Annotated in this window: 58 protein-coding genes, 7 tRNA genes and 1 other RNA gene (1 of these 66 only partly in view); 28 read left to right on the top strand and 38 right to left on the bottom strand. The window is 66.7% G+C overall.

The window, feature by feature from the left end:
* Positions 1 to 835: the 3' portion of an integrase arm-type DNA-binding domain-containing protein gene (locus ACPEH1_RS06845; RefSeq protein WP_423715498.1), read on the top strand. 344 nt of this gene lie to the left of the window's left edge; only the last 835 of its 1179 coding nucleotides appear in the window; its start codon lies off the left edge, out of view; the stop codon is at positions 833 to 835.
* Between the two features lie 2 nt (positions 836 to 837).
* Here the strand turns inward: ACPEH1_RS06845 and ACPEH1_RS06840 are convergent, their stop codons facing one another.
* Positions 838 to 1269, bottom strand: a complete 432-nt coding sequence (locus tag ACPEH1_RS06840) for an Arc family DNA-binding protein (RefSeq protein WP_423715497.1) — start codon at positions 1267 to 1269, stop codon at positions 838 to 840.
* A gap of 106 nt (positions 1270 to 1375) precedes the next feature.
* On the opposite strand from ACPEH1_RS06840, the gene ACPEH1_RS06835 reads away from it, so the two are divergent.
* The 11 genes from ACPEH1_RS06835 to ACPEH1_RS06785 all read left to right on the top strand — a co-directional run bounded on the left by ACPEH1_RS06835 (position 1376) and on the right by ACPEH1_RS06785 (position 10063).
* Positions 1376 to 1582: a hypothetical protein gene (locus ACPEH1_RS06835; protein ID WP_423715496.1), complete on the top strand. Its 207-nt coding sequence runs from the start codon at positions 1376 to 1378 to the stop codon at positions 1580 to 1582.
* Positions 1579 to 1884 carry a head-tail connector protein gene (locus ACPEH1_RS06830; protein ID WP_423715495.1) on the top strand — a complete coding sequence of 102 codons (306 nt, stop codon included), beginning with the start codon at positions 1579 to 1581 and terminating at the stop codon, positions 1882 to 1884. Before ACPEH1_RS06835 ends, ACPEH1_RS06830 begins: the two co-directional genes overlap by 4 nt.
* Before the next feature lie 153 nt (positions 1885 to 2037).
* Entirely contained in the window at positions 2038 to 2394 is a 357-nt protein-coding gene (locus ACPEH1_RS06825; RefSeq protein ID WP_423715494.1) for a hypothetical protein, read from the top strand.
* A gap of 518 nt (positions 2395 to 2912) precedes the next feature.
* Complete coding sequence (locus ACPEH1_RS06820) at positions 2913 to 3899, top strand: hypothetical protein (protein ID WP_423715493.1); 987 nt, start codon at positions 2913 to 2915, stop codon at positions 3897 to 3899.
* A gap of 402 nt (positions 3900 to 4301) precedes the next feature.
* A complete protein-coding gene (locus ACPEH1_RS06815) occupies positions 4302 to 5522 on the top strand; it encodes a phage major capsid protein (RefSeq protein ID WP_423715492.1) in 1221 nt (406 codons plus the stop codon).
* A 2-nt stretch (positions 5523 to 5524) separates the two neighbouring features.
* Entirely contained in the window at positions 5525 to 6046 is a 522-nt protein-coding gene (locus tag ACPEH1_RS06810; protein WP_423715490.1) for an HK97 family phage prohead protease, read from the top strand.
* Positions 6043 to 7218 (top strand): phage portal protein, encoded by a 1176-nt coding sequence (locus ACPEH1_RS06805; protein ID WP_423715489.1) that lies wholly within the window; start codon positions 6043 to 6045, stop codon positions 7216 to 7218. The genes ACPEH1_RS06810 and ACPEH1_RS06805 overlap by 4 nt, the downstream gene beginning before the upstream one ends.
* Entirely contained in the window at positions 7211 to 7675 is a 465-nt protein-coding gene (locus tag ACPEH1_RS06800) for an HNH endonuclease (protein ID WP_423715488.1), read from the top strand. The genes ACPEH1_RS06805 and ACPEH1_RS06800 overlap by 8 nt, the downstream gene beginning before the upstream one ends.
* 98 nt (positions 7676 to 7773) lie before the next feature.
* Entirely contained in the window at positions 7774 to 8229 is a 456-nt protein-coding gene (locus ACPEH1_RS06795) for a hypothetical protein (protein WP_423715487.1), read from the top strand.
* Positions 8226 to 9731, top strand: coding sequence for a terminase large subunit (locus tag ACPEH1_RS06790; protein ID WP_423715486.1), 1506 nt, complete (start codon positions 8226 to 8228; stop codon positions 9729 to 9731). Before ACPEH1_RS06795 ends, ACPEH1_RS06790 begins: the two co-directional genes overlap by 4 nt.
* Positions 9728 to 10063: a phage head closure protein gene (locus ACPEH1_RS06785; RefSeq protein WP_180838183.1), complete on the top strand. Its 336-nt coding sequence runs from the start codon at positions 9728 to 9730 to the stop codon at positions 10061 to 10063. Before ACPEH1_RS06790 ends, ACPEH1_RS06785 begins: the two co-directional genes overlap by 4 nt.
* A 577-nt stretch (positions 10064 to 10640) precedes the next feature.
* Here ACPEH1_RS06785 and ACPEH1_RS06780 read toward each other — a convergent pair.
* The 14 genes from ACPEH1_RS06780 to ACPEH1_RS06715 all read right to left on the bottom strand — a co-directional run bounded on the left by ACPEH1_RS06780 (position 10641) and on the right by ACPEH1_RS06715 (position 22077).
* Positions 10641 to 10715, bottom strand: a tRNA-Val gene (locus ACPEH1_RS06780).
* 65 nt (positions 10716 to 10780) lie between these two features.
* Positions 10781 to 11134: a PilZ domain-containing protein gene (locus tag ACPEH1_RS06775; RefSeq protein WP_136005617.1), complete on the bottom strand. Its 354-nt coding sequence runs from the start codon at positions 11132 to 11134 to the stop codon at positions 10781 to 10783.
* Positions 11131 to 12090, bottom strand: coding sequence for a DNA polymerase III subunit delta' (locus ACPEH1_RS06770; RefSeq protein ID WP_136005615.1), 960 nt, complete (start codon positions 12088 to 12090; stop codon positions 11131 to 11133). Before ACPEH1_RS06770 ends, ACPEH1_RS06775 begins: the two co-directional genes overlap by 4 nt.
* Positions 12083 to 12751 carry a dTMP kinase gene (tmk, locus tag ACPEH1_RS06765; RefSeq protein ID WP_017357548.1) on the bottom strand — a complete coding sequence of 223 codons (669 nt, stop codon included), beginning with the start codon at positions 12749 to 12751 and terminating at the stop codon, positions 12083 to 12085. The genes ACPEH1_RS06770 and tmk overlap by 8 nt, the downstream gene beginning before the upstream one ends.
* A complete protein-coding gene (mltG, locus tag ACPEH1_RS06760; protein ID WP_423715484.1) occupies positions 12748 to 13806 on the bottom strand; it encodes an endolytic transglycosylase MltG in 1059 nt (352 codons plus the stop codon). The genes tmk and mltG overlap by 4 nt, the downstream gene beginning before the upstream one ends.
* Positions 13807 to 13879: 73 nt before the next feature.
* On the bottom strand, positions 13880 to 15235 hold the full coding sequence (locus ACPEH1_RS06755; RefSeq protein WP_423715482.1) for an aminodeoxychorismate synthase component I: 1356 nt from the start codon (positions 15233 to 15235) through the stop codon (positions 13880 to 13882).
* An 87-nt stretch (positions 15236 to 15322) separates the two neighbouring features.
* Positions 15323 to 16585, bottom strand: a complete 1263-nt coding sequence (fabF, locus tag ACPEH1_RS06750; protein WP_017357545.1) for a beta-ketoacyl-ACP synthase II — start codon at positions 16583 to 16585, stop codon at positions 15323 to 15325.
* A 136-nt stretch (positions 16586 to 16721) separates the two neighbouring features.
* Entirely contained in the window at positions 16722 to 16961 is a 240-nt protein-coding gene (gene acpP / locus ACPEH1_RS06745) for an acyl carrier protein (RefSeq protein ID WP_017357544.1), read from the bottom strand.
* A gap of 153 nt (positions 16962 to 17114) precedes the next feature.
* The gene (fabG, locus tag ACPEH1_RS06740) at positions 17115 to 17858 is read right to left on the bottom strand and encodes a 3-oxoacyl-ACP reductase FabG (RefSeq protein WP_423715481.1); all 744 of its coding nucleotides are present in this window, start codon (positions 17856 to 17858) and stop codon (positions 17115 to 17117) included.
* Between the two features lie 72 nt (positions 17859 to 17930).
* Entirely contained in the window at positions 17931 to 18875 is a 945-nt protein-coding gene (gene fabD / locus ACPEH1_RS06735) for an ACP S-malonyltransferase (protein WP_026071039.1), read from the bottom strand.
* Between the two features lie 464 nt (positions 18876 to 19339).
* A complete protein-coding gene (locus ACPEH1_RS06730; RefSeq protein WP_017357624.1) occupies positions 19340 to 20122 on the bottom strand; it encodes a serine/threonine protein kinase in 783 nt (260 codons plus the stop codon).
* Between the two features lie 74 nt (positions 20123 to 20196).
* Entirely contained in the window at positions 20197 to 21174 is a 978-nt protein-coding gene (locus ACPEH1_RS06725; protein ID WP_017357625.1) for a beta-ketoacyl-ACP synthase III, read from the bottom strand.
* Positions 21175 to 21262: 88 nt separating this feature from the next.
* Positions 21263 to 21460, bottom strand: coding sequence for a 50S ribosomal protein L32 (gene rpmF / locus ACPEH1_RS06720; protein WP_017357626.1), 198 nt, complete (start codon positions 21458 to 21460; stop codon positions 21263 to 21265).
* Positions 21461 to 21567: 107 nt separating this feature from the next.
* Positions 21568 to 22077 (bottom strand): YceD family protein, encoded by a 510-nt coding sequence (locus ACPEH1_RS06715; protein WP_136005608.1) that lies wholly within the window; start codon positions 22075 to 22077, stop codon positions 21568 to 21570.
* A 114-nt stretch (positions 22078 to 22191) separates the two neighbouring features.
* Here ACPEH1_RS06715 and ACPEH1_RS06710 point away from each other — a divergent pair, with 114 nt between their 5' ends.
* On the top strand, positions 22192 to 22764 hold the full coding sequence (locus tag ACPEH1_RS06710; RefSeq protein ID WP_423715480.1) for a Maf family protein: 573 nt from the start codon (positions 22192 to 22194) through the stop codon (positions 22762 to 22764).
* Here the strand turns inward: ACPEH1_RS06710 and ACPEH1_RS06705 are convergent.
* Positions 22749 to 24617, bottom strand: coding sequence for an ArnT family glycosyltransferase (locus ACPEH1_RS06705; protein ID WP_313275204.1), 1869 nt, complete (start codon positions 24615 to 24617; stop codon positions 22749 to 22751). The genes ACPEH1_RS06710 and ACPEH1_RS06705 overlap by 16 nt on opposite strands.
* Positions 24618 to 24684: 67 nt before the next feature.
* Here ACPEH1_RS06705 and ACPEH1_RS06700 point away from each other — a divergent pair, with 67 nt between their 5' ends.
* From ACPEH1_RS06700 to ACPEH1_RS06685, 4 genes are read left to right on the top strand one after another with little or no spacing between them, the layout of a single operon-like run.
* Positions 24685 to 25611 carry an AAA family ATPase gene (locus tag ACPEH1_RS06700; protein ID WP_136005600.1) on the top strand — a complete coding sequence of 309 codons (927 nt, stop codon included), beginning with the start codon at positions 24685 to 24687 and terminating at the stop codon, positions 25609 to 25611.
* Positions 25612 to 25648: 37 nt separating this feature from the next.
* The gene (locus ACPEH1_RS06695) at positions 25649 to 26587 is read left to right on the top strand and encodes a DUF58 domain-containing protein (protein WP_136005655.1); all 939 of its coding nucleotides are present in this window, start codon (positions 25649 to 25651) and stop codon (positions 26585 to 26587) included.
* Entirely contained in the window at positions 26580 to 28532 is a 1953-nt protein-coding gene (locus ACPEH1_RS06690) for a transglutaminase TgpA family protein (protein WP_423715479.1), read from the top strand. The genes ACPEH1_RS06695 and ACPEH1_RS06690 overlap by 8 nt, the downstream gene beginning before the upstream one ends.
* The gene (locus tag ACPEH1_RS06685) at positions 28529 to 29053 is read left to right on the top strand and encodes a Slp family lipoprotein (RefSeq protein WP_017355152.1); all 525 of its coding nucleotides are present in this window, start codon (positions 28529 to 28531) and stop codon (positions 29051 to 29053) included. Before ACPEH1_RS06690 ends, ACPEH1_RS06685 begins: the two co-directional genes overlap by 4 nt.
* Before the next feature lie 39 nt (positions 29054 to 29092).
* Here the strand turns inward: ACPEH1_RS06685 and ACPEH1_RS06680 are convergent, their stop codons facing one another.
* The 4 genes from ACPEH1_RS06680 to dnaX form a co-directional block, all read right to left on the bottom strand.
* Positions 29093 to 29443, bottom strand: a complete 351-nt coding sequence (locus tag ACPEH1_RS06680; RefSeq protein WP_017355153.1) for a histidine triad nucleotide-binding protein — start codon at positions 29441 to 29443, stop codon at positions 29093 to 29095.
* Positions 29444 to 29516: 73 nt separating this feature from the next.
* Complete coding sequence (recR, locus tag ACPEH1_RS06675) at positions 29517 to 30116, bottom strand: recombination mediator RecR (RefSeq protein ID WP_017355154.1); 600 nt, start codon at positions 30114 to 30116, stop codon at positions 29517 to 29519.
* A 96-nt stretch (positions 30117 to 30212) separates the two neighbouring features.
* Positions 30213 to 30533 carry a YbaB/EbfC family nucleoid-associated protein gene (locus tag ACPEH1_RS06670; protein ID WP_017355155.1) on the bottom strand — a complete coding sequence of 107 codons (321 nt, stop codon included), beginning with the start codon at positions 30531 to 30533 and terminating at the stop codon, positions 30213 to 30215.
* A 6-nt stretch (positions 30534 to 30539) separates the two neighbouring features.
* Positions 30540 to 32486 carry a DNA polymerase III subunit gamma/tau gene (dnaX, locus tag ACPEH1_RS06665; protein ID WP_423715478.1) on the bottom strand — a complete coding sequence of 649 codons (1947 nt, stop codon included), beginning with the start codon at positions 32484 to 32486 and terminating at the stop codon, positions 30540 to 30542.
* Positions 32487 to 32621: 135 nt separating this feature from the next.
* On the opposite strand from dnaX, the gene ACPEH1_RS06660 reads away from it, so the two are divergent.
* From ACPEH1_RS06660 to ACPEH1_RS06635, 6 genes are all read left to right on the top strand, one after another.
* Positions 32622 to 32714 (top strand) — tRNA-Ser (locus ACPEH1_RS06660).
* 226 nt (positions 32715 to 32940) lie between these two features.
* The gene (locus tag ACPEH1_RS06655) at positions 32941 to 34164 is read left to right on the top strand and encodes a DNA methyltransferase (protein ID WP_017355643.1); all 1224 of its coding nucleotides are present in this window, start codon (positions 32941 to 32943) and stop codon (positions 34162 to 34164) included.
* Between the two features lie 2 nt (positions 34165 to 34166).
* Entirely contained in the window at positions 34167 to 35042 is an 876-nt protein-coding gene (locus ACPEH1_RS06650) for a DNA methylase (protein WP_229296475.1), read from the top strand.
* Positions 35043 to 35149: 107 nt separating this feature from the next.
* Positions 35150 to 35650, top strand: coding sequence for a hypothetical protein (locus ACPEH1_RS06645; RefSeq protein ID WP_154081138.1), 501 nt, complete (start codon positions 35150 to 35152; stop codon positions 35648 to 35650).
* A gap of 89 nt (positions 35651 to 35739) precedes the next feature.
* The gene (locus ACPEH1_RS06640; protein ID WP_017355640.1) at positions 35740 to 36384 is read left to right on the top strand and encodes a cation transporter; all 645 of its coding nucleotides are present in this window, start codon (positions 35740 to 35742) and stop codon (positions 36382 to 36384) included.
* Positions 36385 to 36397: 13 nt separating this feature from the next.
* The gene (locus ACPEH1_RS06635; RefSeq protein WP_017355639.1) at positions 36398 to 36847 is read left to right on the top strand and encodes a GNAT family N-acetyltransferase; all 450 of its coding nucleotides are present in this window, start codon (positions 36398 to 36400) and stop codon (positions 36845 to 36847) included.
* A 4-nt stretch (positions 36848 to 36851) separates the two neighbouring features.
* Here the strand turns inward: ACPEH1_RS06635 and ACPEH1_RS06630 are convergent, their stop codons facing one another.
* A complete protein-coding gene (locus ACPEH1_RS06630; RefSeq protein ID WP_017355638.1) occupies positions 36852 to 37169 on the bottom strand; it encodes a DMT family transporter in 318 nt (105 codons plus the stop codon).
* Between the two features lie 275 nt (positions 37170 to 37444).
* Between ACPEH1_RS06630 and ffs the strand changes: the two genes are divergently transcribed.
* Positions 37445 to 37541: signal recognition particle sRNA small type (gene ffs, locus ACPEH1_RS06625), an RNA gene on the top strand.
* A 10-nt stretch (positions 37542 to 37551) separates the two neighbouring features.
* Here ffs and ACPEH1_RS06620 read toward each other — a convergent pair.
* From ACPEH1_RS06620 to ACPEH1_RS06610, 3 genes are read right to left on the bottom strand one after another with little or no spacing between them, the layout of a single operon-like run.
* Positions 37552 to 37938, bottom strand: coding sequence for a DUF4440 domain-containing protein (locus ACPEH1_RS06620; protein ID WP_017355637.1), 387 nt, complete (start codon positions 37936 to 37938; stop codon positions 37552 to 37554).
* Positions 37939 to 37940: 2 nt separating this feature from the next.
* Complete coding sequence (locus tag ACPEH1_RS06615) at positions 37941 to 38705, bottom strand: MBL fold metallo-hydrolase (RefSeq protein WP_017355636.1); 765 nt, start codon at positions 38703 to 38705, stop codon at positions 37941 to 37943.
* Positions 38705 to 39454, bottom strand: a complete 750-nt coding sequence (locus ACPEH1_RS06610; RefSeq protein WP_017355635.1) for a 3-deoxy-D-manno-octulosonic acid kinase — start codon at positions 39452 to 39454, stop codon at positions 38705 to 38707. The genes ACPEH1_RS06615 and ACPEH1_RS06610 overlap by 1 nt, the downstream gene beginning before the upstream one ends.
* 21 nt (positions 39455 to 39475) lie before the next feature.
* Here ACPEH1_RS06610 and ACPEH1_RS06605 point away from each other — a divergent pair, with 21 nt between their 5' ends.
* Positions 39476 to 40516, top strand: coding sequence for a glycosyltransferase family 9 protein (locus tag ACPEH1_RS06605; protein ID WP_313241896.1), 1041 nt, complete (start codon positions 39476 to 39478; stop codon positions 40514 to 40516).
* 29 nt (positions 40517 to 40545) lie between these two features.
* Here the strand turns inward: ACPEH1_RS06605 and ACPEH1_RS06600 are convergent, their stop codons facing one another.
* Entirely contained in the window at positions 40546 to 40950 is a 405-nt protein-coding gene (locus ACPEH1_RS06600; RefSeq protein ID WP_017355633.1) for a DUF6165 family protein, read from the bottom strand.
* Between the two features lie 339 nt (positions 40951 to 41289).
* Positions 41290 to 41380 (bottom strand) — tRNA-Ser (locus tag ACPEH1_RS06595).
* A gap of 167 nt (positions 41381 to 41547) precedes the next feature.
* Between ACPEH1_RS06595 and ACPEH1_RS06590 the strand changes: the two genes are divergently transcribed.
* A complete protein-coding gene (locus ACPEH1_RS06590; protein WP_026070711.1) occupies positions 41548 to 42252 on the top strand; it encodes a PP2C family protein-serine/threonine phosphatase in 705 nt (234 codons plus the stop codon).
* Positions 42253 to 42328: 76 nt separating this feature from the next.
* On the opposite strand, the gene dnaQ is transcribed toward ACPEH1_RS06590, so the two are convergent.
* Genes dnaQ through ACPEH1_RS06575 form a run of 3 tightly spaced genes read right to left on the bottom strand, consistent with a single transcriptional unit; the run spans position 42329 to position 44173 of the window.
* On the bottom strand, positions 42329 to 43060 hold the full coding sequence (gene dnaQ, locus ACPEH1_RS06585; RefSeq protein WP_313218961.1) for a DNA polymerase III subunit epsilon: 732 nt from the start codon (positions 43058 to 43060) through the stop codon (positions 42329 to 42331).
* A 4-nt stretch (positions 43061 to 43064) separates the two neighbouring features.
* The gene (gene rnhA, locus ACPEH1_RS06580; protein ID WP_017355630.1) at positions 43065 to 43517 is read right to left on the bottom strand and encodes a ribonuclease HI; all 453 of its coding nucleotides are present in this window, start codon (positions 43515 to 43517) and stop codon (positions 43065 to 43067) included.
* A gap of 11 nt (positions 43518 to 43528) precedes the next feature.
* On the bottom strand, positions 43529 to 44173 hold the full coding sequence (locus ACPEH1_RS06575) for a hypothetical protein (protein ID WP_017355629.1): 645 nt from the start codon (positions 44171 to 44173) through the stop codon (positions 43529 to 43531).
* 11 nt (positions 44174 to 44184) lie between these two features.
* On the opposite strand from ACPEH1_RS06575, the gene gloB reads away from it, so the two are divergent.
* Both gloB and ACPEH1_RS06565 read left to right on the top strand, forming a co-directional pair.
* Entirely contained in the window at positions 44185 to 44952 is a 768-nt protein-coding gene (gloB, locus tag ACPEH1_RS06570; protein WP_136005583.1) for a hydroxyacylglutathione hydrolase, read from the top strand.
* Positions 44949 to 46163 (top strand): lytic transglycosylase domain-containing protein, encoded by a 1215-nt coding sequence (locus ACPEH1_RS06565; RefSeq protein WP_153164566.1) that lies wholly within the window; start codon positions 44949 to 44951, stop codon positions 46161 to 46163. The genes gloB and ACPEH1_RS06565 overlap by 4 nt, the downstream gene beginning before the upstream one ends.
* Positions 46164 to 46283: 120 nt before the next feature.
* On the opposite strand, the gene ACPEH1_RS06560 is transcribed toward ACPEH1_RS06565, so the two are convergent.
* The 9 genes from ACPEH1_RS06560 to ACPEH1_RS06520 form a co-directional block, all read right to left on the bottom strand.
* Positions 46284 to 48257, bottom strand: coding sequence for a peptidyl-prolyl cis-trans isomerase (locus tag ACPEH1_RS06560; RefSeq protein WP_136005578.1), 1974 nt, complete (start codon positions 48255 to 48257; stop codon positions 46284 to 46286).
* A 179-nt stretch (positions 48258 to 48436) separates the two neighbouring features.
* Positions 48437 to 48513, bottom strand: a tRNA-Asp gene (locus ACPEH1_RS06555).
* Positions 48514 to 48603: 90 nt separating this feature from the next.
* Positions 48604 to 48680, bottom strand: a tRNA-Asp gene (locus tag ACPEH1_RS06550).
* Positions 48681 to 48762: 82 nt separating this feature from the next.
* Positions 48763 to 48839: transfer RNA gene (locus ACPEH1_RS06545), tRNA-Asp, on the bottom strand.
* Between the two features lie 29 nt (positions 48840 to 48868).
* Positions 48869 to 48943 (bottom strand) — tRNA-Val (locus ACPEH1_RS06540).
* Between the two features lie 11 nt (positions 48944 to 48954).
* The gene (locus tag ACPEH1_RS06535; RefSeq protein WP_017356992.1) at positions 48955 to 49227 is read right to left on the bottom strand and encodes an HU family DNA-binding protein; all 273 of its coding nucleotides are present in this window, start codon (positions 49225 to 49227) and stop codon (positions 48955 to 48957) included.
* A 205-nt stretch (positions 49228 to 49432) separates the two neighbouring features.
* On the bottom strand, positions 49433 to 51898 hold the full coding sequence (gene lon, locus ACPEH1_RS06530; RefSeq protein ID WP_017356991.1) for an endopeptidase La: 2466 nt from the start codon (positions 51896 to 51898) through the stop codon (positions 49433 to 49435).
* 143 nt (positions 51899 to 52041) lie between these two features.
* On the bottom strand, positions 52042 to 53331 hold the full coding sequence (clpX, locus tag ACPEH1_RS06525; protein ID WP_017356990.1) for an ATP-dependent Clp protease ATP-binding subunit ClpX: 1290 nt from the start codon (positions 53329 to 53331) through the stop codon (positions 52042 to 52044).
* Between the two features lie 126 nt (positions 53332 to 53457).
* Positions 53458 to 53868 (bottom strand): ATP-dependent Clp protease proteolytic subunit (locus ACPEH1_RS06520; RefSeq protein ID WP_423715477.1); only part of this gene is annotated, 411 nt, incomplete at its 5' end.

The raw sequence follows: 53868 nt of genomic DNA, 5'->3' as shown, positions 1-53868 counted from the left end.
CGCGGCGGACGCCGACCGGCGCTTCGAACGGTGTTTGTACGCCGACAAGCTTGGCAAGGTGCGATTGACCGACCTGCACCAGGATCACATCGAGGCCTGGCGCGATCGCGTGGAAAGAGGCGACCTCCCTGCCCTACCGGTGAAGCGTGGCCGGCCACCGGTGGCAAAGCCCTTGGCTAAGTCCAGCGTCAACCGCATGCGCACGGTGCTGGTGGCCGCCCTGAATCACGCTGTGGCCCGCCGCAAGGCTTCACCAGACGTGGCGTTCGAATGGAACTCGGTGAGGCCCCTCAAGGACGCCAGCCAGCGCCGTGGGCTGTACTTGGAGCGTGGGCAGCGCCGCGCGCTGCTGGATGCCGCTGTGGGGCCGGTGCGCGACCTGATCGAGTGCGTTGCGCTCACCGGTTGCAGGCCGGGAGATCCAGCCATCTGCCTGCGCTCAGACTATGACGGCCGCACAGCCAGCGTCAGGTTTCGCAGCAAGGACCACGACCGCAAGATTCCGCTCTCCCCCGCCGCTGGCGCCATGTTCGACCGGCTGGCCAAGGGGAAGCTCCCCAAGGCGCACCTGTTCACCCAGGACGGCGGGAAGGCATGGACCGCTGACGCCTGGAGCGATCCCGTCAGGGAGGCCGCTGCGCGCGCTGGGCTGCCCGCCGGCGTCACGCTCTACACCCTGCGGCACTGCTGGATCACGGACGCCATCGTGGGCGGCATGGACCTACTGACCGTGGCGAAGCTGGCCGGCACGTCACTGGCGATGATCGAGAAGCACTACGGGCACTTGGTGCAGGGCGCAGCGCGTGACAAGCTGGCGCAGGTGCAGTTCCTCTGAAATCAGAACTTGCGCCTGTAATACGCAGGCTCTCTGCCGTCCTTCTCGATTGCTTCAAGAATGGTTTGGATCGAGTAGCGCAAAGCGTAGAGCCGCTCGTTCATCGTGTCTCTAGCAAGCCGAGCGGCCGCAAGTGCGCGATCTTCGGGAATGGCCTCATCTTCCAGAAGCCATCTCAACGCCTCGCGCTGACCAGCCTCATAGCGTTTGATGTCTGCGGTCAGCCCATCCAGATCGGCCGCCAAGTTCCGCACTTCTCCCAAGTTCTTGTGCAGCAGGTGCACCTGGTCCAACAGCTGAGACTCTAGCGACCACTCCAGACGGGTGACGATCTCTGCGGTAAGAGACCGGCCAGAAGCGCTTGCCGCGCCCTCCAGCTCACTCTTCAAATCGGCGGGCATACGGACGTTGACTTGGGGATCGGTTCTGGCCATAGGTCGGATCATGGTGCATCACCGTGCTTGCGGTCAATATCGCACGGTGCTATGTTTAGCCAATGCAGCACGGTGCTGCATTCAACTGAACAGTTAGGACAAACCAATGACCGACTTAACGCGCAAACTCGCCCATCCGATCGAAGAAGCGTTTGAACTTATCGGCGTGTCCCGCACTCGTGGCTACCAGCTCATCAACACGGGCTTACTCCAGACGTACAAGGACGGCAAGCGCCGGCTTTGCAGCCACGCCGCTCTGGTGAGTTGCCAGCAAGCAATGGAGAAAGCATCGCGCGAGGGCAAGGCCGCGTGAGCATCCCGACCCTTGAGCAGGCCAAGACCCACCTGCGCCAGATCGACAGCGACCTGGACACAGCTATCGCCATCGCCATCAGCGGCGCACAGGCCGAAATGGATGGTTACCTCGGTGGAGAACCCTCAGCGACCCGCTGGCCGGCAGAGACCGCAGTACCCGGCGATGTGCTGGCCGCCGCGCTGACCCTGACGGCAGTGCACTTTGAGGCTGGCACGCCCGACGACGCAGAGCGCCGCCGCAGGGCCGCCTACGCGCTGCTGGCGAAGCACCGCACCGATGCCGGCATCCGAGGGGCGTGATCGTACGCCTGCAGGCCCACCAGAAATCCACGACCAAGAGGCACTGATAGGAGGAGCAATGCTCCGCATGCCAGAAATAGAAACGGCCCAGGTGGTTCGTACCCACCTGAGCCGCAAAAGCCAAGCCCGAACCGACCAAGGAACGAACTGACTATGAGTTATATCGTACACCAACCGTTGCCGGCCGCAATCAGGGTTGTCCCCAACCCTGTACCGGACTTCTCTGACACCGCGCGCTGGGCCCAAGTGCTGGTGCAGGACAACCTCAACGCCCCGCGCTTCCAGCAAGGCGACGTGCTGCACGTCGACCTGGCCCGCGACCGCTTCTGCGGCGACAGCCACTACGTAATCGAGATCGGCGGGCAGCAGATGGTCCGTATCGTGCAGGCCCGCCCTGGTGGGCTGTGGGTCTTCCCCGTGGGCCATCCTGGCACCGCCTATTCCGTCCCTCGGGAGCTGCTAACTGTCCTCGGCGAAGTGATGTACGCCACCACCACGCGGAGGGTTTGATGAGCGCTCAGCTAATGGCTATTGGCGACAGCGGCCGACCGGAGCCGACCAACCCGGACGATGCCGACGCCCCAGGCGCGCTGCCAGTGGGGCCGCGCAATGCAGTCACGCCGGCCAGCATCCGTTTCATCTACTGGGGACGACCAGGGAACGAGTGCCGGGCGGTGCGGGTCAAGCGCATCTGCCGGCCGCATACCCGCTGCAATCGGGGCCCGTTCGTGAAAGTGGTGTTTGAGTGCACGCCGTTCACCCGCGCGACGCTGCCAGAAGTCCCGCTAATGGCTGACGAGAAGCACGTAGCACTGACCTGCCCCGCTGATATAGGCGACCCGCTGTGGGCAACACTGCCTGCCCGCGACCAGACACGCCTTCTGCGGGCTCTTTCAGGAACGAAGTAGCCGCACCCCCATCGGCATCACCCGCCTCAGATTCCTCCCCCAAGAGAATCTGTCAGATACCGTGTGCACCACCTATTCCAATAGGTACTATTAAGTTCATCCAAACGAACGAGTTAGGTAATGGCAAACAACGGAGGCTTCTTCGCGATTGGAAAGCAACAATGGACCAAGGCTTGCTCACTCGGCCTGAATCATGCCGTTACGCTTCTTGTGATGGCACGGGGTACTGGCAGGGACAATTGCACAACGTCTTGGAGCGCAGAATCCGCTTTCAAGTACACGGGACTTGCATGGCGGCGCGGCAATGATGTTATTGCAGCGCTGTGCGAGGCGCAGCTCGTAGCGAAGGAACAAGCTGGGAAGCGCCCCCGCTATAAGCTTTCCAAACCAGATGCCCTGGAAGATCTGATATGGCTTCCCAACGAGTTTGTGACGGGCGCAGCGAGCGAAGTGCCGCCATTGCGCAAGCTCCGGGAAGGCCAGAGTGTTGAGCATCTGGAAACACTTGTTGAGCTTTACGCAGCTCAGGATCTGGTAGGAGACGGCGGAATATCCAGGAGCTTGTTCCGAGCACCATACGACGTGCGCGAGCGCATTTGTGGACGAGGCCCTTTTGAGATCATTGGCTTCTCTAGAAGCAAGCGCGAGGATCACTGCAGCTTTAGCGGGCCATTAAAGCGATTCCAATACGCCAAGGTGGAGGATGACTCACAGCATCCTGTATGGACATTTCTCCGCTCAATGGAGCGTATGGGGCTCCTTGAGCGGGCGACATACTTGGTGGAGAGCGACGATCAGGAGTCCGAGCTGATTCATCAACTTGCGGGCGATGATCTGTCTCAGCGAACTGCCGATGCCGCCGTAGCCTTAGCCGACTCACTGCCTGGAGGATTTAGCTACGAGGCGCAGCGATTCGACTTCGTGCTACCCATCCCTGAGCATATGACCAAAGCAACAGTAGTAGGCATCCTGCGGCTGAGATACCGCCCCAAGACGACGAAGACGGCGGCTTGGTACGGCCAGCATGTAGAAAGCTGCGCGAGGTACGAAGCACTCTACAACCGAATCGCCGAGGGCGATTTCAGCGGACTGGCGGCCAAATGTTGATATCAAAGGGTATCAAGGATTTATCAAGGGAACTCAATGGAGTTCAAAGGGAGTAAGTGTAGATATCAAGGGAGATCAAGGCGAGTACACACCAGTGCGAAAGCGCTCGGTAACGCCAAAACCGTTACCCGTCACAGCACCAGTCACAGTGACAGGCCCTGCAGCGCAACGCATGGGGAAGGAATGCAGCACGGCGCGCAGGGCTGCACGGGGCTCACCCCATGCGCCCGCTGCACCTGGTGCACCCCATCCACCACCTCGAGAAGCTGCGCAAATCGGCGTTGGCAGTACGTGACAATTTACGCTATTGAATCCCGTTGAATCCTCACTGCGCGGTTGTTTGCACGACTGAATCCATGCAGGTAAATGGTTATCCGGAATCATCAATCTCCGGAGAACCGCATGACCCTGAAAGCCCTACGTGAGGCGCGCGCTGCAAAAGTAGCCGAGGCCCGCGCGCTGGTGGAAACCGCACAACGCGAGAACCGCCAGCTCACTGCCGAGGAATCGGCCACCTTCGACACGATCAAGGCCGCAATCACCGACCTGGAACACCAGGAGCAGCGCCAGCAGTTCCTGGACGACGCCGAGCGCCGCAGCACCGGCACCGTGGTCAGTGGCGGCAGCGACACGCTGCCCGAGCTGGAGAAGCGCGTCTCGCTGCTGACCGTGGTGCAGGCCAAGATCGACGGGCGCGCACTGACGGGCGCAGAGGCTGAGTATCACGCCGAGGCCGAGCGCCGCACCGGCATGAAGGCGCAGGGCGTGCTGGTGCCGCTGTCGCTGCTGGAGCGCCGCGCACCTAACCTGACGACCACTGCCGGCGAGCTGATCCCGACCGATCACCGTGGTGACCAGTACATCGGCCCGCTGCGTGATTCGCTGGTGGTGCGCCAGATGGGCGTGCGTGTGCTGTCCAGCCTGACCGGCAACGTGGAAATCCCGAAGTTCGCTGCGGGCCTGTCGGCAGGCTGGGTTGGCGAGAACGAGGCGCTGCCGGAATCGGTGATGGACTTCGATTCGGTCAGCCTCAAGCCGCGTCACGTCGGTGCGATCACTTCGTGGTCCCGCCAGCTGGCGCAGCAGTCCAATCCGAGCATCGAGCAACTGCTGCGCGATGACCTGGCGTTCGCTGTCGGTGCAGAGGTAGACAAGGCCATTATCACCGGCGATGGCGTCAAGGCTCCGCTGGGCATCATCAACACGGCCGGCGTGCAGATCACCACGGTTCCCACTACCTGGGAGGAAGTGCTGGCCGTGGAAGGCCTGCTGGAGGACGTGAACGTCGCTCCGAACTACTGGTACACCAAACCGAGCGTCATGCGCTCGCTACGTGGGAAGCTCAAGGCCGCCACTGCCGGTAGCGAGTACATCGCCACCGCCACCCGCATCGGCGAGATTGCCGCCGCCACGTCCAACGCCGCGCCGGCCGACACCGCAATCCTGGGCGACTGGACGCAGCTGATCCTGGGCACCTGGGGCGTGCTGGACCTGCTGGTGAACCCGTATGAGGGCGAGGCATTCCGCCGCGGCAACGTACTGATCCGCGCGATGATGACCTGTGACCTGGTGGCGCGTCATCCCAAGGCGTTCGTGGTGGCCAAGCCGGCGACCGGGGGCTGAGGATGAACGTGGAGCGCCGCTTCGCTGCCGGTGCAACCGTGGAGGGCCGCCAGCTGATCGGGTTGGCGGCCCCGTTCGGTTCTGAGACACGGGTAGCCGACTTCCGTGAGGTGATCGCGCCAGGTGCGTTCACGCGCACTCTGGCCGAGAACCGCGACATTCTCGCGCTGGTGGACCATGACGTGGGCCGGGTGCTGGGCCGCACCCGTAGCGGCACGCTGGAGCTGCGAGAGAGCGCCCAAGGGCTGGAGTACCGCATCGCCCTGCCCGAGACCACCACCGGCAACGACCTGCGCGCGCTGGCCGTACGGGGTGACCTGGGCGGCGTCTCGATGGGCTTTGTCGCCAAGCGCGACAGCTGGGCCGGCGAGCTGCGCACCTTGCACGAGGTGGAGCTGCACGAAATCAGCATCGTGCAGGCGCATGCGGCCTATCCCACCACCACCGTATCGCTGCGCAGCCGTCAGCCGGGCGACCGTGACCGCCTTGGCCTGCTGCGCTGCTGGCTGGAGACCTGCCGATGAGGCTGTGGCCGTTCAAGCGCGCAGAGAAGCGTGACGCATCGACTGATCCCAGCTGGGGCCACCTGGTCAACGGCGGCGCGGTCAGCGCGTCGGGGCAGTTCGTGGACGCCAAGGCCGCAGAGACCATCGCTGCCGTGTTCGCCGCAGTGCAGACGCTGGCTGAATCCACCGCATGCCTGCCGCTGCATGTCTACGAGCGAAAAGCCGATGGCGACCGCGCGCGTGCTGATGATCACCCGCTCGCCCGCGCGCTGCGCCAACCCAACGCCCATCAGTCCGGCTTGTCGTTCCGTGAGGCAATGACAGCAGCGGTGCTATTGCACGGCAACGCCTACGCACGCATCGAGTACGACGGCACTGGCAACCTGCTGGGGCTGCACCCGATTAATCCGCGCGCTGTCACCGTGGTGAAGCTGCCCTCAGGCCGCTACCGCTACGAATACGCCGAGGACAACGGCGCAATAGTGCGGCTGCTGGACGATGAGGTGTTCCACTTGGCCGACCGCACCGAGCCGGGCAGCATCATGGGCAAGTCCCGCATTGCCATCGCGCGCGACACGCTGGGCCTGGGCCTCAGCCTGCGCGACCACGGAGCGTCCACGTTCCGCAACGGCGCACGGCTCTCTGGCGTGCTGCAAACGCCGAACGTCCTGGACGACAACAGCGCTGCGCGCATCGGCGATTCCTGGCGCTCCCAATTCTCCGGCACCGAGAACATCGGCAAGACCGCCGTGCTGGAGAACGGCCTCACCTATCAGCAGCTGGCAATGAGCCTGGAGGATGCACAGTGGATCGCGGCTCAGCAGTTCACCGTGGTGGAGGTGGCGCGCCTGTTCCGCGTTCCGCCCACCATGCTGCAGGACCTAAGCCACGCCAGCTACAGCAACACCGCTGAGCTGGGTAGCCAGTTCGTGCGCTACAGCTTGCAGCGTTGGCTGGCCATGTGGGAGGCCGAGATTAGCCGGCAGCTACTCGGACCTACGGGCCGCAAGCGCTACCTCGCCGAACACAGCGTGGAAGGGTTGTTGCGCGGCAACCCCGAGGCACGCGCTGACTTCTACGGCAAGGCTCTGACCGCCAAATGGATGACGGTCGATGAGGTGCGTCGGCTGGAGAACCTACCCGCCCTGCCCCAAGCCCCGACCCCACCTGAGGACCCCACCAATGCCTAAGCGCCCACCCGTCCACAACCCGTTCCCGCGTCTGCCTGGCGTGCGCGTGCACAACCCCAGCAAGGCACGCAAGGTAGCCACCTTCGACCCGATGGCAGCACGCGGCGTAACGCATGCACCGACGCCGTTGGAGGCCGCCAAGAAGAAGGCCAATCCGACCGGACGCGATGCCGACCCGCGCCGTGCCATCCCGCTCAACAGCACACGCTGGAGGAAGCTGCGCGCCCGCATCCTGGCCGAGGAACCGTTGTGCCGCACGTGCAGTGAGCCTGCCACGGACGTGGACCACATCAGCGGCGATCCCAGCGATAACAGGCGGGTGAACCTGCAAGGCCTCTGCCACGCGTGCCACTCCCACAAGACGGCCCGTGAGCGGGCAGGCAAGCCGGTGGTGATCGGATGCGACGCGGAGGGCTGGCCGATGGACCCACGCCACCCGTGGAACGCCAAAGCGTGAAACAAAAATCGCTGGGGGATCAGCCGTCCAAGACCGTCCATCCCCCTTCGAATTATCGATAAGTCCAAAGATTACGCGTACCACTGGAACGCCCAGCAATGAAGAAGCGAAAGCAACGCTCCGATAGCAACACTGCCGCCGTGCAAGCGGCGCAGAATGCGGCGCTTGGAGCGCTGGATCCGCCGCCCCACATCGCAATCCCCAAGTCGGCCATGCCGTACTGGCAAGCCATCATGCGCAACCGCCCGCGCAGCCGCTGGAACGACCTGGACTTGGCCAACGCCGCAGAGCTGGCAATGCTCCACGACGACATGGCCCGCCTGCGCGCTGTGATCCGCCTGCAGGGCGACGTGCGGGAGGACGGCAAGCCGCATGCGGCGCACCGTCTGGTGGATACAGCAGGCCGCCGAGCCATAGCCCTGTCGAGGCTGCTGCACGTCCATCCCGAGGCCACCGAGGGCCGCAGCCGTGATGCCGGCAACGCCCTGGCACTGGAACGCGACGCCGAGCAGGAGGCCGATCCGCTGATCCCGATGCTGCGGGTGGTGAAGTGAGTCGCGCCGGCCGCGTTATCGAGTTCATCGAGCGGTACTGCCTTACGCCCGACGGCGCGCAGGTGGGCCGCCCGATGGTGCTGGCCGACTTCCAGAAGGAGTTCATCCGCGCCACCTACGACAACCCCTCCGGCACGCGCCGCGCCTATCTGTCGATCGCACGCAAGAACGGCAAGACCGGCCTAATCGCCGGCCTGCTGCTGGCCCACCTGGTGGGGCCAGAGGCCAAACTCAACGCGCAGCTGGTGTCGGGAGCGATGAGCCGTGACCAGGCCGCCCTGGTGTTCAACCTCGCGGCCAAAATGGTGCAGCTCTCCCCCACCCTGTCCAAGCTGGTGCGCATCGTTCCATCGGGCAAGCGACTGCTCGGCCTGCCCATGAACACCGAGTTCAAGGCGATGGCCGCCGATGGCAAGACGGCGCACGGTCTCTCCCCGGTGCTGGCGATCCTCGATGAGGTTGGCCAGGTGCGCGGGCCGCAGTCCGATTTCGTGGATGCCATCGTGACCAGCCAGGGCGCGCACGCCGAGCCGCTGCTGCTGGTCATCTCCACGCAGGCCGCCACTGACGCCGACCTGCTCAGCGTGTGGCTGGACGATGCGCAAGCGTCGAATGATCCGTGCATCGTCTGCCACCTCTACGCCGCTCCCGAAGGCTGCGCGCTGGACGATGAGGAGGCGTGGACCGCTGCAAACCCGGCCTTAGGTCTGTTCCGCAGCCGGACAGACCTGACCGAGCAGATGAAACAGGCCGCGCGCATGCCCAGCATGGAGAACACTGCGCGCAATCTGCTGCTCAATCAGCGCGTGACCACCGATGCCCCGTTCGTTTCGCCGGGCGTGTGGAAGGCCAACGGCGCGGAGCCGCTTCCGTTCGACGGCCCCGTGTTCGGTGGCCTGGACCTGTCCGCCCGCAACGACCTCACGGCGCTGGTGCTGGTGGGCCAGGTGGAGGGGGTATGGCAGGTGCAACCCTACTTCTGGACGCCGCAGGTGGGCTTGGGCGAGCGCGTGCGCCGCGACCGCGCCCCGTATGACGTGTGGGCCAGGCAGGGGCTGCTGCGCACCACGCCAGGCGCATCCGTGGACTACGCGCACGTAGCCACCGACATTGCCGATCTGCTCTCCGACCTGGGCGTGGAGGCCATCGCCTTCGACCGCTGGCGCATGGACGTGATGAAAGGCGAGCTGGACCGGCTGGGCATCCAGCTACCGCTGGTGCCGTTCGGGCAGGGCTTCAAGGATATGGCCCCCGCCCTGGACACCCTGGAGGCGGAGCTACTCAACAGCCGGCTGGCCCACGGCATGCACCCCGTCTTGCAGCTTTGCGCCGCCAACGCGATGACCGTCCGCGATCCGGCCGGCAACCGAAAGCTGGACAAGGGGCGCGCCACCGGACGCATCGACGGCATGGTGGCGCTGGCGATGGCCCTTGGCGCAGCGCAGACGGTGCAGCCGCCCGCGCCCGACCCCTACCAATCCCGAGGACTTCGCTTCATATGACCTACGCCGCCCAAGAGCTGAGCACCCGCATCCAGCTCCAGCGCTCCACCTACGTGCAAGATCCCTTAGGTAGTCCCATCTACACCTGGACGACCTATGCCGAGGCCTACGTGCGCTTCGAGCCGCTACTGGGCCGAGAGTTCTTCGCCGCGGCGCAGACGGTCAGCGAGTCCCAGGCCAAGATCACCATGCGCTGGCGAGACGGCATCAAGGCCAGCGACCGCATTGTGGCGCGCGGCGAGAACTGGAACATCGTCAGCATCCAGAACATCGCGTACCGCAACCGCGAACTGCTGATTTACATCAAACGCAATCCCTTGGCAGACCGCTAGCGGAACCTGCAAGCCCGCATCCGGTGTCATCGCGGATGCGAGCCCATGCACACGATGCTAGACGGTGTAGATCGCGAACGGAGGCGAGTACTTCCTCAGTACCGTCAAGGGGTAGGTCGCTTCACGAGGCGTACCCGCTTTATCAACCCAGTAGCACCTTGCTTCTCCGTCAGTGATCTCAGCAATGCGCATAGCCGGACCACCGTCCAACTGCACCTGATCGTCAGCCTTGAAATTCATCTTAGTTCACTCAGCTCGCCGCAATTGGCACCACAATTAGAACGATAAGGGCGCCGACAGTCAACTAATCCCGTTTTTGCAACATTCTTACCAATGACAGAGGGAGCGTTTGCTATCCGCAACAGATGAGTGCTGCGGACCTTAGATCATCCAAGGGCGCTGCCTCTAAGCGGCTAACAAGGAACGAGATGAGTGACGAAACTGACCGAATCTCACTCGAGCGAAACCGCACTGACGTGCGTTACGCGGCAACGCAGCCGTGCAGTTACCATGCAGTTACGAAAAAGCCGGCTCAAGGCCGGCTTTTTCGTTAACCCTTAAAAATCAGGGCCTTATGTGGTGGGCGGTACAAGGTTCGAACTTGTGACCCTTGCCGTGTGAAGGCAATGCTCTACCGCTGAGCTAACCGCCCGATGCTGCTGAGCCGCTCATTATAGGGCGGCAAATTTTCACGTCAACGGTTTTCCTGAAATTTCTTCACATCGTGTGCGTGGGCTTGTCCGAGGTGATGATGCCGGCCAGCAGCGTCTCGATCTTGTGCCGTACGGCCTCGCCTTCGGTGCCTTCGGCGAGCTGTACGCCGATGCCGGCGGCGCGGTTGCCCTGCGCACCGGCCGGGGTCACCCAGATCACCTTGCCGGCCACCGGCAGGCGCTCGCTGGAGTCCGGCAGGGTCAGCAGCAGGAACACCTCGTCGCCGAGGAAGTAACGCTTGGGCGTGGGCACGAAGATGCCGCCGTTCTTCACGAACGGCATGTATGCGCTGTACAGCGCGGCCTTGTCCTTCACGGCCAGGGACAGGATGCCCTGGCGGGCGTTGGTGGCGCTCATGCTCTAGTTCCCCTTGGGTGCCGCTCGTTGACCTTGTTCCAGGCCAACAACAATTCCACCACCGCCAGATCGGCGCGCACGGTGGTGCGCAGCAGGTCGCGGGTTCGGTTGGCGGCGTCGAACCACGACGCCAGCTTGTGCAATCGGTCCGGATCGGTCAAGCCGCCGCCCGCCGCCTGGGCCAGCGCGAGGTCGGCGGCATGGCGCAGGCGCAGCGCGCCGTGCTCGTCGCCGGTCCAGCGCTGGGCCAGTTCCACCGCGCCGGCGCGGCCGGCCACCAGCGATTCCAGATCGGTGGCCACCTGGCGGCGCAGCGCCAGGCCATCTTCGCGCAGCCAGTCATCGGCCAGGCCGGGATGACCGCGCGCGGCGTCGAGGGCTTCGCGCGCACTGGCGTCGCTGTGGCCCTGCGCCTGCAGCCACGCCAGTGCTTCCTCGCGCGGCGGCAGCTTGAACTCCAGCCGCTGGCAGCGGCTGCGCACGGTCGCCGGCAGGCGCGCCGGGTCGCTGCTGATCAGCCACAGGTAACGGCCGGGCTGCGGCTCTTCGAGGGTCTTGAGCAGCGCGTTGCAGGCGGCGCGATTGATCGCATCGGCCGGATCGACGATCACGACCTGGGCAATGCCGTACTGCGGGGTGAGCGCCAGCTTCTGCGAGATCTCGCGCACCTGCTCGATCACGATCTCGGTGCGCAGCTTGTCGCCGGACTTGTTGGGAATGAACGAGATCAGTTGCAGGTCCGGGTGGGTACCGGCGGCAATCAGCTGCGCGCTGCGCTTGGCCGCCGCCGGTTCGCCACGCCCGAGCACATGTTCGGCCAGGCGCAGCGCCACCGCGCGCTTGCCCAGCCCGGCCGGGCCGCAGATGAGCAGGCCGTGGCCCAGGCGGCCGGCATCCAGCGCGGCCACAGTCTGGTCGTAGGCGCGCTGCTGCCAGGGTGAGAACGTGTCAGTCATGGGCAGGCTCCTGTGCCAGCCACGCGTCCACCGCGGCCACCACCGACCGCGCCACGCCGGCCTGGTCCTGGCCGGCGTCGATCAGGCGGAAACGCGCGGCGTCATCGCTGGCGCGCTGGCGGAATACCGCGCGCACCCGCTGGAAGAAATCGTCCTGCTCGCTCTCGATGCGGTCCGGCCACAGATCGCGGCCATTGGCGCGGGCGCGGCCCACGGCCACGTCCACATCCAGCAGCAGGGTCAATCCCGGCAGCAGGCCAACGGCGCGGCGCTCGAGGTCGGCAATCCAGGCCGCATCGAGGCCGCGTCCGCCGCCCTGGTAGGCGTAGCTGGAATCAGTGAAACGGTCGCTGATGACGTAGGCGCCGCGTTGCAGGGCTGGCTGGATCACCTCGCGCACATGCTGGGCGCGCGCGGCGAACACCAGCAGCAGCTCGGCTTCGGCCGACAGCGGCTCGGCGGCGATCTCCGCATCGGGGGTGAGCACCAGCGCGCGGATGCGCTCGGCCAGCGGCGTGCCGCCGGGCTCGCGGGTCAGCAGCACCTCGTGGCCCCGCGCGTGCAACGCATCGCGCAGGGCGTTGATGGCCGTGGTCTTGCCCGCGCCCTCGCCGCCTTCAAGGCTGATCAGGCGCGGGTGGCGCAGCAGCGAAACCGTCATTGCGTTGCCGCCGGGCTGCGCTGCTGGCGCAGCTGCTGCAGGTAACGCGCGACCGCGGCGTTGTGGTCGGTGTAGTTGGCCGAGAACACATGCGCGCCGCTGCCGTCGCCAACCGCCACGAAATACAGCGCGTCGCCGGCGGCCGGCTGCGCGGCCGCATGCAGGGCGTCGCGGCCGGGCATGGCGATCGGGGTCGGGGTGAGGCCGGCGCGGGTGTAGGTGTTGTACGGCGTGTCGGTGGTCAGGTCGCGCTTGCGGATGTTGCCGTCGTAGCGGCTGCCGATGCCGTAGATCACCGTCGGATCGGTCTGCAGGCGCATGCCGATCTTCAGGCGGCGCACGAACACGCCGGCGATCTGGGGGCGCTCGCTGGGCAGCGCGGTTTCCTTCTCGATGATCGAGGCGAGGATCAGCAGCTCATACGGTGAATTCAGCGGCAGATCGTCGGCGCGGCTGTCCCACGCGGCGGTCAGCGCCTTCTCCATTGCGGCATGGGCGCGCTTGAGCACGTCCAGGTCGCTGTCGCCACGCTGGTAGACGTAGGTCTCCGGCAGGAAGCGGCCTTCGGGGTGTTCGCCCGGGAAGCCCAGCGCCTTCATCAGCGCGGCGTCGTCCATGTCATCGGTGGTGTGGCGCAGCGGATCGGCACGCTTGAGCGCGGCGCGCACCTGGCGGATGTTCCAGCCTTCGACGATGGTCAGCCGGTGCTGAAGCACGCGGCCCTGACGCATGCGGATGAGCAGTTCGCGCGGGGTGAGGCCGGCGTCGAGCGCGTACTCGCCCACCTTGAGCTTGCCGGCGGCATCGAGCTGGCGTGCCAGCAGTGTCCACTGGGTATCGCTGCCTTCGTCCACACCGGCAGCACGCAGCTTGCCCAGCACCGTATTCAGGCCATCGCCGGAGGCGATCACCACGCTGGACTGGTCGGGGGTGATCGGCGCGTCGGCAAAGCGGCTCTGGTCGTGCCAGAACCAGGCACCCACTGCCGCCAGCACCAGGCCGCCCAGCAGCAGCACCGCCAGCACGGCCAGACATCCCCGTTTCGCACCCGCCATGTTCACCTCGTGTCGTTATTCAGTGCGCGGCACCGGCCAGCGGCCGGCACCCCGTCGGACAGCATACCGTGGCTCAGTCCTGCCGCCCCAGCGCACGCAGCAGGCCACGCGCCTTGGCACGGGTTTCGTCCAGTTCCTTGACCGGGTCCGAATCGACCACGATGCCGGCACCGGTGCGGAACACCGCCGTGTCGGCGGCCACTTCGGCGGTGCGGATCAGGATGTTCAGGTCCAGGTCGCCATCACGGTTCAGCCAGCCGAACGCGCCGGTGTAGGCGCCGCGTGCGGTCTGCTCCAGCTCGGCAATGATCTGCATGCAGCGCACCTTGGGGCAGCCGGTGATGGTGCCGCCGGGGAACGTGGCGGCGATCACCGCGCCGGGGCTGACATCCTGGCGCAGGCGACCACGCACGTTGCTGACGATGTGATGCACGTGGGCGTAGCTTTCCACCGTCATCAGCTCGTCGACCTCGACGCTGCCGGGCGTGCAGATGCGCCCCAGGTCGTTGCGTTCCAGGTCGATCAGCATGACGTGCTCGGCACGCTCCTTGGGATGGCCCACCAGCTCCTGGATGCGCGCGGCATCGTCGTCGCCGGCGAAGCGCGGGCGCGTGCCGGCGATCGGACGGGTCTGCACGTCATCGCCATGCACCGAGACCAGGCGCTCGGGGGAGGAGCTGACCACTGCCCTGCCCTGCGCCATGAACAGGCCGGCGAACGGGGCCGGATTGGCCACCCGCAACTGGGCATACAGGGCCTGCGGCGACAGCGGCTGGGCGAACTGCGCTGCCCAGCGGCGCGACAGGTTGACCTGGAACACATCGCCGGCGCGCAGGTAGTCGATGACGGTGCCAACACCGTCGGTGAAGCGCTGCGGGGCGTCTTCCGTCACGTCGGCCGGCGGCTGCCAGGCCGGCAGCGGTGCCAGCGTGGTGGATGCCTGCACATCGGCCAGCAGGGTCGGCAGCAGCCCGGCGTGGTCGGTTTCGCAGATGGCGTGGTACTGGCCGAGAACGCGGTCGTGCAGCACGGCGGCCGGGCAGCGCAGGGCCAGTGCGGAGGGCAGGCCGTCGGCGCGCGCGGGCACCTGCAGCACGGTTTCGATCTGCCCGGCCAGTTCATAGTCCAGCATCAGCGCCCAGCCGCCGCGGAACGGCAGCATGGTCTCCTCGCGGGGCAGGCGCAGGGCCGCCCAGTGCGCATCCAGCGCCTCGAGAAAGCTGCCGGCGTGGGCGGTGCCGTCAGCGTCGCGGACCACGCCGTCGGCGTGCAGCGCCAGCGCCTGGCCGTTGGCCATCAGCAGCAGGTCCCAGCGCCCTTGGGCGGTGCCCGAGGCGGTGGACTCCATCAGCAGCGGATAGCGCGAGGGGTCCACGCGCTGCAGCGCGAGCAGATCGGTGGTGGCGGGCAACGGCTGGATCTGGAGCATGGCAGGGAACCGGAAAGGAGCGCGGGGGCCAGATACACCAAGGCCGCCATGATGGCGGCCCGGGTGCGGGGTACGACGGTGCGCGGATCAGACGCGCTTGAACACCAGCGTGCCGTTGGTACCGCCAAAGCCGAAGCCGTTGGACATGACCACATCCACCTTCTGCTGGCGCGCCACGTTGGGCACGTAATCCAGGTCGCAGCCTTCGCCCGGCTGCTGCAGGTTGATGGTCGGCGGAATGATGTTGTCGCGCAGCGCCAGCACCGAGAAGATCGCCTCGACGCCGCCGGCGGCACCAAGCAGGTGGCCGGTCATCGACTTGGTCGAACTGACCATCATCCTGTACGCGTGGTCGCCGAAGGCGGTCTTCATGGCCATCGTTTCGCCGAGGTCACCCAGCGGGGTCGAGGTGCCGTGCGCGTTGAGGTAGCCGACCTGGTCCGGGGTCACACCGGCGTCCTTGAGGGCCATCGTCATGCAGCGCGCAGCGCCTTCGCCGTTTTCGCTCGGCGCGGTCATGTGGTACGCATCGGAACTCGCGCCGAAGCCGGCCAGCTCGGCATAGATGCGCGCGCCACGCGCCTTGGCGTGTTCGTACTCTTCCAGGATCAGAATCCCGGCACCGTCGCCCAGCACGAAGCCGTCGCGGTCCTTGTCCCACGGTCGCGAGGCTTCAGCCGGCGCGTCGTTGCGGGTGCTCATGGCCTTCATCGCGCAGAAGCCGCCCAGGGCGGTCGGCGAGGAGCCGCGCTCGGCGCCGCCCACCACCATCACGTCCGCATCGCCGTACTGGATCATGCGCATGGCGGTGCCGATGGAGTGGTTGGAGGTGGCGCAGGCCGACACCGCCGAGAACGACGGACCCTTCAGGCCGGTGATGATGCTGAGCTGGCCCGGCAGCATGTTGATGATGGTCTTGGGCACGTAGAAGGGCGAGATTTTCTTGCCCTCGTGGAACTCGATGGTCTGTTCCTCAATGCCCAGCAGACCGCCGATGCCCGCGCCGACGATGGCGCCCACGCGCTCGGCATTGGCGTCGGTGATCTCCAGGCCCGCATCGTGCAGGGCCATGAACGAGGCACCGAGGCCGTAATGGATGAACGGGTCCATCTTCTTGGCATCCTTGCCGCTGACCCGGAATTTACCGAACTGTTCGTTGTCGGCGGTGATGTCGAAGTCCCTGACCTCACCTGCGATCTTGGTGGTGAAACGGTCCAGGTAGGACTGCGAAACGTTGGTCAGCGGACCGATGCCGGAACGGCCTTCGGTGATGCCCTTCCAACTGGTGGCCATATCATTGCCCAACGGCGAGACCATGCCCATGCCGGTAACGACGACGCGACGCTTCATTGCAGATTCTCCTGACCCGGGTGTTGCGGGTATGACGCGGTACAACGCTCAAATGCACAGGGCCGCATGTGCGGCCCCATGAGTTTGCCGCACGCGGTCGCGGCGATTGCCACGGCCGCGCGCAAGCCGCCTGACATCAAGCCTTGACGTGGGCGTTGATGTAGTCGATCGCAGCCTGGACGGTGCTGATCTTTTCGGCTTCTTCGTCCGGGATCTCGCACTCGAACTCTTCTTCCAGCGCCATCACCAGTTCAACGGTGTCCAGCGAGTCAGCGCCCAGGTCATCGACGAACGATGCGCTGTTGGTGACTTCTTCTTCCTTGACGCCAAGCTGTTCGACGACGATTTTCTTGACGCGTTCTTCGATGGTGCTCATTGGATATCGCTCCAGATGGAGTAGTGGTTCAAAAATGACGCCATCCGGTGAGGGATGACCGTGGGATAGTGTAGTGGAAACCAGCGACGCCTTGCATCGCTGCAAAACATCTTTCAGATCAACCACTTGCGGCGCGATCCCTGCGCCACATGCTTACGGCATGTACATGCCGCCGTTCACATGGAGGGTTTCGCCGGTGATGTAGCTGGCCGAGGGACCGGCCAGGAACGCCACCGCATTGGCGATGTCGGACGGTTCGCCGAGGCGCTCCAGGGCGATCGACTTGACCAGACCGGTGCGCTGCTCTTCCGGCAGGGCCTTGGTCATGTCGGTATCGATGAAGCCCGGCGCCACGACGTTGACGGTGATGCCGCGCGAACCGATTTCCTTGGCCAGCGACTTGGAGAAGGCAATGATGCCGGCCTTGGCCGCCGCGTAATTGGCCTGGCCGGCGTTGCCGGTCACGCCGATCACCGAGGCGATGTTGATGATGCGCCCCTTGCGCGCCTTCATCATGCCGCGGATGACAGCCTTGGAGGTGCGGAACACGCTGGTGAGGTTGGTGTCGAGGATGGCCTGCCAGTCCTCGTCCTTCATGCGCAGCAGCAGGTTGTCGCGGGTGATGCCGGCATTGTTGACCAGGATGGTGATCGCACCGAATTCCTTGGCGATGCCGTCCAGCACGGCGTCCAGCGCGGCCGCGTCGGTGACGTTCAACGCGCGGCCGTGGCCGCCCACGGCGGCCAGGCGCTCGCCGATGGCGGCGGCACCGGCGTCGGTGGTGGCGGTGCCGATCACGGTCGCGCCCTGCGCGGCCAGTACGGCGGCGATCGCCGCGCCGATGCCACGGCTGGCGCCGGTCACCAGTGCGATTTCACCCTGAAGGGGCTTGCTCATCTGTGTTTCCTCGGACGGGACCGGTCAGCAGCGCAGGCACAGGGCCATGCCGTTGCGGAGGCAGTCGAAAAATCAGGCAGCCCAGGTCTCGCGGGCAGCTTCAAAATCAGCGGGCGTGGACAGTGTGCGCGCGTCCAGCGTTTTGTCGATGCGCTTGATCAATCCGCTCAGGACCTTGCCCGGGCCACACTCGGCCACACGGACAACGCCACGGGCGGCCAGCGCCTGCACGCAACCGGTCCATTGCACCGGCAGGTACAGCTGCTGGACCAGCGCCTGGCGGATCGCATCAATGCCGTCATGGATGCGGGCATCCACGTTCTGCACCACCGGCAGCGCCGGGGCGTGCCAGTCCAGGCCGGCCATCGTTTCGGCCAGGCGGTTGGCGGCTTCGCGCATCAGCGGGGTGTGCGAGGGGACGCTGACGGCCAGTTTGACCGCCTTGCGCACGCCCTTGTCGGCCAGCAGCGCCAGCGCGCGGTCGACCGCGGCCGCATCGCCGCCGATCACGATCTGGCCGGGCGAATTGTAGTTGGCCGGAACCACGACCTGGCTGCCGGCGGCCTGCTCGCAGACCTCCAGCACCAGCGCATCCTCGGCACCAAGCACGGCAGCCATCGCGCCGACGCCGGTGGGCGCGGCATCCTGCATGAGCTGGCCGCGCAGGCGCACCAGATGGGCGCCATCGCGCAGCGACAGGGCGCCCGCCGCGACCAGGGCGGTGTACTCGCCCAGGCTGTGGCCGGCCAGGACCGCCGGCTGGGCACCGCCCACGGCATTCCAGACACGCCACACGCCAATGCTGGCGGCCAGCAGCGCCGGCTGGGTGTACTCGGTGCGGTTGAGCATTTCCTCGGGACCGCCCTGCGAGAGCGCCCACAGGTCCACGCCGGCACCGTCGGACGCTTCGCTGAAGGCCTCACGCACCTGGGGGTGCAGTTCGGCCAGTTCGGCGAGCATGCCCACGGACTGCGAGCCCTGGCCTGGGAACACGAAAGCGAGATTGGAATCGGTCACGCGGTCATCCGCCTGCAAAAATCGAACGGCAAATGATAAGGGCGAACACCGCCCTCCGTCTGTACTGACGCGTATTGAGGGGGGCTGGGCGCGGCGCGTACAGCCCCTTCAAGCGAACGGCAACAGCACCTAGGCTGCACGGTCCCTGATGAGGACCGCGACGAGTGGGGGTGCGGGACACGCCGTGAATACGTCCCTGTAGGCTCGTAGAAAACATCCATGTTTTCTACGGTCCCACACCCCCACCCGCCCCGGTCCCCGCACGGTGCGTCGGTGCGCATGGAACGGGCAGAAGCGGGTGCAGCGGGCTGGCGTGGCACAGCGAACGCTGTATGCGGTGACGTGGATTGCCCATGCGCGCCGGCCAACTGTCGGCGGTGCGGCGTGCGTGGGTTCACGGGCCCCTTCGCCGCATGGATGCGGCGATGGAGCCTACAGGGACGTACTTCAACCAGCGCTTTCGATCACACCAGCAACTGCAGAATGTCCAGGTCGCCGTCGGAGAAGAAGTCGAAACAGATCACCGCCAGCATCAGCACGCCCAGGGTGGTGGCGCCGTGCACGATCAGGATCGCATGGGCCAGGGCGCGGGCCGAGCGGCCCATTTTCAGGCTGGCGCGGGCCAGACCGCGCAGGCGGCCGGAGACTTCGTGCGCGTGCGCCAGGACCGGTGCCTCGGCACCGTCCATTGCATCGGCCATCAGCTGCTGCAGCCGCTGCGGGCGGTCCTCGTAGTACTTGGCCACGCCATAGCCGAACATCAGCCAGTCGCGCGCCTGGGCCTGGGCCAGGTCCATCACTTCCAGCGGGTCCTCCTCGAAATCGATGAAGCCCACCTGCTGTCCGTCCCAGGTCAGGTTGCGCGGCAACGGCTGGCCGAAATAGGCGCCGTTGCGATGTGCCGACGCGATCGCCTGCATCGCGGCCGAAACCAGCCGATCGCGGCCGGCGTCGTCGGCCTGGCGCAGGCAGGTATTGAACGAGCTGCCGTTGTCGCCCAGCACCAGCGCGGCATGGCCACTGCCGATCACCGGCGGCACATTCACTCCCTGGTCCTTCAGCTCGGCCAGGCGGCGGGCTTCGGTTTCACGGGCGGCATCGCCTCCCCGGTGCGGCGGCGGACGCAGCGCGTCCAACTGGAACCGCCGCGCGATGAAATTGAGCAGGCCCAAGGCCACCACCCGACTTCCTTCGCCGTACTGCTTCAGCCAGGCGCGTTGCCCTTCAATGACGATGGGCTCAACCATGACGGATCTCCTGAAATGCTTACGGCCCCGAATGGGGCCGTAACGACTGCATCACGTTGTCGTAACGTGCGCTATCAATAGCGCAGCAGTGCCGAACCCCAGGTGAAGCCGCCACCGAAGGCCTCCAGCAGCAGCAGCTGACCGCGCTCGACGCGACCGGAGCGGATCGCCACATCCAGCGCCATCGGCACCGAGGCCGACGAGGTGTTGCCATGCTTGTCCACGGTCACCACCACCTGCTCCATCGACATCTCCAGCCGCTTGGCGGTGGCTTCGATGATGCGCAGGTTGGCCTGGTGCGGGATCAGCCAGTCCAGATCGGCCTTGGTCAGGCCATTGGCATCCAGGGTTTCGTCCACGACCGAGTCCAGCGCCTTGACGGCGTACTTGAACACATCGTTGCCCTTCATCAGGATCGCGCCGCGGGCGTTCTCGCCCTCGCCGAAACCGGCCGACACGCCGACAGGATTCCACAGCAGCTCTTTCTTGCTGCCATCCGAATGCAGGTGGGTGCTGAGGATGCCGGTGTCTTCGTCGGCCTTGAGCACGACCGCGCCGGCGCCATCGCCGAACAGTACGCAGGTGGTGCGCTCGGTCCAGTCGACGATCCGGGTCAGGGTTTCCGCGCCGATGACCAGCACATGGCGTGCGTCACCGGAGCGAATGAATTTATCGGCCACGCTCAACGCGAACACGAAGCCCGAACAGGCCGCGTTGACGTCGAAAGCGGGGCAACCGGTCGCACCGAGCTTGGCCTGGATCAGGCACGCGGTGGACGGGAAGATCAGATCCGGGGTGGTCGTACCCACCACGATCATGTCCAGCTGCGAAGCGTCGATACCCGCCGCTTCCAGCGCACGCACCGCGGCGTGATAGCCGAGGTCGCTGGTGGTTTCCGTGTCCGCGGCGATGTGCCGCTCCCGGATACCGGTGCGCGATTGGATCCACTCATCGCTGGTGTCGACCATTTTCTCCAGATCCTGGTTGGTCAACACTTTTTCGGGCAAATAGCTACCAGTGCCCGCGATCCTCGAGTAGATCCGCTTGCTCATTGCATGTCCTGTAGCACGATCGTCAACAGCGACGACCGGGAAGAATGGGGCAAAGGCCGCTGCCCGACCGGGCAGCGGCCTTCACGAATCAATCTTCTTCGACGGCCGAGTTCGACTTGGTCGTGATCACCTTCTTGCCACGGTAGAAACCGTCAGCGGTGATGTGGTGACGCAGATGCACTTCGCCCGTGGTCGGGTCGGTCGACAGCTGCTTGGCGCTCAGGGCGTCATGCGCACGGCGCATACCGCGGCGGGACGGGGTAACACGGGATTTCTGCACAGCCATGGGATTGCTCCAAACTCGGTTCGTTTTGCTTCGTCGTTTCGTCGCACAGGACGCCAGCGCCCAGCACAGTCTTCGCTTTCGCCGCAGCCGCCGACGACAACCGGCTGCTATTGTTTTTTCAACGCCGCCAATGCCGCGAACGGATTGGCCTTGCTGATTTCTTCTTCGGTCGGTGCCCAGTCGCGATCCACTGCCTCACCATCGGGAGACAGCGGTACCACCGGGACGGCCAGGACGAGTTCGTCCTCGACCAGTTCCAGCGGACGCAGTTGGCCGTCCTCGGGGACCAGCCACGGCTCATACCCTTCCGGCAACGAGGATTCATCCTCTTCGCTGCGGATCAGGCCGAGCCGCTGCACCATCGAGACCGGCAACAGGAAGCGCTGCAGGCTGCGCTGACAGATCAGCGGCAACTCGGTGTCGATGGTCAGTTCAACATAGGATACCCGCAGGATGTCGTCGTGCGCGAATTCCAGTGCATAGGTGCACCGGCCTTCGGTATCGGCAACAAGGCCTTGCAGGCGGGTCAATTCAGCCAGATCGACCTGGCCGTCGAAGCGCCTGCGCGCTGCGACCATCCGCCAAGCATCCAGCAATTCGGGCACGTTCGCGGACATAAGCCGCTGAATGTTAAGGATCGCCCGGCCTGCTGTCAAATCCGGTTTCAGTCAGGTTGCAGTGGCCGCCCTGGAGCAGCCAGACTGCCGGCCTTCCGCGCCCGGTATTGTCGCATGACCCCGCTCCTGCTTGCCTCCACCTCCCGCTACCGCCGCGAACTGCTGGCGCGCCTCGGGCTGCCCCTGGACACCGCGCGCCCGGACGTGGACGAGACCCCCGCCCCCGGCGAGGCGCCGCGCGCGCTGGCGGTACGGCTGGCGCAGGCCAAGGCGGCCGAGGTCGCCGCGCGGCATCCGGGCCGCTGGACGCTGGGCTCGGACCAGGTCGCCGAACTGAACGGGGCCCCGCTGGGCAAACCCGACACCGTGGCCGCCGCGCAGGCCCAGCTGGCGGCGATGTCCGGCCAGTCGGTGGCCTTCCACACAGCCATCTGCCTGATCCGCGATGGCGAGATCCACCAGGCCTGCGACCTGACCGAGGTCCGCTTCCGCACGCTGGGCGCCGATGAGATTGCCCGCTACGTCGCCGCCGAGCAGCCGCTGGACTGCGCCGGCAGCTTCAAGTGCGAAGGCCTGGGCATCACCCTGTTCGATGCAATCGACAACCGCGACCCGACCGCGTTGATCGGGCTGCCGCTGATCGCCGTGGCGCAGCTGCTGCGCCTGGCCGGTTATCGCTTGCCCTGAGCCTCGCCGGCGGGGCGCGCGGCGACCACGAACGCCTGGTCCTGCCAGCGCTCGACACTGCCATCGCGTCCATACAGGTTCAGGCCCAGCCAATGCCGGCCGGGCGCCAGCGCGCGGGTATCGATACGCGCATCGAAGCCGACGTTGGGGTGCTGCGGGTCGTTGGAGATCTTCCAGAAGGCGGTCACGTCGTAGGCCCGACCGTACTGCGCCTCGGCCACCGGACGATCATCGACCAGCAGCTCCACCCGGGCCAGGCCGACGCCATCCTTGAACGCCCAGCCGCGCACATCGAGCATGCCGTCCACCGTGGCATCGGCCACCGGCGTATCGATCCACGCCATCGCCGGCGTCACGCAGGGCCCGGCGGCGCGCTCGGCCGGCAGTTTGAACAGCAGGAAGCGCTGGAAGCCGTGGTCGTTGCTCACCACCTGCGGCGGCGGCAGCGGGCCCACCTGGCGGCAGACATCGTGGTAGCGCTCCAGCAGATCGCGATAGCGCTGGTCGCTGGGCGACAGCACCAGCAGCATGGGCGCATTCCGCTGCCCCTCGTGCAGCAGCCCCCACAGGCCGAGCTGCGCACTGCGTCCGTGCTTGTCGTTCAACGGGTGCTGCAGCACCTCGATCGACGGGTCACGCAACTGGAAGCCCAGCTCCGCACCCACCTTGAAGTTGCCGGCCAGCACCCGCGTGCCGGGCGGCATCGTCGCCAGCGACTCGCGCACGGCGCTGGCCAACGGCTGCCAGCCGGCGAAATTGCGCGGGTAGTACTTGTAGCCGGCCAACTGCTCGCGCAGCGCCGGCGTGGAGGCCACCAGATAGTAGGAGAAGGCCAGCGCCAGACCGGCGCCGGCCATCCACCAGCCGGTGCGGCGCAGCCAGCGCGGCCAGCCATTGAACACCACCGGCACCGCGATCAGCAGCGCCAGGTAGCCCGGCAGCGGCCAGTGGAAACTGATGCGCTCCACATCGGTGAAGAAGCCGAGCACGAAGATCGCCACTGTCGATACCGCGCCGATCAGGCCGAAGTAGCGCCATTGCGCGCGCGCACCACCGCCAGCGCGGGTGCCCGCAAGTGCCACCTTCCACATCGCCACGCACAGGATCGGCGTGACCAGCATCGGCTGGATCACCAGGAACCACAGGCCACTCCACTGGAAGGCCCACGGATGGCGTTCGACCACCTGGAATTTCAGGCCGGCCTCGTGGTTGTCGGCATTCCATGCCAGCAGCGGCAGCCAGGCCAGCACGCCGACAGCCAGCGCCACCCACACGCGCGGATCGCGCAGCATGCGGCGGCCCTGCGGCAGCAGCAGCAGCGCAATGAACCCCACCACGATCACACCGATGAAGCGGTAGTGGCTGAGCGCGCCGATCATCAGGCCCAGCCCCAGCTTCACCGCCGCCGCCGCATCCACCTGGCGCAGCAGGCGGGCCCCGGCGTCCAGGCACAGCACCGCCGCCAACGCCATCGGCACGTCCGGCACCGCCAGCATGCCCAGCGTGGCAGACAGCGGCATCAACAGGGTGAGGCTGCCGGCCTGCCACCCTGCCACCGCACCGAACCAGCGCGTGGCGATCCGCGATACCGCCCAGGGCAACCAGGCACCGATCGCCAGGAACGGCAGGCGCTGTGCCAGCACATGCGGACCACCGATCTCCACGCCCAGCCGCGACAGCCACGCCGTCAGGCCGGGCAGGTCCGAATACGCGGCCGCCAGATGCTGCCCTTCCTGCCAGTAGAACGCTTCGTCCACGAACAGGGGCAGGCGCGCGGCCACCACCAGTTTGACGGCGGTGACCAGCGTCCATAGCAACAGGAAAATTGTGCGTGCGCGTTGTTCGCCTTGCATTGCTCTATAGAATCAGTGGAATCATCGACACGAGACGGACATGGACAACTCGCCCCACGTGCCAGCCATGCTAACCGATGTCCTGCGACAGTCCCTTCGCAGCGCGCAGGACCAGGTCAACGCCCTGCTGCTGGGCAAGCAGCACGAAGTGCGGCTGGCGTTCGTCGCGCTGCTGTCCGGCGGACACCTGTTGATCGAAGATCTGCCCGGCCTGGGCAAGACCACCCTCGCCCATGCGCTGGCCTCCAGCCTCGGGCTGGGCTTCCAGCGGGTGCAGTTCACTTCGGACCTTCTGCCAGCGGATGTGCTCGGCGTCTCGGTTTACGACGCAGGCAGCCGTCAATTCCAGTTCCATCCGGGCCCGGTCTTCACCCATGTGCTGCTGGCCGACGAGATCAACCGCGCGCCGCCCCGCACGCAGAGCGCGCTGCTCGAAGCGATGGCCGAGCAGCAGGTCACCCTTGATGGCACCACCCATCCGCTGCCTGATCCGTTCTTCGTCATCGCGACCCAGAATCCGGTGGACCTGTCCGGCACGTTCCCGTTGCCGGACTCGCAGCTGGACCGCTTCCTGCTGCGGCTGGCGCTGGGCTATCCCAATCCGGAATCGGAGCGCGAACTGCTGCGCGGCACCGACCGCCGCCACCTGATCGCCCGGGCGACCGCCCAGCTGAGCGACGCCGACGTGCGCACGCTGCGCGAGGCCGTGGGCCAGGTGCACGCCAGCGACGCGCTGATCGGGTACGTGCAGGCGCTGCTGACCCGCAGCCGGCAGCACGCCGGGGTGCGCGTCGGCCTGTCGCCACGCGCGGGCCTGGCCCTGCTGCGCGCGGCCAAGGCGCATGCACTGCTGCTGGGGCGCGCGCATGTGGTGCCCGAAGACGTGCAGACCCTGTTCGTCGCCGTGGCAGGCCACCGCCTGGTACCCGAGGCCGAGGCCTCCACGGGACCGGCGCTGGCGCGGGCGATCCTGCAGACCGTCCAGGTCGACTGAGATGCACAGCGGCTGGGGAGACCGCTTGAAGCAGAGAATGCTGCCGGCCAATGGCCGGCACTACACGCGTCCGCGCCAGCCCGACACGTTGCCGCAGCGGATCGACCGCCGCCGCATCTATGTGCTGCCGACCCGCTTCGGCCTGTTCGTGGCCGTCCTGCTGGGCGCGATGCTGCTGGGCGCGCTGAACTACAACAACAATCCCGCGCTGCTGCTGGCCCTGCTGCTGGGTGCGACCGGCATCGCCAGCGCGATCAGCGCGCACCTGCAGTTGTCGGGCGTGCAGGTGGACGCGGTGTCGGCCGACCCGGTGACCGCCGGCCACCCGCTGCGCCTGCGCATCAGCCTGTCGCGCCGCGACGCGCGCGCCCGGCGTGGACTGCGGATCGAACACCACAACGCCCTGGCCTTTGCGCACCTGGCGCACGACGACCAGACCGAAGTCGATCTGGATGTGCCCACCACGCAGCGCGGCTGGCTGGACCTGGACCGCATCCGGCTCTCCACCACCCAGCCGCTGGGCCTGGTGCGCGCCTGGACCTGGGTGTGGCCGGACACGCCGTTGCTGGTCTACGCCGCGCCCGACACCCAGGCGCCGGCACTGCCCGAAGGCGGCGGTGACCCGCTGCACACCCGCGTGCATCCCAGTGGCGAGGAGCTGCATCAACTGCGCCCCTATCGCGCCGGCGACCCGCCGCGCAGCATCGCGTGGAAGCACTCGGCCCGCCGCGATGCGCTGCTCGTGCGCGAGTACGAGCGCCCGGTGGGACTGGACGTCCAGCTGGACTGGCGGCACCTGGCACCGCTGCCGACCGAAGCCCGGATCGCGCGGCTGGCACGCTGGGTGGACCTGGCCGAACGCGAGGGCCGCCGCTACACGCTGACCCTGCCCGGCCACCCGGTGCTGGGCCCGGGCAGCGGCAACGCCCACCACCACCTGTGCCAGCGCGCGCTGGCGGTGCTGCCGCATGGCTGATCCCGTGCTGCCCCCCGATCTGCCGCGCAGCGCGCGCGACTGGAGCCTGGCCAGCGCCGCGCTGGGCCTGCTGCCGCTGCTGCTGCAACTGCCCGATGCGCTGGCGGCGGTAATCGCGGCGGTTGCGATCGGCACGGCGCTGGCCTCGCGCGGACGGGTGCTGCCCGCGCCGCTGCGGGTGCTGCTGGTCCTGGCCATGCTCGGCGCGATCTACTGGCAGATGGGCGCCCGGCCCGGCCGCGACACCGGCTGCGCGCTGCTGGCGGCGATGCTGGCGATCAAATCCAGCGAGCTGCGCTCCCTGCGCGATGCCCGCAGCCTGCTCGGCTTTGCGTTGTTCGCCCCGTTCGCCGCGTTTCTGCTCGACCAAGGGCCGCTGACGCTTGCGCTGGCGATGCTGGCCGCGTTGACCGCCCTGCTCGCCCTGCAGCGGCTTGCGCATGTGGAAGGCCAGGCCGCGCCTCCCGCCGCGCGGGGGCAGGCACGCGGCATCGCCCGGCTGGTGGCGCTGGGGCTGCCGCTGGCGCTGGCCGCGTTCTGGCTGTTCCCGCGCCTGAGCGAGCCGCTGTGGGGCATCCCAGAGCGAGCGGTGTCCAAGCCGGGCCTGTCTGACAGCATGGAACCGGGCACCTGGCTGGACCTGATGGCCGATGACACGCCTGCCCTGCGCGTGCAGTTCTTCGGGGCCGTGCCGGCGCCGTCGCAACGCTACTGGCGCGGCCCGGTGATGACGCGGTTCGACGGCCGGCGGTGGCAACAGGATCGCAGCCTCGACCGACGGCCGCCGCCGCAGGTGACCCACGGGGCGACGCGCTGGGACTACCAGATCGACTACGAACCCACCGACCGCCGGCAGCTGGTGGCCCTGGACCTGCCACTGGCGGCGCCGCCGGGCAGCGAACTCAACGCCGACCACAGCCTGCGCAGCCGCGCTCCGCTCGCATCCCTGACCCGATGGCGCCTGCAGTCCTCCCCGGCCACCGCCTACTCCCAGCCACTGACGCCCTACCAGCGCCAGCTCGCGCTGGCGCTGCCGGCCGGCTTCAATCCGCGCACGGCGGCGCTGGCCCGGGCGTGGCGCCGCGATGCCGGCCAGGACGATGCGGCGATCGTGCAGCGCGCCCTGGACTGGATCGGCCAGCGTTTCGCCTACACCCTCGACACGCCGCTGCCCGGGCGCGATGGCGTGGATGAGTTCCTGTTCGACCACCAGGCTGGCTTCTGTGAACACTTCAGCGGGTCGTTCGTGGTGCTGATGCGCAATGCCGGCATCCCCGCGCGGGTGGTCACCGGTTTTGCCGGCGGTGTCCGCAATCGCTACGGCAATTACTGGGTCGTGCGGCGCATGGATGCCCATGCCTGGACCGAAGTCTGGCTGGACGGCCGCGGCTGGGTCCGGGTGGATCCGACAGCCGCTGTAGCGCCCGAGCGCGTCTACGACACGCTGGAAGACCGCCTGGGGGCCGGCGCCGACGGCGGCCTGCAATCGCGCTGGCTGCAGGCCGGCGAGCTCGGCGACTGGCTGCGCCGCGGCTGGAACGACATGGTGCTGTCCTTCGATGCCAACCGCCAACAGCAGCTGCTGCGTCCGCTGGGCATCGAGCGGCTGGAACCGTCACAGCTGATCGCTGTTTTCATGGTCTTCGCACTGGCCGCGCTAGGCTGGATGGCGTGGCTGTTGGCACGCGGGGAGCGCGAGCGCGATCCGCTGCTGCGCGCCTGGCACCGGGTGAACCGGCGCTACGCGCGGTACGGCCTGGCCCGTGCCCCGGCCGAGACGGCCGGCGACTGGGCGCGGCGTGTCCACGCGCAACGGCCCGACCCCGCCCTGCTGGCACTCAGCGTCCGTTTCGTTCATGCGCGGTACGCTGGCGCAGACGTCGACCTCGCTTCATTATTGCGCGACCTGCGCAGGCATCGCCCGAACCCCGGAGCATCCTCATGAAGATCCAACTGCTGCTTCCCCTGGCCGCCTCCCTGGCACTGGCCGCCTGTGCAACCGCACCCAAACCGCTGCAGGGACAGTTCAGCGTCGTCACCCCGCGCGATTCGGTGGCCACCCAGCAGGTCGGCACGCCCGTCCGCTGGGGCGGACGCATCATCGAAACCACGCCGGGCCAGGGCGAGACCTGCTTCCAGCTCATCTCGCGCCCGCTCAACGGCAGTGGCCGCCCGAGCACCACCTCCTCCGATGCCAGCGACGGCCGCTTCATCGCCTGCCGCGCCGGCTTCTACGATCCGGCCGTGTTCGAGCCGGGCCGCGACGTGACCTTCATCGGCAAGATCGACGGCTACCAGAACACCCGCATCGGCGAGTACGACTACCGCCTGCCCAAGATCAACGCGGACGTGATCTACCTGTGGCCGGAACAGCGCCAGGTCGACGTCGTGCCGGCCTACCCCTACGGCCCGTGGGGCCCGGCATGGGGACCGGGCTGGGGCTACCGCGGCTGGGGTTGGTGGTAAACAAGCAGCAGAAAGACGCCACCCCAGGGTGGCGTTTTTTCATGCCCCGAAATGCCCCAGCGGTGCGCCGGCGAGCAGATGCAGGTGGATGTGGAACACGGTCTGCCCGGCATCGCCCCGGCAGTTCATGACGATGCGGTAGCCGTTCTCGGCGAACCCTTCGCGGCGGGCGTACTCGGCCGCGGCCAGCGCCAGCTTGCCGATCAGGTGTGCCTGCGACGGCTGCACATCGTCCAGGGTCGGAATCGCTTCGTTCTTCGGAATGAACAACACGTGCACCGGCGCCTGCGGTGCGATGTCCTTGAAGGCCAGCACCTCGTCGTCTTCATAGACGATGGTGGCGGGAATCTCGCGGCGGATGATCTTGCCGAACAGGGTGTCGTGGCTCATGGGGCACCGTAGGAAACAGGGTCCTGGAGAGTAGCGCGGATGCGCTGCCGGATTCGACCCATCCCGCGCGCGGTCATTCCTGGATGTCGGTGCGCGTGCCGAAGGCATGCGACAGCGTGCCGCGGTCCACGTACTCCAGTTCACCGCCCAGCGGCAGGCCCTGGGCCAGGCGGCTGGGCCGCACGTTGTGCGTGCGCGCCAGCTGCGCCAGATAGTGGGCCGTCGCTTCACCCTCGACGGTGGCACTGGTGGCGATGATCAGCTCCTGCACCTCGCCCTGTTTCAGGCGGGCGTCGAGCTGGTCCAGCCCGAGTTCGCGCGGGCCGATGCCGTCCAGCGGCGACAGGCGTCCCTGCAGCACGAAGTACACGCCCCGGAAGCCGGTGGCGTGTTCGATCGCCAAGCGGTCGGCCGGCGACTCCACCGCACACAGCTGCTGGCGCTCGCGGCTGCCGTTGGCACAGACCGTGCAGAGCTCGCTCTCGCTGAAATCGCGGCATTGCACGCAATGCCCGATCCGCTCGATCGCCTGCGCCAACACCTCCGACAGGCGCTGCCCGCCATCGCGTTCGCGCTCCAGCACGTGGTAGGCCATGCGCTGTGCGGTCTTCTGGCCCACGCCGGGCAGCACCCGGAAGGCCTCGATCAGTTGTTCGAGCAGGGGCAGGCTCATGGCGGCGGACTCACTCCAGAAACAAACGCGCGAAGCCCGAAGGCTTCGCGGCGCAGGCAACGCGGGACGCCGGGCAGGGCCGGCGCGGCGTTGGGATCAGAACGGCAGCTTCATGCCCGGAGGCAGCTGCATGCCGGCCGTGGCCGAGCCCATGCGGTTCTTGGATTCGGCATCGATCTTGTTGGAGGCATCGTTGAACGCCGCCGCGATCAGGTCTTCGGCCATTTCCGGGTCAGCCAGCACGGCCGGGTCAATGCGCACCTTGCGGCATTCCTTGGCGCCGGTCAGGGTCACGCTGACCATGCCGCCGCCGGCGCTGCCGGTGACTTCCAGCTTGGCGAGTTCTTCCTGGGCCTTCTGCAGGTTCTCCTGCATCTTCTGGGCCTGCTGCATCAGTTGGGCGATATTGCCACGCATGGGTCTTTACTCATCAAAGGGACGGATGGAATCGGTCACGACCCGGGCGCCGTGTTGCTGGATCAGCAACTGCACATCGGGATCGGCCATGAAAACGGCTTCGGCCGCCTGTTGTCGTTCGCCACGCTGGCGGTCCGAACGCTGGTGCAGCGTTTCGGCCTCCGCGCCACCGGCTTCGATGACGATCTTCGGCGCCTGGCCCAGCGGACCGGTCAGGGCGTCGGTCAGCGCCGCCAGCGAGCGGTCCGAACACAGGTACTCAAATCCGGGCGATACCGCCAATTTCAAGACACCGCGCTGATAGCCGATGAACGCAGCGTGCGCCGCGAGCTGCCGCGACGGACCGCTGAGCTGGCTCTGGGCGACCAGTTCCAGCCAGGCTTCGGCGCTGGCCAGGCCGATCGGCGCGTCCGGAGCCACAACGGCGGCCGTCGGTTCATCGGCCGCGGACGACGGCGCAATCGCGATCCCCTGCGGACGATGCGGGACAGCGGCCGACGGGGCCGGTCGTTCCGGCGGTGCTTCCCACGGCGCGACCATTGCCGCATCGGGCGTGGCCATTTCGGCGGCCAGGGCTTCGTCGCGGTCGTCGGCGGCCCCGTCCTGGTGCCACGGCGGCAGGTCGTCCGGATCGGCGACCACCGTCGGTGCGGCGGGCGTGGGGGCCGCGGGTTTGGTCGGGGTTGGGGCGGGCGCCGGCGGCGCCACCACCGGGGCCGCTTTCGGCACGGCCGGCGTGGCGGCGGCCGGCGCAGGCGCGACGGCCGCCGCAGGGGCCGCAGCGACGGCACCAACGCCGTGGCCGCTGCCAGTGCCACCGGTGCTGCCCACCCCGGTGCCGGTCTCCGGATCACGCGGTACCGGCGGCACCGCCGCCGCCGGGCGGAAGGCCAGCATGCGCAGCACGGCCATTTCGAAGCCGGCGCGCGGGCTGGGCGCCAGATACAGATCGCGGCGCCCATTCAGCGCCATCTGGTACCACAGCTGTACCACTTCCGGGCGCAGGCGACCGGCAAAGGCCACCGCATCGATGCCCTCACCCGCCGCCGATGCGCCCGGGACCAGCTGCTGCACCTGGATGCGGTGCAGGCCTTCGGCCAGCGCTTCCAGCACGCCACCCCAGTCCGGCGAGAATTCCGCCAGCAGCGCGACCACCTGCAACAGGCGGGGGCCGTCGCCGTCGGCCAGCGCATCGAGCATGGCGGCCACCTGGGTACGGTCGACCGTCCCCAGCATCGTGCGCACCACGTCTTCGCGCAGCGCACCACCGGCGTAGGCGATGGCCTGGTCCAGCAGCGACAGGCCGTCGCGCAGGCTGCCGTCGGCCGCCTTTGCCAGCTGGACGATCGCGCTCGGGTCCGATTCGATCTCTTCGGCAGCCAGAATCCGGGTCATCTGCCCCTGGATCTGGTCCTCGTCGAGCCGCTTGAGGTTGAACTGCAGGCAGCGCGACAGCACCGTCACCGGCAGCTTCTGCGGATCGGTGGTGGCCAGCAGGAACTTCACATGCTCCGGCGGCTCTTCCAGCGTCTTCAGCAGCGCGTTGAACGCCGCCTTGGACAGCATGTGCACTTCGTCGATCAGGTAGACCTTGTACTTGCCGCGGGACGGCATGTACTGGGCGTTCTCGATCACCTCGCGGACGTCATCGACACCGGTATTGGATGCGGCATCGATCTCCAGCAGGTCGATGTAGCGACCCGAATCGATGTCCAGGCAGGCCGGGCACTGGCCGCACGGGTCGGCGCTGGTGCCCTGCTCGCAGTTCAGCGACTTGGCGAAAATACGCGCGATCGTGGTCTTGCCCACCCCGCGGGTGCCGGTAAACAGGAACGCATGGTGCACACGGCCGCTGTCCAGCGCATTGCTGAGCGCGCGGACCACGTGTTCCTGGCCCACCAGCTCGGCAAAACGCTTCGGACGCCACTTGCGGGCAAGGACGAGATAGGACATCAGGCCACCGTCTTCATCGGGACGTCCATTGTGCCACGCCTGTCCAGCCACCCTGCCCCCGCGTCGTGCCGCTTGTGCGTTGGCGATTCCCCCGCTAGAATCTGCGCCCCTGCAGCGGGTTGTTGCCGCAGGTCCGGAGAGGTGTCCGAGTGGTTGAAGGAGCACGCCTGGAAAGTGTGTAAGCGTCTAAACCGCGCTTCGGGGGTTCGAATCCCCCTCTCTCCGCCAGACAAACGTAGAAAGGCCGCCTTCGGGCGGCCTTTCTGCTTTTCGCCCTTCGATCTCAGCCGCCGCGACAATGTCGCGCGATTCTTTGGCGGCGTCAGTCGTCCCGACGTTACCATCCCCCCATCGCATACACGTGAGGCCTCACTTGCTGTTCGCCCCCCCCCCTACCGCCAGGCCGAAGGCGAAGCCGCTGCAGACCGCCCGGTCAGGAACGTTCACGGACAACATGCGGCTGCCCGTCCACCGGTGGTTCCGCTATTCGGCAGGCTTTTCTGCTGAATGGGCGGAAAGCGTCATCGATGCCCACGGCGGCAAGCACTGCACCGTGCTTGATCCCTTCGCAGGATCCGGCACCACGCTTGTCGCCGCGGAGCACTGCGGCGCGGCCGCGTTCGGGTTTGAGAGCCATCCGTTCGTAAACCGCATTGCCGAGGCCAAGCTGTCCTGGCCCAGCGACAGCGATGCGTTCCTGGACGCCGCCGAGACGGTAAAGCAGCATCTCGACACCTGGGAGACGCTCATCACCGAGGCACAGGGTGCGCCCGATCTGCTGCAGAAGTGCTACTCCGTTGACGTGCTTGCCCAGCTCTATGCCCTGCGCAACGGATACACGACGGAGTCCGGCGCGCTCGATCCCGCTGCGGCGCGACTGGTGTGGCTGGCCATCACGGGCATCCTGCGCGCCTGCAGCGGCGTGGGTACGGCGCAATGGCAGTACATCCTGCCCAACAAGTCGAAGGCCAAGGTGCTGGAGCCACGGGTGGCATTTGATGCCAAGGTGCAACAGATGGCCGCGGACATGCGCTCGGCCCAGGAACACCGGTGGAGCGGTTCTGCCCGTGTGTTCGCCCACGATTCGCGCAATGCGCAGATCCCGATTGAACCTGGTTCCGTCGATCTCGTTCTGACGTCCCCGCCCTATGCAAACAACTATGACTATGCGGACGCTACCCGGCTGGAAATGATGTTCTGGGGGGAGATCAAGGGCTGGGGTGATCTGCAGAATGCCGTTCGTCAGCACATCGTTCGTTCGTGCTCCCAGCACGCGGCCGCCGATCGCGTCGATCTGGCGAGCATGCTTGAACATCCCAGCCTGTCAGCCATTCACAGCGAGATAAGCGAGGTCTGCAACGAACTCGCCACGGTACGCCTCGGCAAGGGCGGCAAGAAGGCGTACCACATCATGGTCGCAGCGTACTTCCACGACATGGCGGCCACGTTCACCATGCTTCGCCGCGCCTGCCGTGACGGCGCGCGGATGTGTTTTGTGGTCGGCGATTCCGCGCCGTACGGCGTCTACGTGCCTGTCGACGACTGGCTGGGACGCCTGGCGGTGGCCGCCGGCTTCACCTCGTATTCCTTCGAAAAGCTGCGTGACCGCAACACGAAGTGGAAAAACCGGAAACACACCGTGCCTTTGCACGAAGGCCATCTATGGATTGAGGGTTGACTGTGGCGAAATCTCCATCCCACCGCTTTGGACAGATCATCGGCGACCTCCTGGAGGAGATCGTCCTGCCGCAACTCCAGGCGTACTGCGATGCACGCGGGCTCTATCTGGACAAGAAGGGAAAGCGCGCGGCCCGCTCGGGCTCGAAGGTCAGTTGGCAGGATCGCTACAAGAACTTCCACGACCTCGATTTCGTCATCGAGTCGGGCGGAAGCGATGGCGTACGTGGGCGCCCGGTTGCCTTCATTGAAGCTGCCTGGCGCCGCTACACGAAGCACTCCCGCGCCAAAGCCCAGGAAATCCAAGGCGCGGTCATGCCGATCGCCGAACAACACTCCTGGGACAAGCCTTTCCTTGGCGCCATCCTCGCGGGTGTGTTTACCAGGGACTCGCTGGCGCAGATGCGCAGCTGTGGTTTCGAAACCATTCTGATGCCCTATGACTCGATTGTTGAGGCATTTGCGTCCGTCGGCATTGACGCACGATTCGATGAGGAAACGCCGGATCAGGAGTTCGCGCATGCCGTCGAGCAGATCGAATCACTCACGCCCGAGAAGAGAGCCTCGCTCAAAGCGCAACTGACCGCGAACAATGCAGCGCAGTTGGCGGGCTTCTTCGACAGCCTGAAGAAGGCCATCGACAGGGCCGTATCCAAGGTCATGGTCATTCCGCTGCACGGCGTGGAAAGGGAGTTCACCGGGGTGGATGCGGCAACGCAGTTCCTCGCGGAGCACGACCAGGCCAGAGTCGACGAAGGCGCGTTCCGCAAATACGAAATCGTCGTGCGTTACTCCAATGGTGACCGCGTTGAGGCCTCCTTTGAAGACAGGGCAGCGGCCCTTGGCTTCCTGGGTTACATCGGGGCCACTGCGCACTAACCGGGCGCGGGGATCGCCCCCAGTGGGGACAAGGTGCATTGTCCCTCCGATGTGGCAGGATCGGGCACTCGGTCAACTGCAAGGAATGCGCGATGATGACAAGGACGATGCGTTGTACCCTCGTACTGGCCTGCGCGGTGGGCATGGCCGCCTGCACGCAACCGGCCGCATCCGATGGACCGGCCGCGCCTGGCGCGCCAACGCCCGAAGCAGGTGCGCCGGACGCAGGTGCCGATCCGACACCCGGCACGGTGGTGACCCACGTTGCTCCCGGCCCTTCGCAGCAGGCCCGTGCCTGCATGATTGCAGGCGAGTTCCACCTGTTCGGAAAGACGCTCCGCTCCCGCGATTGCGTGCAGTCCAGCGGCGCCTCGAGCGACGCCGAGCTGAAGAAGATCTGCGAGGGCCTGGCGGCCACCTCCGCGCAGATGGGAGGCAAGGCAGGCCAGGTCACGTATATGGACGCCTGCCCGTCCCCATCGCAGGGCCGCTGCAGACAGCTGTTCGGCCTGGCGTTCGATGGCTACTACTACGAGCGTTCCGCCGACGACCTGGCCGGCCTGCCGGACAGCTGCACCCACGGGGGCGGCCACTGGACCACCGGCTGAACCTGCCGGCCCGGCCATCCGTCGATCGGCCGCAGCGCCCCGGATCTGGATTACAGTCGCTTCGCCTCCCTCGCCTGTGCGCTGCCCCCATGTCCGACTGCTGCGGTTGCGGAAAGATCGTCGATGTTGCCGCCCTCCAGGCCAGGCAGCGCCGCGTGCTGGGCATCGTGCTGGCCATCAACCTGGCCACGTTCGTGATGATGGCCGGCGCGGCCTGGTGGAGCCACTCGTCCTCGCTGCTCTCCGGCAGCCTGGACAATCTGGGCGACGCGCTCACTTACGCGATCAGCCTGGCGGTGGTGGGCGCTTCCGCGCGGGCCAAGGGGCGCGTGGCGCTCCTGAAGGGACTGCTGATCCTTGGCGCCGCCCTGGCCGTTGCCGTGCAGATCGGCTGGCGGCTCACCCATCCCGCCGTCCCGTTGTTCGAGGGCATGGGAATTGCCGGCGCGCTGAACCTGGCGGCCAACGGGGTCTGCCTCTGGCTGCTCACGCCCTTCCGCCACGGCGACGTCAACCTGGCCTCGGCATGGGAATGCTCGCGCAACGACATTGCCGAGGGCGTGGCCGTGCTGCTGGCAGCGCTCGCCGTGTGGGTGTTCGGTGCTGGCTGGCCGGACCTGCTGATCGCCGGCGCGCTGCTGGTGATGTTCCTGCGCTCGGCAGTGCGCGTCCTGCGCGCGGCCTGGCAGGCGCTGCGTGTACAGGCAACGTCGAACACGCCGGTGGCACGCTAGCCTTCGCCCCACGATGCGCATCTCCCGCCCCTACCGCCCCGCCGACGCGGACGCCTGCCTGCGCATCTTCGACAGCAATGTGCCCGGCTATTTCGGCGCACATGAGCGCGCCGGCTTCGCTGCGTACCTGCAGCATCCAGACCGCACGGGCGACTACCGGGTGATCGAGCGCGACGGCCGGATCGTTGCCTGTGCCGGCCTGGCGATCGATGGAACAACCGCCGCGTTCTGCTGGGGGATGGTCGAGCATGGCCTCCACCGCCAGGGGCTCGGCCACACGCTGGCGCAGGCGCGCCTGGGGCTGGCGCGTGCCGTGGGTGCGCAGCGCGTGATCCTCAGCACCAGCCAGCACACGCGCGGCTTCTACGCGGCGCTGGGCTTCACCGTGACCCGGGTCGTCACCGACGGCCACGGCCCGGGCCTGGATGCGGTGGAGATGGAACAGGTCCTGTCCGGCCGATGACGGCTCAGCCGCTCGAGACCTTCATCAGCACCAACCCGCTGACGATCAGCACCGCCGCGCCGATCCGCATCGCGCTGATCTGCTCGCCCAGGAAGACGATGCCGACCACGAACGCACCGACCGCACCGATGCCGGTCCAGATCGTATACGCGGTCCCCAGCGGCAGCGTGCGCATGGCCAGCGACAACAGCCAGAAACTGGCAGTCATGGTGACCAGGGTGATGATCGAGGGAGTGAGTTTGCTGAACCCGTCGGACTGCTTCATCGCGAACGCCCAGACGATTTCCAGCACACCGGCTGCCAACAGATAGATCCAGGCCATGCGGCCCTCCTTGATGGGGCCAGGCCGTCCTGGTCAGTCGTACCCGATGCGGGGGAGGTCGTTCCTCCTGTGCGGCGTATTTTACCCACCCGACCGCCCGATGGGCGGTCTGCCGGGCAGCGGGCTACACGGGATTCAGACTCGCCAGTCTGGCACTGCGTACCGCGCATGCGCTAGAATGCGCGACTGCACTGCCGGACCTGTTCCGTCGCGCAGCTCCAGCATCCAGCGGCCGATCCTGATCGCCCTGTCTGCGGAACGTCTCTATGGTGGCCCCGTCGGCCCCTCGCGACGCTAGGTCGAAAATCCCGCCAGGGCCGGAAGGCAGCAACGGTATCGATCGACGCGGGCGCCGAGGTCAGCCGGCGGGGCCGCCACCTTTTCAGGGGTCCGGTACCGGCGTGCCCTGGTGGAACACCATCCGCCACGCGCCTGCGCGCAACCGCCACAGCGAACTGCGCAGCACCGTGCGCTGGCGCTCGCCATTGATCACGTAGGCGCTGCGATAGCGCACCTGCGCAACGTGCGCGTCGAGCAGCAGGACGCTGACGTCCTCGGCGAGGATCTCGACCTGCGCCCGTTCGGCCGGCAGTTCCGCCAACGCGGTGGCGCGGTCGAAACAACCGCCGGAACTCCCTATTTCGGCGAAGTCGTCATCCAGCAGTGCCGACAGGCGCGCCCGGTCACCACGCACGACCGGGTCGTGCAGCGCGCGCTCCAGCGCCTCCAGATGATCGGCCAGCGCACTGGGCACCCGGCCGGCCGCCATGCTCAGGGGTCCTGCGCGACCACGTTCGCGGCAGTCGGCGTGGCCAGCACCACGCACTCGCCGGGCAGCGCGACGCGATGGCCACGCTGGCGCAGGGCCTCGCCATCGGCGTGGCTGGCGTAGTGGTACAACATCATCCGCGCCTGCAGCGCGCGGCTGTACTCGCGCTCCAGGTCATCCACACCGGTGTGCGACGGATTGCCGTGCAGGCCGCAGTCGTGGGCGATCAGTTCGTTGTCGTCGGCAAAGCGCGCGAGCATTTCCGGGATCGGCCGGGTATCTCCGCTCCAGGTCAGGGCACCCTTCAGGCGCAGGCCGTAGGCGGTTTCCGGCCAGTGGTGGCGCACCGGGAACACTTCCATGCGCACGCCGTCGTGCCAGAACGCGTCACCGACCACGATCAACTGGAACGCATCCCAGAAGTTGGCACCGCCCTCGGCCAGCACGTTGGGGTAGTCGGCGACCCGCCGATGCAACAGCGGCACTACCGGGGCCGGCACGTACAGGCGGATGCGCCCGCGGCGCTGCGGCGAGAAGAACGCATCCACGAACAGGCGCTCGAACCCGGCCACGTGGTCCAGATGCACATGGGTCACGAACAACGCCTGCGGCATGTGCCCGTAGTGGGCCTGGAAGGCGGTGAGCCCCTCGCCGCCGCAGTCGATGGTCAGCCACGGCCGTCCGGCACGCTCGATCACCGCCATCGGCGACCCCAGTTCGACGGCCGACGCATTGCCGACCCCCATGAAACGCAGCGCCCAGTCCATCAGTAACCCCGGTTCCAGGCCAGGTCGTAGGCACGGCGCAGCCGTGCATAGTCTTTTTCCACGTCGTCGTGGCTGCGTTCGCCGCGCAGCTTGATCAGCGAGCGCAGCAGCCGCTTGAGATTGCGCTCGCGCCAGCGGGTGGCGGGAATGCGCTGCACGCCGCGGTCGAAATCGATCAGCCAGCCGTGGCCGTTGGCGTCGAACAGGATGTTGTGCGCGTTGAGGTCGGCATGGTCCAGGCCGGCGCGGTGGAACCGGGCGATCAGCCGGCCGGTCTCCTCCCAGGGCGCGCCACGGCCCGCCACCAGCGCACGGTCGGCCAGCGAGCGCACGCCTTCCAGGCGTTCCATCAGGATGGCCGCGCGGTACCGCAGCCCTTCGCGCATGTAGAACGCGGCGATTGGACGCGGCACCGGCAGCTTCTGCGCGCGCAGCGCGCGCATCAGGCGGAATTCGGCGAAACTGCGGGTGTGGTTGGCGCCCCGCCAGAAATACTGGTCACGGCTGAATCTGGCCGCCACGCCGCCGCGCAGGTACTGGCGCAGCACGCTATGGCCGAACGGCGCATCGACGAACCAGGCGCCGCCGCGGCCCCCATCACCGACCGGGCGCGCACGCTCGCCCCAGTGCGCCGGCGAGAACAGGCTCATCTCGGCTTGCCGCAGCCGCTCGCGGTCGAACAGAATGGCACCCATCCCGCGTCCATCGCGGCAGGGCGTCAGCGCTTCAGTGGCGTCGAATGCGACCATTCCTTCGAGTCTAACAACACCATGCCATCAGCGTCCTCTTCCTTGTGCCTTTTGCGTTTGTCCGCACTCGGGGACGTGACCCATGTGGTCCCCCTCGTCCGCACCCTGCAGCGCGCCCGACCGGGCCAGACCCTGCACTGGATCATCGACAAGGCTGGCCACAAGCTGCTGGACGGATTGCCCGGCGTGGTGTTCCACCCCTACGACAAAAAGACCGGGCTGGCCGGGATGCGCGCGCTGCGCGCGAGCCTGCCGCCCGGCCGCTTCGACGCGCTGCTGCAGATGCAGGTGGCGTTCCGCGCCAACGTGCTGTCGGCCTTTGTACCGGCGCAGCGCCGGATCGGCTACGACCGCGCCCGCTCCAAGGATCTTCACGGGCTTTTCATCAATGAACGCATTCCCGACCGCCCCGGTATCCATGTACTGGACGCGATCGGCAGCTTCTGCGAGCCGCTGGGCCTGGTGCAGGACACGGTGAGCTGGGACCTGGCGGTACCGCCTGCGGCGTTCGAATGGGCGCAGGCGCAGTGGGAGGATGACGGCCGGCCGGTGCTGATCATCTCGCCCTGCTCCAGCCATGTGCGCCGCAACTGGTATGCCGATCGCTACGCGGCCGTGGCCAACCATGCCACTGCTCGCGGCTGGCGGGTGGTGCTGTGCGGTGGGCGCAGCACGCTGGAGCGGGACATGACCGATGCCATCCAGGCCCAGCTGCAGACCCCGGCACTCGACCTGGTCGGCAAGGACACGCTCAAGCAGCTCCCCGCGCTGCTTGCCCGCGCCAACCTGGTGATGACGCCCGACTCCGGGCCGATGCACATCGCCAACGCAATGGGCGCCAAGGTGCTGGGCCTGCATGCGGCCAGCAACCCCCATCGCAGCGGGCCCTACTCGGACCGCCGCTACTGTGTGGACCGCTACGACGATGCCGCGCGGAAGTTCCTCGGCAAGCCGGCCAGCGAACTGAAGTGGGGCGCCAAGGTGGAGTTCGACGACGTGATGCAGCTGATCACCGTCGAGGACGGCATTGCGGCATTCGAACGGTATGTTGCCGACCGGTAGGGCCGGGCGCTGCCCGGCACCGTCGCCGCTCAAGCGCCCGCGGCGTAGTCCTTGTACGACTTCTCTTCGACGTAGGCCGAGCCCAGCGCGAGATTGATGTCTTTCTTGATCCGGGCGCGCGCGTCGTTCTGCAGGTAGACCGTGCGGGCCAGCTCGATGAAGCGCTCGTCGAAGGCCTGGGCCTTGTCCTGCAGGCGGATGTCGTCTTCGGTATCCCACAGGCGCTCGTTGACGGCCTTCAGCTCGGCGCGCAGGCGCGCGACATCCTTGACCGCAGCCGGATGCGCCATCCAGGTCTGTTCCAGCGCGCTCAACTCGGCGCGGATATTGGCCAGCTTGGCCGGATCGCTGATGCGCTCGGACTTGATCTGCAGGATGGAAATCTTGTCGAGCAGCTCGCCGAAGGACACGGGAACGAGGATTTCAGCGGTCATGGTGGGGCATCCGTTACGTGAGGCGGTCAGTTTAACGGACCGCGCCGCGCGGGGCGTCCGCCGCCGGAACGGAGCGCAGCCGACCAACGGTCGGCTCTACCGGATTGCGAATAAAAAAGCCGCCCAGTGGGCGGCTTCTTCATTGATCTGGCGGAGAGGGGGGGATTGCGGGGCGCATCCGTGCGCCCCGCCCTTCCGCGCCATGCGCTCCAGGGCCAGCCTTTCGGCTGGCCGGATTCGCTCCTGGCGAATCCGTCGAACGCCAGCGGGTGTGCGATCAACCCGGCTCCCCGTCAGACCAATAAAAAAGCCGCCCAGTGGGCGGCTTCTTCATTGATCTGGCGGAGAGGGGGGGATTCGAACCCCCGAGGCGCTATAAACGCCTGCCTGATTTCGAGTCAGGTACATTCAACCGCTCTGCCACCTCTCCAGATGGTCCCGGCGAACCGGGGAGCGAATGATACGGGCAGGACGCGCCGGCGACAAGTCATTGCGTGCAATGAAGTGAATTTCTTCTGTATGGATGCCTTGCCGGATGTCCGGCGGGCCGCGATCATGCCGTTCATCCCCGCAACAATCCCCGGCCTTCGCACCGCCATGATCGAATTCGGACACCTGACCCACCCCGGCCTGCGCCGTGACCTCAACGAGGACACCTACTACGGCGATGGAGAGCTGTCCCTGTGGCTGGTGGCTGACGGCATGGGCGGCCACGCCTGCGGCGAAGTCGCCAGCGCCCTCGCCCGAGAGACCATCGTGCGCGAGATACGCCGGGGCGCCACCCTCGCCCAGGCCATCCGCGTGGCCGATGAGGAGATCATCCGCACCTCGCGCCGCCGCAACGACAGCCTGCCGATGGGCACCACCGTGGTTGCCGCGCGCGTGCAGGGCAATCGCTATGAAGTGGCGTGGGTCGGCGACAGCCGCGCCTACCTGTGGCGCGATGGCACGCTGGCGCAGTTGAGCCAGGATCACAGCGTCGTCCAGGAAATGGTCAGCCAGGGCAATCTGACCGCCGAGCAGGCGCGCGCGCACCCGCACCGCAACGTGGTGACCCAGGCGCTCGGCGTGACCGACCCGGCGCACCTGAACGTGGCCACCACCACCGGCGAGCTGCGCCCGGGCATGCAGCTGCTGCTGTGCAGCGACGGCCTGACCGAGGAAGTGGAAGACCAGGGGATCGCCCGCACCCTCGCCTTCGACGACGCCAGCGCGCAGGAATGCGTGGATACCCTGGTGGCCGCTGCGCTGGATGGCGGCGGCTCGGACAACATCACCGTCATCCTGGTGCGCTGCCACTGACGCCCCCGCCCCGGGCAGCGCCGACCGCGGGTCGGCCGCCCGGGGGCTGCAGACGCTCCCGCGCGCCCGGCGCGATTCAGGCGCTGGCGGCTTCCGCCACCTCCGGCTCGCCGTCCCAGATGGCACGACCGGCCTTCTTGCGCAGTTTGGCCAGACGCGCCTCATGGGCCTCCAGCTCCGAGGCGGTGGCGACCACGCGCGGGCGCGGCAGCAGGCGCGAGGTGTCGAAGGCCTGGGCGTGCGCCGTGCCCGGCCGGCCCTCATCGACCGACCCGAAGCCGATCTCCTCCTGGCCCGACGTCAGCGCGATATACACATCGCCCAGGATCTGGGCATCGAGCAGGCCGCCGTGCAGCTGGCGGTGCGCGTTGTCCACGCCCAGCCGCTTGCACAGCGCATCCAGCGAGTTGCGCTGGCCCGGGAATCGCTCGCGGGCCATTTTCAGCGTATCGATGACCGAACAGCGGTCGGTGATCCGACCGTACTGGTCACCCAGCAGCGACAGCTCGTTGTCCAGGAAGCCCAGATCGAACGCCGCGTTGTGGATGATCAGCTCGGCGCCGTCGATGAAGGCCAGGAAGTCCTCGGCCACCTCGGCGAACGTGGGTTTGTCGGCGAGAAACTCCAGGGTCAGGCCGGTGACTTCCTGCGCGCCGGGTTCGAACTCGCAGTCGGGCTTGAGGTAACGGTGGAAGTGGTTGCCGCTGGGTCGGCGCTCGAGGTATTCCACGCAGCCGATTTCGACGACGCGGTTGCCCTTCTTCCACTCCAGGCCGGTGGTTTCGGTATCCAGGATGATCTGACGCATGGGCTCAGTGTACCGGTCCAGTGGCGCGGATCCGCATGGCCGCGTCGCGGGCGAGCTGGTCCACGCGCTCGTTGTCCGGGTCGCCGGAATGCCCCTTCACCCAGCGCCAGTCGATGGTGTGGCGCAGGGTGGCCGCGTGCAGGCGCTCCCACAGTTCGCGGTTCTTGACCGGATCACCGCCGGCGGTCTTCCAGTTCTTGCGGATCCAGCCCGGCATCCACTGGGTCAGGCCCTGGCGCACGTACTGGGAGTCGGTGAACAGCACGATGTTGCAAGGCTCGGTCAGCGCCTCGAGTCCGGAAATGGCCGCCATCAGCTCCATCCGGTTGTTGGTGGTGTGCGCTTCACCGCCGCTCAGCTCGCGCTCGTGCGCGTTGTAGCGCAGCAGCGCCGCCCAGCCGCCGGGGCCGGGATTGCCAAGGCAGGAACCGTCGGTGTGTATTTCAATTGTTTTCATTGCAGTCCAGATCAGGTCGCCACGGTGCCGTGCCAACGGCGTACCGGCAGTGGCGTTGGCCCCGGCAGGGCCAGGGTGCGTTTTTCAGCAGTGAACAGACAGGCCGCGCGCAGTGGCGCCAGGCTGCTGCGGTCGGGCGCGCGGTCGCGCCACATCGGGCCGAGGTAGCGCAGTTCCTCGCAGGTGAGCCCCGCCTGGGCCAGGGTATGGCGCAGGCGCTGCGGCGAGCGCACCACCAGGCCGTGCCGGCGCCATTGGCTGCGCCACGGGCTGAACGGATTGAGGGTGGACAGCCACAGGCGGCCGCCGGGCATCAGCACGCGCGCGCACTCGTCGATCAGGTGCTCGGCGTCGCGCGCGGTCACATGCTGCAGGACGATGGCGTTGACGCTTTCGCCGGGCAGCGGCAGCGGCAGGCCGCAGCGGGCGTCGCCGGCGTAGCCCCCTGCGTCGCGGTACAGGCGCAGGCCGCGTCCAGGCAGTGTGGCCTGCTCCAGCCATGCAGGGGTCGGGGCGATCCACAGCCACGGGGTCACCGGGTGCACGGACAGCAGCGGATGCAGGCGCTCGAACTCCAGGCGGCGCAACGCCTGCGCCGGTTCAGTATCAAACCAGGATGCGACTGTCGCTTGACGGGGGCGCGGCGCGGCGGGCATGGTCCAATTCTATGCGACTGACCGCCCTGCCCGCCTTCGCGGACAATTACATCTGGACGCTGGTCGCCGACGACGGCCGTGCGTTGATCATCGACCCCGGCCAGGCCGCGCCCGTGCTGGCCGCCGCAGCGCAGCAGAACTGGCGTCCGGAGGCCATCCTGCTCACCCATCACCACGACGACCACATCGGCGGCGTGGCCGAACTGCAGGCCCGTTTCCCGGGGGTGGAGGTGTATGCGCCGGTGGAACCGCGCATCGACCTGCCTGCCCATCGGGTCGCCGAAGGTGAATGCATTCAGGCACTGGGGCTGGGCTTGCACGTAGTATCCGTGCCCGGGCACACCCGGAGCCACATCGCGTTTCACACCGCTGAACACCTTTTCAGTGGCGATGCGCTGTTCAGCCTGGGCTGTGGGCGCATGTTCGAAGGTACGCCGTCCCAGCTTCTGGCATCCCTGCACAAGCTGGCGTCCCTGCCGTCGCAACTGCTGGTCTGTTGCGCCCACGAGTACACCGTGTCAAATGCCGTCTTCGCGCGGCATGTCGACCCCACCAACGCTGCGTTGTCGCAGCGCCATGAGGAGGCTTTGGCCATGCGCCGCGATGACCGCCCCACGCTGCCGGTAACCCTGGCAAGCGAGCTCCAGTGCAATCCGTTCCTGCGTACCCATACTGCCGTGATCCAGCAGGCCGTCAGCGCCCATCTGGGTCGTCCCGTCACCGATGACGTCGACGTGGTCGCCGGTCTGCGGCGCTGGAAAGACGGATTCAGTACGTGAGTCGGCGATTGTTGCCGCTCGCGCTTGGCCTGGCGATCGCCGTGGCCGGCAGCGCGGGCGCCCAGTCGTTGACCGCCGGCATGTCGCAGAACGTCGCAGGGCTGTCCTCGCTGCCACTGGACCCGTCCGCCCTGCCGCCGCCGTCGGTGCGCAATGGCCAGGAGATCTTCGCCAGCTTCCGTGAGGGCCTGGCCGAGCCGACCTGCAATACCGAGGCCACCAGCCCGCGCTGGCAGAAGCAGTTCGCCCACGCCCCGTCCCGCCTGGCCAACCAGGACGATGACGCCCTGGTGCTGTTCGGCTATGTGGTCGAAGAGCTGCGCAAGGCCGACCTGCCGACCGAATTCGCGCTGATCCCGTTCGTGGAGAGTGGCTACCGCCCCAACGCCCGCAACGGCAGTGGGCCGACGGGCCTGTGGCAGTTCATCGCCACCACCGCCAGGAACCACCGCGTGCAGATGACGCCGGGCTACGACGGCCGCCTGTCGGCGGTGGACTCGACCCAGGCGGCGGTGCGGTACCTCAAGACGCTGCACGGCATGTTCGGCGGCGACTGGCGCCTGGCCACAATGGCCTACAACGCCGGCGAGTACCGGGTGCTGCAGTCGCTGCGCAAGGCCGGCATGAACGCGCAGAATGCGCGGCCGGCCGAGCTGCCGGGTCTGTCGCCGATCACCTATGCCTACGTCGAGAAGCTGCATGCCCTGGCCTGCGTGCTTGAAGACGCCGAGACCGAGCCGGCAGTGATGGCCTCGCTGGACCGGACCGTGCCGGTGCTCAAAGGTCACACCCTGCCAGCGGGTACCAGCGTGCAGCAGTGGGCCGCCCAGCGCTCGCTGGACCCGGCACGCATCGCACGCCTCAACCCGGCCCTGGCAAGCGGCAAGGGCCGCCCGTCCGGGCAGGTGACCGTGCTGGCCCCGACCACGCACGCACCCGTGGACGCCAGTGCCAGTGTCGCCGCCGTGGCCAGTGCCCCGGCCTCCCCGGTAGAGGCGACCAGCCCCCGCAACGCACCCGCTCCGGCCACCAGCCGCACGGTGGCCAGCGCCGATCGCCCGCGCAGCCGCCGCCACACCGTGCGCGACGGCGAGTCGGCGTGGACCATCGCGCGCCGCTACGGCATGCCGCTCAAGGCGCTGCTGTCACTCAATGGCTTGTCCGGCAGCAGCGTACTCAAACCTGGCGCGGTGCTTCGCGTCGAAGACTGAGCCACCCGCCCGGTCGATACCTGTCAGAAGCCCGGCCATGCCGGGCTTTTTTTTGTCAGGCGCACAACGCAGAAAGCCCGGCGATGCCGGGCTTTCTGCTGTCCCTGGAACAGGGGTCGGTTACAGGTTCGCTTCTTCGGTCTGCACCTTGTAGTGCTTGCGCATGGCCTGGATGTAGGCCTTGGCCGCGGCCATGCCGTCGATCTGGCTCAGCTGCTGCTTGAGCTGCTGCTGCTGCTCCGGCGTGACCTCAGCCACGTTGCCCGGGGTGACCTTGTTCACCGCGAACACCAGGTAACGCCCCTGCACCTCGACCTTGCCGTAGGTCGGCTTGCCTTCCGCCGGCTGCGCCGCAGAGAACACCGCGCGGTTGATTTCCGGGGTCGGTACCGGCTGCGTGCGCGGCAGGCCCGGCAGCGGGCTGATCTGCAGCTGCTCGCTGGCCTGCAGCGCCTGCAGGGTCTGTCCGGCCTTGAGCTTGGCCAACAGAGCATCCACGGCCTTTTCCGACGCCTGGCGGGTACGGTCGGCATGGATCGCCGCGATCACCTGCTCACGCGCCTTGTCCAGCGGCAATGCCTGCTCGGGGGTGTGCTCGGTGACGCGGATCATCACGCTGTGGTTCGGTTCCAGCTCGATCGGGTCGCTGACCGTGCCGTCCTGCGTCAGCACGTCGGAGAATGCAGCGCGCAGCACGGCCGGGTTGGTGGCGATGCCGCTGGCGGTGGCGCGGTTGAACGGGCCCAGGGTCTGCACCGGCAGACCGATCTCCTTGGCCGCGCCTTCCAGCGAGGTCGGGTTCTTGTAGACCAGATCCACCAGGCGGCCGCTCAGCTCAGTGAACGCACGGTCGTTGTCGGCCTTGAGCTGTTCGGCGGCCAACTGGTCGCGCACCTCCTCAAATGCACGGCCCTCGCCGCCCTTGAGTTCGCGCAGCTTCAGCACGTGGTAACCGAAGTCGGTCTTGACCGGCCCGGTCACGTCACCGACCTTCATCGCGAACAGCGCGTCTTCGAACGGCTTGACCATCGCACCACGCTCGACCCAGCCCAGATCACCGCCGGTGCCCTTGGAGCCCGGATCTTCGGAGTTGGCATTGGCCAGCGCGGCGAAATCGGCACCCGGCGCCTTGGCCTCGGCGGCAATGCGCGTTGCCTTCTCTTCGGCGGCCTTGAGCTTGGCCGGGTCGCTGCCGTCGGCGGCGATCAGGATGTGCGAGGCCAGACGCTGTTCGGGCGTGGCGAAACGCGCCTTTTCATCGTCATAGCGTTTGCGCAGCGTGGCCTCATCGGCGGGCGCCGCGGCCGGCAGGTTCGCGCCATTGATCTCCACATACTCCAGCGCCACCGTCTCCGGCTGGCGGAAGTCCTTCAGATGCGCGTCGTACCACTGCTTGATCTGCGCGTCGGTGACCTCGGCGGTATCGGCCGGCGTTTCCGGCAGCGCGGCGATCTCCACGTCACGCGTTTCGCCCAGCAGCTTCATCAGACGCTCGGCTTCGGCCTGGGTGGTGAAGCCGGACAGCTGCAGCGCCGAGGGCACCACGGACTGCTGGATGCTCTCGCGCACCAGCGCCTCGAACTGCGTCGGGGTACGCGGCGGGTTGCTGCTGGCCAGTGCGATGCGGTATTGGTCGTTGTTGAACTTGCCGTCCGGTCCGATGAACCCGGGGATCGACACGATGTAGTCGCGCACGGCCTTGTCACCGATCACGATGCCGGACTGTTCGCCGGCCAGGCGCACGACCTGCTCGTCGATCATCTGGTCGAGCACGGCCAGCTTGTTCTCGGTGCTTTCGAACTCACGCGGGTCGAAATTCTCGCCCTGCTCCTGACGCGCCTGCTGGCGGGCCTGTTCAAAACGCACGCGGAAGTCCTGCGAGCTGATCTCGTGGTGCTGCCACAGGAACGACATCGGCCACCATGACGGTGCCGACTTCCACCAAGTTGGCGGCGCCGCCACCTTGGCCACGTTCTGCGCACCGACGCCACCGAGGTAGCTGTTGTCGATCACGAACAGGAACGGAATCATCAGCAGCCCCAGGATCACGGTGACGATCCAGCCTGAGGTCTTGTCGCGAAGTTTCTGCAGCATGGGAAGAATCAAGGCCTGATTGGCGAGCCCGGCAGTGTAACCCGCTTCGGGCGCGGCTCCAAAAGCGGCGCGGCGGCCTGCAGTCGCGGGCTTTCCACGCGCGGGCGGGAACGACACGTGCGGGGGCGGCGGACGCGCAAAAGAAAGGCCCCTGGTTTGCACCAGGGGCCCTCAAGAATTGGCGGAGCGGACGGGACTCGAACCCGCGACCTCCGGCGTGACAGGCCAGCATTCTAACCAGCTGAACTACCGCTCCGCGCTTGAAACTTTGCAGGCGTTCATTATATCCGAAGATATTCTGAAAAACCTACCCCGATTTACTGCTTTTCGAGGATTTATTTACAACTGGCGGAGCGGACGGGACTCGAACCCGCGACCTCCGGCGTGACAGGCCAGCATTCTAACCAGCTGAACTACCGCTCCGCGCTTTGACTCTTCTGTTTTCCGCAGCGACTCGCACCGTTGCAGAAAACAAGGCCCCCGATTGCTCAGGGGCCCGGTGTAGTGGCGGAGCGGACGGGACTCGAACCCGCGACCTCCGGCGTGACAGGCCAGCATTCTAACCAGCTGAACTACCGCTCCACTTTCAAACCAGTGTTACTGGCAGTGCTTGGTGGGTGCTGAGGGTTTCGAACCCCCGACCCTCTCCGTGTAAAGGAGACGCTCTACCGCTGAGCTAAGCACCCCAGCAAGCCGCTTAGTTTACGGCATCCTTCAGGGCTTTGCCAGCCTTGAACGACGGATTCTTCGAAGCAGCGATCTTGATGGTGTCGCCGGTCTTCGGGTTGCGGCCGGTACGGGCAGCGCGCGCACGGACCTGGAACGTGCCGAAGCCAACCAGCGTCACCGCTTCACCGCCCTTCAGGGCCTTGGTGACGGAAGCGATGACGGCATCGACGGCGCGGCTGGACTCGGCCTTGGTCAGGTCGGCGGCTTCAGCAACGGCGTCGATCAATTCGGTCTTGTTCATTCTCTACAGCTCCTTTGGCGGGGATTCCGCGTATTCGACAGTAAAGCATCCGACCGACAGTGCAGTCGGATACCGTGAAGTTCTCAGTTCGCCGAATTCAGTTTTTTGCTGACTCGCGAGTGGTGCTTTTATACCAGTCGCCCCCTACCCACGCAAGCTGAAAAGCCAATAACGACGCGGGTTTCGGCGATTTCCAGATGGCGCGTCAGTGCTTGACGCGCGTCGTGGAAGCTGTCTTGCTCTTGCCGCGCACTGTGACGCGCTGCCCATCTTTACCGGGCTTCTTCGGCGTCAGCGGTGTCTCCAGCGCCAGGTCGAGCACTTCTTCGATCCACTTCACCGGCACGATCTTCAGATCACGGGTGACGTTGGCCGGGATGTCCGCCAGATCCTTGCGGTTCTCCTCGGGAATGATCACCGTGGTGATGCCACCGCGCAGCGCCGCCAACAGCTTCTCCTTGAGGCCACCGATGGCGGTCACACGGCCGCGCAGGGTGATCTCACCGGTCATGGCGACTTCGGCGCGGATCGGCACCTTGGTCAGCATCGACACCAGCGAGGTCACCATCGCGATGCCGGCGCTGGGACCGTCCTTGGGCGTGGCACCGTCCGGCACGTGGACGTGCACGTCATGCTTCTGCAGGAACTCGGCGTCGATGCCCAGGCGCTCGGCACGCGAGCGCACCACCGACAGGGCGGCCGACGCCGATTCCTTCATCACGTTGCCGAGCTGGCCGGTCAGGATCAGCGCGCCCTTGCCCGGGACGAGGGTGGATTCGATCTGCAGCAGGTCGCCGCCCACCTCGGTCCAGGCCAGACCGGTCACCAGGCCGATCTCGTTCTGTTCCTCGGCACGGCCGAAGTCGAAGCGGCGCACGCCCAGGTACTTGTCCAGGTTCTTGCCAGTGACCGACACCAGGGCCTTCTTCTTCGCCCCGGCCTTCTTGCCGGCCTTGGCCGGCTTGGCCGCCGCGACCGGACCGGCCAGTGCGATCTCCTTGACCACCTTGCGGCAGATCTTGGCGACTTCGCGCTCCAGGTTGCGCACGCCCGATTCGCGGGTGTAGTAACGCACCACGTCCTGGATGGCGTCGGCCCCGATGTCCAGTTCCTCCGGCTTCAGGCCGTTGGCCTTGAGCTGCTTGGGCACGAGGTAGCGCATGGCGATGTTGAGCTTCTCATCCTCGGTGTAGCCGGGGATGCGGATGACTTCCATGCGGTCCAGCAGCGGGCCGGGGATGTTGAGCGAATTGGAGGTCGCCACGAACATCACTTCGGACAGGTCCAGGTCCACTTCCAGGTAGTGGTCGTTGAACGCGTTGTTCTGCTCGGGATCGAGCACTTCCAGCAGCGCCGACGACGGATCGCCACGGAAGTCCATCGACATCTTGTCGATCTCGTCCAGCACGAACAGCGGGTTCTTGCTGCCGACCTTGTTGAGGTTCTGCACGATGCGGCCCGGCATCGAGCCGACATAGGTGCGACGGTGGCCGCGGATCTCGGCCTCGTCGCGCACGCCGCCCAGGCTCATGCGCACGAACTTGCGGTTGGTCGCCTTGGCGATGGACTGACCCAGCGAGGTCTTGCCCACGCCCGGCGGCCCGACCAGGCACAGGATCGGCCCCTTCATCTGCTTCACCCGCGACTGCACGGCGAGGTACTCGAGGATGCGGTCCTTGACCTTGTCCAGGCCGAAGTGATCGGCATCGAGCGTGTCCTGCGCGGCCTTGAGGTCCTTGCGCACCTTGGTGCGCTTCTTCCACGGCACGCCCAGCAGCCAGTCCAGGTAGTTGCGCACGACCGCCGCTTCGGCCGACATCGGCGACATCTGCTTGAGCTTGTTGAGCTCGGCCTTGGCCTTGGTCTCCACCGGCTTGGGCATGCCCGCCTCGGCGATCTTGCGGGCCAGCTCTTCCAGTTCGCCCGGCGCGTCGTCCAGATCACCCAGTTCCTTCTGGATGGCCTTCATCTGTTCGTTGAGGTAGTACTCGCGCTGGCTCTTTTCCATCTGCGACTTCACGCGGCCGCGGATGCGTTTTTCCATCTGCTGCACGTCGATTTCGCCGTCGACCAGGCCGACCAGCATTTCCAGGCGGTCGCCAATCTGCAGGGTCTCCAGCAGGCGCTGCTTGTCGGCCAGGCGCACGCTGATGTGCGCGGCGATGGTATCGGCCAGACGCGCCGGTTCGTCGATGCCGGCCAGGGTCTGCAGCAGTTCCGGCGGCAGCTTGCGGTTGGTCTTGACGTACTGCTCGAACAGCGACATCAGCGAACGGGCGATCGCTTCGATCTCACGCGGCTCGCGCGATTCGTCCGATTCGATTTCCACGCCCACGCCATGCAGCGAGCCGTCGCGCTCGGTGACCTGGGTGACGTTGACGCGCGACAGGCCTTCCACCAGCACCTTGATGGTGCCGTCGGGCAGTTTCAGCAGCTGCAGCACCTGGGCCAGCGTGCCGACCTGATAGAGGTCGGCCGCAGCCGGGTCGTCGGTCTCGGCCGACTTCTGCGCGAGCAGCAGGATGCGCTTGTCCGCCTCCATCGCCTGCTCCAGCGCATGCATGGACTTGTCGCGGCCGACGAACAGCGGAATGACCATGTGCGGGAACACCACCACGTCACGCAGCGGCAATACCGGCAGGTCGAGAGTCTCAGTAGGGGAACGGGCCATGTGGGCTCCAGTGGAACAGTGGGAATGGCCTCCGGGCGGCCTCGCCCGGATACAAAAAAAGCCGATGGCCTCGTTATGGGGCCATCGGCTTCTAGATGCAAGCTGTTCTGAAAAAATTCTTTCAATTCAATTACTTGAACTGATTATTCAGCACCAGCCGCCTTCTGTTCAGGCGCCGGCGGCGTCTGGTAGATCAGGTACGGTTCGGACTTGTGTTCGATCACCGATTCGTCCACCACCACCTTGCTGACGTTCTCTGCCGACGGCAGGTCGTACATGGTGTCCAGCAGAACCGATTCGACGATCGTCCGCAGGCCGCGGGCACCGGTCTTGCGCTTGAGCGCCTTGCGGGCAATGGCAGCCAGGGCGTCCGGACGGAACTCAAGCTCGACGTGTTCCATCTCGAACAGCTTCTTGAACTGCTTGGTGATGGCGTTCTTCGGCTCGGTCAGGATCCGCACCAGGGCCGCTTCGTCCAGCTCTTCCAGGGTGGCCACGACCGGCAGGCGGCCGACGAACTCGGGAATCAGGCCAAACTTGATCAGGTCCTCCGGCTCGACTTCGGCCAGCACCTTGCCCACTTCCTGCTTGCGCTCGGCGCTCTTGACCTTGGCCCCGAAGCCGATGCCGCCCGAATCGTTGGACCGCTGCTGGATCACCTTGTCCAGCCCGGCAAACGCGCCGCCGCAGATGAACAGGATGTTCTTGGTGTCCACCTGCAGGAATTCCTGCTGCGGGTGCTTGCGGCCGCCCTGCGGCGGAACGCTGGCCACGGTGCCTTCGATCAGCTTCAGCAGGGCCTGCTGGACGCCTTCGCCGGACACATCGCGGGTAATCGACGGGTTCTCGCTCTTGCGCGAGATCTTGTCGATTTCATCGATATAGACGATGCCCTGCTGTGCCTTCTCGACGTCGTAGTCGCACTTCTGCAGCAGCTTCTGGATGATGTTCTCCACGTCCTCGCCCACGTAACCGGCTTCGGTCAGCGTGGTGGCGTCGGCCATGGTGAACGGCACGTTGAGCAGGCGGGCCAGGGTTTCGGCCAGCAGCGTCTTGCCCGAACCGGTCGGACCGACCAGCAGGATGTTCGACTTCGCCAGCTCGACGTCGTCGTTCTTCTGGCGGCTCTCGATGCGCTTGTAGTGGTTGTACACGGCCACGGCCAGCGTGCGCTTGGCGCGGTTCTGGCCGATCACGTACTGGTCCAGGACCTCGAGGATCTCGCGCGGCTTGGGCAGCGAACTGCGTGCCGACTGCGCCTTCTCCTCCAGCTCCTCACGGATGATGTCGTTGCACAGCTCCACGCATTCATCGCAGATGAATACGCTCGGACCCGCAATCAGCTTGCGCACCTCATGCTGGCTCTTACCGCAGAAGGAGCAGTAGAGGATCTTGCCGCTGTCCGTGGAACGACCTTGGCGGTCTTCGCTCATGCTTCGCTTACCCAGTTACCCCACCCGCTGAACGGGGGTTCGATTCGAGAATAACACAGGGCCCGGAGGACGCCAGTCCTGCCCGACCCTGCGGAAACAAGCCGGAATGCCGGCCTGGTGGCGTCATCACGCCGGCTGGATCGACTCTTCCGGACGACGTTCCAGCACCTGATCGACCAGCCCGTAGGCCATCGCCTCGGACGCGCTCTTGAAGTTGTCGCGTTCGGTATCGCGCGCGATGGTCTCCAGCGACTGACCGGTGTGCCGTGCCAGGATTTCATTCAGGCGCGAACGCAGCGTCAGGATCTCGCGCGCATGGATGTCGATATCCGTGGCCTGGCCCTGGTAGCCGCCCAGCGGCTGGTGGATCATCACGCGCGAATTGGGCAGCGCATAGCGCTTGCCGGCTTCGCCCGCGGCCAGCAGGAGGGCGCCCATCGAGGCCGCCTGGCCGATGCAGGTGGTGCTCACATTCGGCTTGATGTACTGCATGGTGTCGTAGATCGCCATGCCGGCGGTGACCACGCCACCGGGCGA

The organism is Stenotrophomonas sp. NPDC077421 (assembly GCF_049545505.1).
Lineage (GTDB): Bacteria > Pseudomonadota > Gammaproteobacteria > Xanthomonadales > Xanthomonadaceae > Stenotrophomonas > Stenotrophomonas nematodicola.
This window is presented reverse-complemented; position numbering and strand designations above follow the sequence as displayed.

Excerpts from the sequence above, each read along its gene's own strand:
- ACPEH1_RS06840 (WP_423715497.1), bottom strand. The coding sequence starts at position 1,269 with ATGGCCAGAACCGATCCCCAAGTCAACGTCCGTATGCCCGCCGATTTG.
- ACPEH1_RS06835 (WP_423715496.1), top strand. The coding sequence starts at position 1,376 with ATGACCGACTTAACGCGCAAACTCGCCCATCCGATCGAAGAAGCGTTT.
- ACPEH1_RS06825 (WP_423715494.1), top strand. The coding sequence starts at position 2,038 with ATGAGTTATATCGTACACCAACCGTTGCCGGCCGCAATCAGGGTTGTC.
- ACPEH1_RS06820 (WP_423715493.1), top strand. The coding sequence starts at position 2,913 with ATGGCAAACAACGGAGGCTTCTTCGCGATTGGAAAGCAACAATGGACC.
- ACPEH1_RS06815 (WP_423715492.1), top strand. The coding sequence starts at position 4,302 with ATGACCCTGAAAGCCCTACGTGAGGCGCGCGCTGCAAAAGTAGCCGAG.
- ACPEH1_RS06810 (WP_423715490.1), top strand. The coding sequence starts at position 5,525 with ATGAACGTGGAGCGCCGCTTCGCTGCCGGTGCAACCGTGGAGGGCCGC.
- ACPEH1_RS06805 (WP_423715489.1), top strand. The coding sequence starts at position 6,043 with ATGAGGCTGTGGCCGTTCAAGCGCGCAGAGAAGCGTGACGCATCGACT.
- ACPEH1_RS06800 (WP_423715488.1), top strand. The coding sequence starts at position 7,211 with ATGCCTAAGCGCCCACCCGTCCACAACCCGTTCCCGCGTCTGCCTGGC.
- ACPEH1_RS06795 (WP_423715487.1), top strand. The coding sequence starts at position 7,774 with ATGAAGAAGCGAAAGCAACGCTCCGATAGCAACACTGCCGCCGTGCAA.
- ACPEH1_RS06785 (WP_180838183.1), top strand. The coding sequence starts at position 9,728 with ATGACCTACGCCGCCCAAGAGCTGAGCACCCGCATCCAGCTCCAGCGC.
- ACPEH1_RS06775 (WP_136005617.1), bottom strand. The coding sequence starts at position 11,134 with ATGAGCGCCACCAACGCCCGCCAGGGCATCCTGTCCCTGGCCGTGAAG.
- ACPEH1_RS06770 (WP_136005615.1), bottom strand. The coding sequence starts at position 12,090 with ATGACTGACACGTTCTCACCCTGGCAGCAGCGCGCCTACGACCAGACT.
- tmk (WP_017357548.1), bottom strand. The coding sequence starts at position 12,751 with ATGACGGTTTCGCTGCTGCGCCACCCGCGCCTGATCAGCCTTGAAGGC.
- mltG (WP_423715484.1), bottom strand. The coding sequence starts at position 13,806 with ATGGCGGGTGCGAAACGGGGATGTCTGGCCGTGCTGGCGGTGCTGCTG.
- ACPEH1_RS06755 (WP_423715482.1), bottom strand. The coding sequence starts at position 15,235 with ATGCTCCAGATCCAGCCGTTGCCCGCCACCACCGATCTGCTCGCGCTG.
- fabF (WP_017357545.1), bottom strand. The coding sequence starts at position 16,585 with ATGAAGCGTCGCGTCGTCGTTACCGGCATGGGCATGGTCTCGCCGTTG.
- acpP (WP_017357544.1), bottom strand. The coding sequence starts at position 16,961 with ATGAGCACCATCGAAGAACGCGTCAAGAAAATCGTCGTCGAACAGCTT.
- fabG (WP_423715481.1), bottom strand. The coding sequence starts at position 17,858 with ATGAGCAAGCCCCTTCAGGGTGAAATCGCACTGGTGACCGGCGCCAGC.
- ACPEH1_RS06730 (WP_017357624.1), bottom strand. The coding sequence starts at position 20,122 with ATGGTTGAGCCCATCGTCATTGAAGGGCAACGCGCCTGGCTGAAGCAG.
- ACPEH1_RS06725 (WP_017357625.1), bottom strand. The coding sequence starts at position 21,174 with ATGAGCAAGCGGATCTACTCGAGGATCGCGGGCACTGGTAGCTATTTG.
- rpmF (WP_017357626.1), bottom strand. The coding sequence starts at position 21,460 with ATGGCTGTGCAGAAATCCCGTGTTACCCCGTCCCGCCGCGGTATGCGC.
- ACPEH1_RS06715 (WP_136005608.1), bottom strand. The coding sequence starts at position 22,077 with ATGTCCGCGAACGTGCCCGAATTGCTGGATGCTTGGCGGATGGTCGCA.
- ACPEH1_RS06710 (WP_423715480.1), top strand. The coding sequence starts at position 22,192 with ATGACCCCGCTCCTGCTTGCCTCCACCTCCCGCTACCGCCGCGAACTG.
- ACPEH1_RS06705 (WP_313275204.1), bottom strand. The coding sequence starts at position 24,617 with ATGCAAGGCGAACAACGCGCACGCACAATTTTCCTGTTGCTATGGACG.
- ACPEH1_RS06700 (WP_136005600.1), top strand. The coding sequence starts at position 24,685 with ATGCTAACCGATGTCCTGCGACAGTCCCTTCGCAGCGCGCAGGACCAG.
- ACPEH1_RS06695 (WP_136005655.1), top strand. The coding sequence starts at position 25,649 with ATGCTGCCGGCCAATGGCCGGCACTACACGCGTCCGCGCCAGCCCGAC.
- ACPEH1_RS06690 (WP_423715479.1), top strand. The coding sequence starts at position 26,580 with ATGGCTGATCCCGTGCTGCCCCCCGATCTGCCGCGCAGCGCGCGCGAC.
- ACPEH1_RS06685 (WP_017355152.1), top strand. The coding sequence starts at position 28,529 with ATGAAGATCCAACTGCTGCTTCCCCTGGCCGCCTCCCTGGCACTGGCC.
- ACPEH1_RS06680 (WP_017355153.1), bottom strand. The coding sequence starts at position 29,443 with ATGAGCCACGACACCCTGTTCGGCAAGATCATCCGCCGCGAGATTCCC.
- recR (WP_017355154.1), bottom strand. The coding sequence starts at position 30,116 with ATGAGCCTGCCCCTGCTCGAACAACTGATCGAGGCCTTCCGGGTGCTG.
- ACPEH1_RS06670 (WP_017355155.1), bottom strand. The coding sequence starts at position 30,533 with ATGCGTGGCAATATCGCCCAACTGATGCAGCAGGCCCAGAAGATGCAG.
- dnaX (WP_423715478.1), bottom strand. The coding sequence starts at position 32,486 with ATGTCCTATCTCGTCCTTGCCCGCAAGTGGCGTCCGAAGCGTTTTGCC.
- ACPEH1_RS06655 (WP_017355643.1), top strand. The coding sequence starts at position 32,941 with ATGCGGCTGCCCGTCCACCGGTGGTTCCGCTATTCGGCAGGCTTTTCT.
- ACPEH1_RS06645 (WP_154081138.1), top strand. The coding sequence starts at position 35,150 with ATGCGTTGTACCCTCGTACTGGCCTGCGCGGTGGGCATGGCCGCCTGC.
- ACPEH1_RS06640 (WP_017355640.1), top strand. The coding sequence starts at position 35,740 with ATGTCCGACTGCTGCGGTTGCGGAAAGATCGTCGATGTTGCCGCCCTC.
- ACPEH1_RS06635 (WP_017355639.1), top strand. The coding sequence starts at position 36,398 with ATGCGCATCTCCCGCCCCTACCGCCCCGCCGACGCGGACGCCTGCCTG.
- ACPEH1_RS06630 (WP_017355638.1), bottom strand. The coding sequence starts at position 37,169 with ATGGCCTGGATCTATCTGTTGGCAGCCGGTGTGCTGGAAATCGTCTGG.
- ACPEH1_RS06620 (WP_017355637.1), bottom strand. The coding sequence starts at position 37,938 with ATGGCGGCCGGCCGGGTGCCCAGTGCGCTGGCCGATCATCTGGAGGCG.
- ACPEH1_RS06615 (WP_017355636.1), bottom strand. The coding sequence starts at position 38,705 with ATGGACTGGGCGCTGCGTTTCATGGGGGTCGGCAATGCGTCGGCCGTC.
- ACPEH1_RS06610 (WP_017355635.1), bottom strand. The coding sequence starts at position 39,454 with ATGGTCGCATTCGACGCCACTGAAGCGCTGACGCCCTGCCGCGATGGA.
- ACPEH1_RS06605 (WP_313241896.1), top strand. The coding sequence starts at position 39,476 with ATGCCATCAGCGTCCTCTTCCTTGTGCCTTTTGCGTTTGTCCGCACTC.
- ACPEH1_RS06600 (WP_017355633.1), bottom strand. The coding sequence starts at position 40,950 with ATGACCGCTGAAATCCTCGTTCCCGTGTCCTTCGGCGAGCTGCTCGAC.
- ACPEH1_RS06590 (WP_026070711.1), top strand. The coding sequence starts at position 41,548 with ATGATCGAATTCGGACACCTGACCCACCCCGGCCTGCGCCGTGACCTC.
- dnaQ (WP_313218961.1), bottom strand. The coding sequence starts at position 43,060 with ATGCGTCAGATCATCCTGGATACCGAAACCACCGGCCTGGAGTGGAAG.
- rnhA (WP_017355630.1), bottom strand. The coding sequence starts at position 43,517 with ATGAAAACAATTGAAATACACACCGACGGTTCCTGCCTTGGCAATCCC.
- ACPEH1_RS06575 (WP_017355629.1), bottom strand. The coding sequence starts at position 44,173 with ATGCCCGCCGCGCCGCGCCCCCGTCAAGCGACAGTCGCATCCTGGTTT.
- gloB (WP_136005583.1), top strand. The coding sequence starts at position 44,185 with ATGCGACTGACCGCCCTGCCCGCCTTCGCGGACAATTACATCTGGACG.
- ACPEH1_RS06560 (WP_136005578.1), bottom strand. The coding sequence starts at position 48,257 with ATGCTGCAGAAACTTCGCGACAAGACCTCAGGCTGGATCGTCACCGTG.
- ACPEH1_RS06535 (WP_017356992.1), bottom strand. The coding sequence starts at position 49,227 with ATGAACAAGACCGAATTGATCGACGCCGTTGCTGAAGCCGCCGACCTG.
- lon (WP_017356991.1), bottom strand. The coding sequence starts at position 51,898 with ATGGCCCGTTCCCCTACTGAGACTCTCGACCTGCCGGTATTGCCGCTG.
- clpX (WP_017356990.1), bottom strand. The coding sequence starts at position 53,331 with ATGAGCGAAGACCGCCAAGGTCGTTCCACGGACAGCGGCAAGATCCTC.